Origin of the sequence: Pseudomonas sp. SORGH_AS_0211, assembly GCF_031453455.1 — a bacterium.
GTDB lineage: Bacteria > Pseudomonadota > Gammaproteobacteria > Pseudomonadales > Pseudomonadaceae > Chryseomonas > Chryseomonas aestiva.
The window spans coordinates 1995669-2051895 of record NZ_JAVIZV010000001.1 but is presented as its reverse complement, the minus strand read 5'-3'; the positions used below and the strand labels follow the sequence as shown (position 1 = coordinate 2051895).

Annotated in this window: 48 protein-coding genes and 1 pseudogene (2 of these 49 only partly in view); 27 read left to right on the top strand and 22 right to left on the bottom strand. The window is 68.1% G+C overall.

Going from position 1 to position 56227, the window contains the following annotated elements; genetic code table 11:
* From QE393_RS09585 to QE393_RS09575, 4 genes and pseudogenes are all read left to right on the top strand, one after another.
* Nucleotides 1-334, top strand: partial view of a response regulator transcription factor gene (locus QE393_RS09585; RefSeq protein WP_273806274.1) — the 3' portion only. It extends 293 nt beyond the left edge of the window; the window shows 334 of its 627 coding nt (coding positions 294-627); the start codon falls outside the window, past its left edge; its stop codon occupies nucleotides 332-334.
* A 102-nt stretch (nucleotides 335-436) separates the two neighbouring features.
* Nucleotides 437-1243, top strand: a pseudogene (locus tag QE393_RS22530) (MCP four helix bundle domain-containing protein); the annotation flags it as partial.
* Entirely contained in the window at nucleotides 1217-2101 is an 885-nt protein-coding gene (locus tag QE393_RS22525) for a methyl-accepting chemotaxis protein (RefSeq protein ID WP_405046293.1), read from the top strand. The pseudogene QE393_RS22530 and the gene QE393_RS22525, both read left to right, overlap by 27 nt.
* 183 nt (nucleotides 2102-2284) lie before the next feature.
* Nucleotides 2285-3511 carry an HD-GYP domain-containing protein gene (locus tag QE393_RS09575; protein WP_310043185.1) on the top strand — a complete coding sequence of 409 codons (1227 nt, stop codon included), beginning with the start codon at nucleotides 2285-2287 and terminating at the stop codon, nucleotides 3509-3511.
* Nucleotides 3512-3545: 34 nt separating this feature from the next.
* Here the strand turns inward: QE393_RS09575 and QE393_RS09570 are convergent, their stop codons facing one another.
* On the bottom strand, nucleotides 3546-4169 hold the full coding sequence (locus QE393_RS09570; protein ID WP_310043183.1) for a VOC family protein: 624 nt from the start codon (nucleotides 4167-4169) through the stop codon (nucleotides 3546-3548).
* 277 nt (nucleotides 4170-4446) lie between these two features.
* On the opposite strand from QE393_RS09570, the gene QE393_RS09565 reads away from it, so the two are divergent.
* Nucleotides 4447-5772, top strand: coding sequence for a M20/M25/M40 family metallo-hydrolase (locus tag QE393_RS09565; RefSeq protein WP_273806278.1), 1326 nt, complete (start codon nucleotides 4447-4449; stop codon nucleotides 5770-5772).
* A gap of 47 nt (nucleotides 5773-5819) precedes the next feature.
* Here QE393_RS09565 and QE393_RS09560 read toward each other — a convergent pair whose 3' ends face one another.
* Nucleotides 5820-6944: an MFS transporter gene (locus QE393_RS09560; protein ID WP_273806279.1), complete on the bottom strand. Its 1125-nt coding sequence runs from the start codon at nucleotides 6942-6944 to the stop codon at nucleotides 5820-5822.
* A 264-nt stretch (nucleotides 6945-7208) separates the two neighbouring features.
* On the opposite strand from QE393_RS09560, the gene QE393_RS09555 reads away from it, so the two are divergent.
* Complete coding sequence (locus tag QE393_RS09555) at nucleotides 7209-7637, top strand: DUF2231 domain-containing protein (protein WP_310043178.1); 429 nt, start codon at nucleotides 7209-7211, stop codon at nucleotides 7635-7637.
* Nucleotides 7634-8929, top strand: a complete 1296-nt coding sequence (locus QE393_RS09550; protein WP_273806281.1) for a sorbosone dehydrogenase family protein — start codon at nucleotides 7634-7636, stop codon at nucleotides 8927-8929. The genes QE393_RS09555 and QE393_RS09550 overlap by 4 nt, the downstream gene beginning before the upstream one ends.
* Before the next feature lie 45 nt (nucleotides 8930-8974).
* On the opposite strand, the gene QE393_RS09545 is transcribed toward QE393_RS09550, so the two are convergent.
* The 5 genes from QE393_RS09545 to QE393_RS09525 all read right to left on the bottom strand — a co-directional run bounded on the left by QE393_RS09545 (nucleotide 8975) and on the right by QE393_RS09525 (nucleotide 13923).
* Complete coding sequence (locus QE393_RS09545; protein WP_183629809.1) at nucleotides 8975-9283, bottom strand: cytochrome o ubiquinol/quinol oxidase subunit IV; 309 nt, start codon at nucleotides 9281-9283, stop codon at nucleotides 8975-8977.
* A complete protein-coding gene (locus tag QE393_RS09540) occupies nucleotides 9280-9909 on the bottom strand; it encodes a cytochrome (ubi)quinol oxidase subunit III (RefSeq protein ID WP_183629810.1) in 630 nt (209 codons plus the stop codon). Before QE393_RS09540 ends, QE393_RS09545 begins: the two co-directional genes overlap by 4 nt.
* Entirely contained in the window at nucleotides 9906-11939 is a 2034-nt protein-coding gene (locus QE393_RS09535) for a cbb3-type cytochrome c oxidase subunit I (protein ID WP_405046292.1), read from the bottom strand. The genes QE393_RS09540 and QE393_RS09535 overlap by 4 nt, the downstream gene beginning before the upstream one ends.
* Nucleotides 11940-11961: 22 nt before the next feature.
* On the bottom strand, nucleotides 11962-12903 hold the full coding sequence (locus QE393_RS09530) for a ubiquinol oxidase subunit II (RefSeq protein ID WP_310043172.1): 942 nt from the start codon (nucleotides 12901-12903) through the stop codon (nucleotides 11962-11964).
* A 120-nt stretch (nucleotides 12904-13023) separates the two neighbouring features.
* Nucleotides 13024-13923 (bottom strand): LysR family transcriptional regulator, encoded by a 900-nt coding sequence (locus QE393_RS09525; RefSeq protein WP_310043171.1) that lies wholly within the window; start codon nucleotides 13921-13923, stop codon nucleotides 13024-13026.
* 146 nt (nucleotides 13924-14069) lie between these two features.
* Here QE393_RS09525 and QE393_RS09520 point away from each other — a divergent pair, with 146 nt between their 5' ends.
* The 3 genes from QE393_RS09520 to QE393_RS09510 all read left to right on the top strand — a co-directional run bounded on the left by QE393_RS09520 (nucleotide 14070) and on the right by QE393_RS09510 (nucleotide 17955).
* Nucleotides 14070-15149 carry a 4-oxalomesaconate tautomerase gene (locus QE393_RS09520; protein ID WP_310043168.1) on the top strand — a complete coding sequence of 360 codons (1080 nt, stop codon included), beginning with the start codon at nucleotides 14070-14072 and terminating at the stop codon, nucleotides 15147-15149.
* Between the two features lie 64 nt (nucleotides 15150-15213).
* Nucleotides 15214-16527 carry a C4-dicarboxylate transporter DctA gene (dctA, locus tag QE393_RS09515; RefSeq protein WP_310043166.1) on the top strand — a complete coding sequence of 438 codons (1314 nt, stop codon included), beginning with the start codon at nucleotides 15214-15216 and terminating at the stop codon, nucleotides 16525-16527.
* A gap of 114 nt (nucleotides 16528-16641) precedes the next feature.
* Nucleotides 16642-17955, top strand: a complete 1314-nt coding sequence (locus tag QE393_RS09510) for a citrate:proton symporter (protein WP_310043163.1) — start codon at nucleotides 16642-16644, stop codon at nucleotides 17953-17955.
* A 17-nt stretch (nucleotides 17956-17972) separates the two neighbouring features.
* On the opposite strand, the gene QE393_RS09505 is transcribed toward QE393_RS09510, so the two are convergent.
* Nucleotides 17973-18761 carry a substrate-binding domain-containing protein gene (locus QE393_RS09505; protein ID WP_310043162.1) on the bottom strand — a complete coding sequence of 263 codons (789 nt, stop codon included), beginning with the start codon at nucleotides 18759-18761 and terminating at the stop codon, nucleotides 17973-17975.
* A 151-nt stretch (nucleotides 18762-18912) separates the two neighbouring features.
* Here QE393_RS09505 and QE393_RS09500 point away from each other — a divergent pair, with 151 nt between their 5' ends.
* From QE393_RS09500 to QE393_RS09490, 3 genes are all read left to right on the top strand, one after another.
* A complete protein-coding gene (locus QE393_RS09500; RefSeq protein ID WP_133860753.1) occupies nucleotides 18913-19590 on the top strand; it encodes a response regulator transcription factor in 678 nt (225 codons plus the stop codon).
* Nucleotides 19568-20941: a HAMP domain-containing sensor histidine kinase gene (locus QE393_RS09495; protein WP_310043159.1), complete on the top strand. Its 1374-nt coding sequence runs from the start codon at nucleotides 19568-19570 to the stop codon at nucleotides 20939-20941. The genes QE393_RS09500 and QE393_RS09495 overlap by 23 nt, the downstream gene beginning before the upstream one ends.
* Nucleotides 20942-21042: 101 nt before the next feature.
* Entirely contained in the window at nucleotides 21043-22332 is a 1290-nt protein-coding gene (locus QE393_RS09490) for a D-alanyl-D-alanine carboxypeptidase family protein (RefSeq protein WP_310043157.1), read from the top strand.
* A gap of 15 nt (nucleotides 22333-22347) precedes the next feature.
* Here QE393_RS09490 and QE393_RS09485 read toward each other — a convergent pair whose 3' ends face one another.
* Entirely contained in the window at nucleotides 22348-23313 is a 966-nt protein-coding gene (locus tag QE393_RS09485; protein WP_273806285.1) for an alpha/beta hydrolase, read from the bottom strand.
* A gap of 277 nt (nucleotides 23314-23590) precedes the next feature.
* Here QE393_RS09485 and QE393_RS09480 point away from each other — a divergent pair, with 277 nt between their 5' ends.
* Together QE393_RS09480 and QE393_RS09475 are read left to right on the top strand one after the other, a co-directional pair.
* On the top strand, nucleotides 23591-24583 hold the full coding sequence (locus QE393_RS09480; RefSeq protein WP_310043156.1) for a helix-turn-helix transcriptional regulator: 993 nt from the start codon (nucleotides 23591-23593) through the stop codon (nucleotides 24581-24583).
* A gap of 88 nt (nucleotides 24584-24671) precedes the next feature.
* On the top strand, nucleotides 24672-25604 hold the full coding sequence (locus QE393_RS09475; RefSeq protein WP_310043154.1) for a transporter: 933 nt from the start codon (nucleotides 24672-24674) through the stop codon (nucleotides 25602-25604).
* Nucleotides 25605-25613: 9 nt separating this feature from the next.
* Here the strand turns inward: QE393_RS09475 and QE393_RS09470 are convergent, their stop codons facing one another.
* Nucleotides 25614-28535 carry a PAS domain-containing protein gene (locus tag QE393_RS09470; protein WP_405046240.1) on the bottom strand — a complete coding sequence of 974 codons (2922 nt, stop codon included), beginning with the start codon at nucleotides 28533-28535 and terminating at the stop codon, nucleotides 25614-25616.
* Between the two features lie 394 nt (nucleotides 28536-28929).
* Here QE393_RS09470 and QE393_RS09465 point away from each other — a divergent pair, with 394 nt between their 5' ends.
* Complete coding sequence (locus tag QE393_RS09465) at nucleotides 28930-30246, top strand: APC family permease (RefSeq protein ID WP_405046239.1); 1317 nt, start codon at nucleotides 28930-28932, stop codon at nucleotides 30244-30246.
* Here QE393_RS09465 and QE393_RS09460 read toward each other — a convergent pair.
* On the bottom strand, nucleotides 30243-33329 hold the full coding sequence (locus QE393_RS09460; RefSeq protein ID WP_310043153.1) for an ATP-binding protein: 3087 nt from the start codon (nucleotides 33327-33329) through the stop codon (nucleotides 30243-30245). The genes QE393_RS09465 and QE393_RS09460 overlap by 4 nt on opposite strands.
* A 225-nt stretch (nucleotides 33330-33554) precedes the next feature.
* Between QE393_RS09460 and QE393_RS09455 the strand changes: the two genes are divergently transcribed.
* Together QE393_RS09455 and QE393_RS09450 are read left to right on the top strand one after the other, a co-directional pair.
* Nucleotides 33555-35174: a methyl-accepting chemotaxis protein gene (locus QE393_RS09455; protein ID WP_273806288.1), complete on the top strand. Its 1620-nt coding sequence runs from the start codon at nucleotides 33555-33557 to the stop codon at nucleotides 35172-35174.
* A gap of 155 nt (nucleotides 35175-35329) precedes the next feature.
* The gene (locus QE393_RS09450) at nucleotides 35330-35638 is read left to right on the top strand and encodes a hypothetical protein (RefSeq protein ID WP_310043150.1); all 309 of its coding nucleotides are present in this window, start codon (nucleotides 35330-35332) and stop codon (nucleotides 35636-35638) included.
* Here QE393_RS09450 and QE393_RS09445 read toward each other — a convergent pair.
* Nucleotides 35635-36555: a GGDEF domain-containing protein gene (locus QE393_RS09445; RefSeq protein ID WP_273806290.1), complete on the bottom strand. Its 921-nt coding sequence runs from the start codon at nucleotides 36553-36555 to the stop codon at nucleotides 35635-35637. The two genes, QE393_RS09450 and QE393_RS09445, sit on opposite strands and share 4 nt — an antisense overlap.
* A gap of 268 nt (nucleotides 36556-36823) precedes the next feature.
* On the opposite strand from QE393_RS09445, the gene QE393_RS09440 reads away from it, so the two are divergent.
* From QE393_RS09440 to QE393_RS09430, 3 genes are all read left to right on the top strand, one after another.
* The gene (locus QE393_RS09440) at nucleotides 36824-38296 is read left to right on the top strand and encodes an iron-containing redox enzyme family protein (protein ID WP_310043148.1); all 1473 of its coding nucleotides are present in this window, start codon (nucleotides 36824-36826) and stop codon (nucleotides 38294-38296) included.
* A 70-nt stretch (nucleotides 38297-38366) separates the two neighbouring features.
* Nucleotides 38367-39329: a class I SAM-dependent methyltransferase gene (locus QE393_RS09435; RefSeq protein ID WP_310045622.1), complete on the top strand. Its 963-nt coding sequence runs from the start codon at nucleotides 38367-38369 to the stop codon at nucleotides 39327-39329.
* Between the two features lie 67 nt (nucleotides 39330-39396).
* Complete coding sequence (locus tag QE393_RS09430; protein WP_310043146.1) at nucleotides 39397-39975, top strand: glutathione S-transferase N-terminal domain-containing protein; 579 nt, start codon at nucleotides 39397-39399, stop codon at nucleotides 39973-39975.
* A gap of 48 nt (nucleotides 39976-40023) precedes the next feature.
* Here the strand turns inward: QE393_RS09430 and QE393_RS09425 are convergent, their stop codons facing one another.
* From QE393_RS09425 to QE393_RS09405, 5 genes are read right to left on the bottom strand one after another with little or no spacing between them, the layout of a single operon-like run.
* Nucleotides 40024-41088, bottom strand: a complete 1065-nt coding sequence (locus QE393_RS09425; RefSeq protein ID WP_273806293.1) for a 2,3-butanediol dehydrogenase — start codon at nucleotides 41086-41088, stop codon at nucleotides 40024-40026.
* 12 nt (nucleotides 41089-41100) lie between these two features.
* Entirely contained in the window at nucleotides 41101-42222 is a 1122-nt protein-coding gene (locus tag QE393_RS09420) for an acetoin dehydrogenase dihydrolipoyllysine-residue acetyltransferase subunit (RefSeq protein ID WP_310043145.1), read from the bottom strand.
* Nucleotides 42219-43238, bottom strand: a complete 1020-nt coding sequence (locus tag QE393_RS09415) for an alpha-ketoacid dehydrogenase subunit beta (RefSeq protein WP_310043144.1) — start codon at nucleotides 43236-43238, stop codon at nucleotides 42219-42221. The genes QE393_RS09420 and QE393_RS09415 overlap by 4 nt, the downstream gene beginning before the upstream one ends.
* A 25-nt stretch (nucleotides 43239-43263) precedes the next feature.
* On the bottom strand, nucleotides 43264-44241 hold the full coding sequence (locus tag QE393_RS09410) for a thiamine pyrophosphate-dependent dehydrogenase E1 component subunit alpha (RefSeq protein ID WP_273806296.1): 978 nt from the start codon (nucleotides 44239-44241) through the stop codon (nucleotides 43264-43266).
* A gap of 1 nt (nucleotide 44242) precedes the next feature.
* Complete coding sequence (locus tag QE393_RS09405) at nucleotides 44243-45292, bottom strand: NAD(+)/NADH kinase (protein ID WP_310043143.1); 1050 nt, start codon at nucleotides 45290-45292, stop codon at nucleotides 44243-44245.
* Between the two features lie 364 nt (nucleotides 45293-45656).
* On the opposite strand from QE393_RS09405, the gene QE393_RS09400 reads away from it, so the two are divergent.
* Nucleotides 45657-47540 (top strand): sigma-54-dependent Fis family transcriptional regulator, encoded by a 1884-nt coding sequence (locus tag QE393_RS09400; RefSeq protein WP_310043140.1) that lies wholly within the window; start codon nucleotides 45657-45659, stop codon nucleotides 47538-47540.
* 169 nt (nucleotides 47541-47709) lie between these two features.
* Nucleotides 47710-48681 carry an SDR family oxidoreductase gene (locus QE393_RS09395; RefSeq protein ID WP_273806299.1) on the top strand — a complete coding sequence of 324 codons (972 nt, stop codon included), beginning with the start codon at nucleotides 47710-47712 and terminating at the stop codon, nucleotides 48679-48681.
* A gap of 16 nt (nucleotides 48682-48697) precedes the next feature.
* Here the strand turns inward: QE393_RS09395 and QE393_RS09390 are convergent, their stop codons facing one another.
* Nucleotides 48698-48988, bottom strand: a complete 291-nt coding sequence (locus QE393_RS09390) for a hypothetical protein (RefSeq protein ID WP_273806300.1) — start codon at nucleotides 48986-48988, stop codon at nucleotides 48698-48700.
* Nucleotides 48989-49354: 366 nt separating this feature from the next.
* Here QE393_RS09390 and QE393_RS09385 point away from each other — a divergent pair, with 366 nt between their 5' ends.
* Complete coding sequence (locus QE393_RS09385; protein ID WP_310043139.1) at nucleotides 49355-49636, top strand: hypothetical protein; 282 nt, start codon at nucleotides 49355-49357, stop codon at nucleotides 49634-49636.
* 9 nt (nucleotides 49637-49645) lie between these two features.
* On the opposite strand, the gene QE393_RS09380 is transcribed toward QE393_RS09385, so the two are convergent.
* The 3 genes from QE393_RS09380 to QE393_RS09370 are packed head-to-tail and all read right to left on the bottom strand — an operon-like array spanning nucleotide 49646 to nucleotide 52620.
* On the bottom strand, nucleotides 49646-49960 hold the full coding sequence (locus tag QE393_RS09380; protein WP_273806302.1) for a hypothetical protein: 315 nt from the start codon (nucleotides 49958-49960) through the stop codon (nucleotides 49646-49648).
* Entirely contained in the window at nucleotides 49957-51309 is a 1353-nt protein-coding gene (locus QE393_RS09375; RefSeq protein WP_310043138.1) for an acyclic terpene utilization AtuA family protein, read from the bottom strand. The genes QE393_RS09380 and QE393_RS09375 overlap by 4 nt, the downstream gene beginning before the upstream one ends.
* On the bottom strand, nucleotides 51310-52620 hold the full coding sequence (locus QE393_RS09370) for a citrate:proton symporter (protein WP_310043136.1): 1311 nt from the start codon (nucleotides 52618-52620) through the stop codon (nucleotides 51310-51312).
* Nucleotides 52621-52748: 128 nt separating this feature from the next.
* Here QE393_RS09370 and QE393_RS09365 point away from each other — a divergent pair, with 128 nt between their 5' ends.
* Complete coding sequence (locus QE393_RS09365; protein ID WP_310043135.1) at nucleotides 52749-53630, top strand: LysR family transcriptional regulator; 882 nt, start codon at nucleotides 52749-52751, stop codon at nucleotides 53628-53630.
* Here the strand turns inward: QE393_RS09365 and QE393_RS09360 are convergent.
* A complete protein-coding gene (locus QE393_RS09360; RefSeq protein WP_310043132.1) occupies nucleotides 53627-54538 on the bottom strand; it encodes a LysR substrate-binding domain-containing protein in 912 nt (303 codons plus the stop codon). The two genes, QE393_RS09365 and QE393_RS09360, sit on opposite strands and share 4 nt — an antisense overlap.
* A 194-nt stretch (nucleotides 54539-54732) precedes the next feature.
* Between QE393_RS09360 and QE393_RS09355 the strand changes: the two genes are divergently transcribed.
* Both QE393_RS09355 and QE393_RS09350 read left to right on the top strand, forming a co-directional pair.
* The gene (locus tag QE393_RS09355; protein ID WP_273806334.1) at nucleotides 54733-55482 is read left to right on the top strand and encodes an SDR family NAD(P)-dependent oxidoreductase; all 750 of its coding nucleotides are present in this window, start codon (nucleotides 54733-54735) and stop codon (nucleotides 55480-55482) included.
* A gap of 78 nt (nucleotides 55483-55560) precedes the next feature.
* Nucleotides 55561-56227: the 5' portion of an MFS transporter gene (locus QE393_RS09350; protein ID WP_273806307.1), read on the top strand. Its footprint extends 632 nt past the window's final position; only the first 667 of its 1299 coding nucleotides appear in the window; its start codon is at nucleotides 55561-55563; the stop codon falls past the right edge of the window.

The window sequence follows — 56227 nt, the reverse complement described above, 5'->3', positions numbered from 1 at the left end:
GAAGCAGGGCGCCCTAGAATTCCTCACCAAGCCGTTTCGGGACCAGGACCTGCTCGATGCCATCGACCAGGCGCTGCGCAAGGCGCAGGACGCCCATGCCCAGCGCCGGCAGTTGCAGGAGCTGCAGACCCGCCTCGACACCCTCAACGAGGGCGAACGGGCGGTGCTGGCGCGGGTGGTGACCGGTCTGCTCAACAAGCAGATCGCGGCCCAGCTGGGGGTCAGCGAGATCACCGTGAAGGTGCGCCGCGCGGCCCTCATGCGCAAGCTGCAGGCCGGCTCTCTGGCGGAACTGGTCAAGATGGTGGAGCGGCTGGAGGCGGCACGTGGCTAGGCCCATCCTGCAGGCGTACAGCCACTGGACCGTCTCCGCAGCTTCCTTGTCGCGGCAATCGCTGGCGCGCTAAAGAAAGGCAATGGTCAGTCGATATGGCTTTTGAGGATCGCCTTTCGCCGATCCAAGGAGCCCGTCTTGAACCTTCGCCAGCTACGTATCGCCCCCCGCGCCATCCTCTGCTTCGGTGCGGTCACCCTGTTCGTGATGCTGCTCGGGGCCTTCGCCCTGGTCCAGCTCAAGGCCCTGCGCGCCACCGAGCAAGCGATGGAGGCGGAATGGCTGGCGAGTGTCCAGACCACCGATGACATCCAGGTCGCGCTGCTGCACACACGCCTGGAAAGCATCCGCCTGCTGGCCAGCGAGGACAGTGCGGCCATGGCCCTCGCCACTCGGCAGATCCAGGTGAATCGCGACCTGATGAACGCCCGGACGGCCTATTACCGCGACCACCTGATCTCCACCCCCGAGGAACGCAGCAACTTCGACCAAGCCGCGCTGCAGATGAAAGGCTATCTCGACGGACTGGATCGGGTGGTGACCCTGGCCGCCAGCGACCGCGCCGAGGCCCTCAAGCTGGCCAATGGCGAGCAGCGCCAGCGGGCCGAAGGCTATCAGGAGCAACTGACCCGGTTGCGCGAATTCAACAGCGAAGGCGCCCGTCAGGCAGGTGCAGCAGCCACTGGCATCTATGACCGCAGCGTCAGCATTGTCGTCGGCATCATGCTGCTGGCGGTGCTGGTGACCCTGCTGCTGGCCTGGCGCCTGACCCGCAGCCTGGCCCAGCCGATCGGCGCTTCCCTGGCCGTGGCCAATGCCATCGCCCAGGGCGAGCTGACCGGCAAGATCGATCCTGCCGGCAAGGACGAAGCCGCCGGGCTGATGCGCGCCCTGGCGCAGATGCAGGACAACCTCAAGGACACCCTGCACGGCATCTCCAGTTCTTCCAGCCGCCTGAGTGAGACCGCCCGCACCATGCACGCCGTCACCGACCAGGCCAGTCGCGCCCTGGCGAGTCAGAACGCCGAGATCGACCAGGCCGCTACCGCGGTCACCGAGATGAGCGCCGCGGTGGAAGAGGTGGCGCGCAACGCCTCGTCCACCTCCCAGGCCGCGCGGGACTCCAGCGCCGCCGCGGAAAACGGCAATGCCAAGGTTGGCCAGGCCCTCGATGCCATGCAGCGCCTTACCCAGCAGGTGCAGTCCACCTCGGTGCAGGTCGAAGGCCTGGCCGGGCAGGCCCAGGACATCAGCCAGGTGCTCAGCGTGATCGGCTCCATCGCCGAGCAGACCAATCTGCTGGCGCTCAACGCGGCCATCGAGGCCGCCCGGGCGGGCGAGCAGGGCCGTGGCTTCGCCGTGGTCGCCGACGAGGTCCGCGCCCTGGCCCACCGCACCCAGACGTCCACCCGCGAGATCGAGCAGATGATCCAGGCGATCCAGAAGGGTTCGGCCGAAGCCGTGGATTCCATGCAGCTCAGCTCCACCCAGGCCCAGGCCACCTATGCGGTGGCCCAGGAAGCCGGGGCGGCGCTGAGCGACATCCTCCAGGCCGTGCGCCTGATCGACGAGCGCAACCTGCAGATCGCCACCGCGTCCGAAGAGCAGGCCCACGTCTCCCGCGAAGTCGACCGCAACCTGATCAGCATCCGCGACCTGTCGGTGCAGACCAGCGACGGCAACCGTGAAACCGTGGGCGCCAGCGAGCAGCTGTCGGAACTGGCCGGCGAACTGCAGACGCTGGTGCGACGCTTCAAGCTGGCGTGAGGGGAAGGCGCGCAGTCTGGCGTTGCGCGCCCCGAAGTTACAAACAGTTACCTCTGACCACTGTTTTTCGTCAGCTCATCGGCGCGGACCGGCCGGATGCTTCCCTGAATGGTGGCATTTTGGTATCAATAGTTATTGTAATACCTATTAGACCCCGCCCACCGACGTGCTTGCCGAGAAGCCATGGCGCTGCCCCAATACAGCATCAGAGTCCCCGTGTCCCAGTTGCAGCTGGGCATGTACGTCTGCGAACTGGATCGGCCCTGGGAAGGCACGCCCTTCCTGTTCCAGGGTTTCCCCATCCAGAGCGTGCAGGACCTCCGCACCCTGAGGGACACCTGCGAGTTCGTCTGGGTGGACCGGCGGCAGAGTCCTGCCGTGACGCCGCTATCGGCTAAACTGGCCGCCGACCTGGCGGCCGGCGATCAGGCCAAGACCTATGCCATCGATTACCGGAATGAGGTCCAGGCCACCGAGCCCGTGTGGCGCGACGCCCGTGCCGTGTCGATGCGGATGCTCGACGCCGTCAAGTTCGGTAAGGAACTCAACGTCGGCGAAGTACGGCGGGCGGTCGGGGAGTGCGTCGAGAGCGTGCTCAAGCACCCCGCGGCCAGCCTCTGGCTGGCGCGCATCAAGCAGCGAGATCACTACACCGCGGAACACTGCCTGCGCGTCTCGCTCTATGCCATCGCCCTGGGCAAGGCGCTGGGCATGCTGCCCCTGGAACTGGAAGAACTCGGGGTGTGCGGCATGCTGCACGACGTCGGCAAGATCAAGGTGCCCGACGAGATCCTCAACAAGCCGGGCCGCCTGACCGACGAAGAATTTCGCATCATGCAGGCCCATACCACCTACGGCTATCAGTTGCTGATGGCCAACAGCGAGGTACCGCCCGCCGCCGTCGACGTCGCCCATACCCACCACGAACGCATGGATGGCAAGGGCTACCCCCGCCAGCTGCCGGCGCAGCGCATCCCCTTCAAGGCCAAGATCATCGCCGTGGTGGATGCCTACGACGCCATCACCAGCGATCGCCCCTACAGCGAGGGCCGTTCCAGTCTGGAAGCCTTGCGCGTCCTCTTCGAAGCCCGGGGCACGCAATTCGACGAAGTCGTCGTCCTGGCCTTCATCCAGCTGATCGGCGTCTATCCGCCGGGCGAGATCGTCGAGCTGAGCAGCGGCGAGGTGGGCATCATCATCGGCTTCGACGCCGGCAGCAAATTGAAGCCGCGGGTGCTGATCGTGCTGGACGCCAGCAAGCGGCCGCGACCGGAGCGGGTGCTCGATCTGGCGCGCAATCCGCTCGATGAGCAGGGGCGCCTCATCAGCGTCCGCGCGGTGAAACCCTCGGGTGCCTATGGCATCGATATCGACGCCTACCGCGCCAAGGGGCTGGTGGTGCCGGGCTGAGTAGGCGCGCGGGTCGGCCGCCAGCGGTTGGCCATCAGAGGGTCTTCAGACCCGTTGGCGTCTCCAGGTAGGCCAGCAGGTCGGGTCTCTCGCCAGGCATGACATCGACGGGCCCGGAAAAACCGATCGCCTCCAGCTGTTGCCCGAGCACTGCGGCATCGGAATGCCTGAGCTCCAGGCGCTGCAAGCGGCAGCCCTGGTCGATCAGCCCTGACGCGGGATGCCGGGCGTCGCCCCAGTCGATCAGGCTGGGCAGGACACCGCCCAGCGGCAGCTGCCCATCGGCGTGGATCGAGATCTGCCAGGCCAGCGCGCCGCGGCTCATCGACTCGATGCGGCCGAAGGTCTGCGTGAGGCGCGCATCCGCCTGGGCCAATCCCCGGGTCCTGGCCACCCAGTGGGCCAGGCGGGGCGCAGCGTCAGGTGCCAGCTCATCCAGCCCGAACCAGCGCGGTCTGGCCGGCGCCGAAGCCTCCGGGTCCGGGGCGATGACTTCCAGATAGGCGTCACCCAGCCGCAGCAGGAGGTTGTGGGTACCCATGCGCGCATGCTTGCCGCCCGGCTGCATGGCCACGCCCAGGCGCTGCTCGACATGCAGAGCGCCTGCGGCGAGGGTCGGGGCCACGATGACCAGGTGATCCAGGTGGGAAAGTCTCATGGGTGTGGCTCCTGACCGGCGTAGGCTTGCTGGTGGATAGTCAGCTTAGCGCTGGCAAGCTAGCTCGCCAGCTCAAGGCGCCCTGGGGAGGCAGACGCGCCGAAACGTCGTCGCCATCGCCGCTTTGAGTGCAGAGAAGCACCCTGAGCGACGTCGCATATCCCTAAGCGCCGGCTGCTTTGACCTTTCGTTCGCGCACCCCTAGGGTCAGGCAAGGGTGCATTCGTCTGACGATTGCTCCCGCTCGGAATACCAATTCAGGCAATGGGAGTGTCAGATGTCTTTTGCTCGTTCGGCTTTGGCCAATCGCTTTTCCGCAATGATTATTACGGCGGCGACCGCCACCCTGTCGCTACCCCTGGCTGCGGCACCCACCGTCGAGGGTGCCCTGTCCTCGGTACAGGGCGATGCCCGGGTCACCAAGGCGCTGGACGCGCTGCGCGCCGACGATGGCCGCACCTTCACGGAACAGAAGCACATCGCCCAGATTCCCTCGCCGCCGTTCAAGGAAAAGGTGCGCGCCGACTATTACCTCAAGCGCTTCCAGGAGCTGGGTCTCAAGGACGCCAGCATCGCCCCGGAAGGCTATGTGATCGCCACCCGCAAGGGCAGTGGCCAGGGTCCGCAGCTGGTGGTGTCGGCGCACCTGGATACGGTGTTCCCCGAGGGCACCGACCTGACCCTCAAGGAAAAGGATGGCAAGACCTACGGCCCCGGCATCGGCGATGACGCCCGCGGCCTGGCGGCGCTGCTGTCGGTGATCGACGCCCTGAACAAGAGCGGCATCGAGACCGTGGGCGACCTGATCTTCGTCGGCACCGTGGGCGAGGAGGAGCTGGGCAACCTGCGCGGGGTGAAGGCCCTGTTCAAGGATCGCCAGGGCATCGACGGCTTCATCTCGGTGGACGGCATCGACGTGCGGCGGATCGTCAATCGCGGCACCGGCAGCCACCGCTACGAGATGACCTTCAAGGGTCCGGGTGGCCACAGCTTCGCCGAATTCGGTCGACCCAGCGCCATCCACGCCATGGGTCGTGCCATCGCCAAGATCGCCGAGGTGCGTCCGCCCAAGGAGCCCAAGACCACCTTTACCGTGGGCACGGTGCAGGGCGGCACCTCGGTCAACGCCATCGCCGGCGAGGCGCGCCTGACCCTGGACATGAGATCCAACGAGGAGGCCGCGCTGCTGGCCGAAGAGAAGGAGATCCTGGCCCTGGTGCAGGACGCGGTGAAGGAGGAGAACAAGCGCTGGGATACCGATCAGATCTCGGTGGACATCAAGCTGATCGGTGATCGTCCGGCCGGTGGCACGGCGGAGGATTCGCCCATGGTGCAGACCGCGCAGCGCGCCATCGCCGCGGTCACCAACGGCGCCAAGGTCACCCTGAGCGGTGGCAGCACCGACTCCAATACCGCTATGTCCCTGGGCGTGCCGGCCATGACCATCAGCGGCGGCGGGGAGGGCGGCAGTGCCCACTCGCTGGCGGAGTGGTACAAGCCGGTGGATGCCTACCAGGGCCCGCAGAACGTACTGCTGACCAGCCTGACCCTGGTCGGCGTCAAGGGCGTCAGCGAGCCGGTGCTGCAGGCCCACGGCAAGTAGCGGCAGGCAGACCCTGGCGTCCGCAACGGACGCCAGGGTACGGATGGCTACGCGGAAGCCGGTTTCAATTTCAGGCACGCCAGGGAGCTGACCAGGATGGCCAGGCCGGACAGCGGGTACAGCAGGGTCGAAGGCACCAGCGGGATGAGCACGCCCGCCAGCAGCGGCCCCACGCTGGCACCCACGTCGCGCCACATGGCGTTGGAGGCCAGCGCCGGCAGCCGGGCCTGACCGGGATGGCGGGTGGCGACCAGGGTCACCACCAGGGGGATCTGCAGGGCGCGCAGGATGAGCACCCCGCCGGCGCCGAGGATCAGCCAGTGAAAACCGAAGGCGATCAGGAACAGCGCCGTCAGCGTCGAGCAGACCACCAGCATGGGCGCCGCGCCATAGCGATCCGCCGCCCGGCCGCCGAGCGGGCTGAGCAGCATGTCGGACACATAGCGCAGCGCCATCAGCAGCCCGGCCACCAGCACGGCATCGCCGCCCAGTACCGCCTGGGAAAAGGCCGACAAGCCAAAGATGAACAGGCCGTCCAGGGTCACCCCTTCGATGAAGGACCAGGTGACGATGCGATCCGGCCAGCGCAGGCGTCGCCCGGGCGCCGGCAATTCGTGACCGGCGCGCGGCAGCCCCAGGGCCAGCAGCAGCCCGACCAGGCAGAGACCGCTGCTGAGCAGCAGCACCGCGCGCGGCCCGTATTGCAGGGTGAGCCAGGCGCCCGCGGACAGGGCGAGCATGGGACCGATGGCGATCAGCGCGCGAGAGGTGCCGGTGCGCCGGGCGGCGCCGGCCGGGTCGGCGGTGGCCAGCACCTGGGTGGACAGGTTGAAGGTGGCGAAGCTCAGGCCCCAGGCCAGGCGTAGCCCCAGCAACGCCCAGAAGCCCGAGAGGTTGGCGTTGCCCAGGGCGCAGAGGGCAGCCACCGCGGCGGCCACCACCAGGCTGCGGCGATCGCCGCAGCGAGCATAGAGCTGCACCACATAGCGATAGCCAACGATGCGGATCACCCGGTTGGCGGCCAGCAGGATGCCGGCTTCGATCAGGGTGATGCCGAAGACCGGGGCGTACATGGGCAGGACGAGGTAGAGCAGCACGTCGCTGGGCAGGCAGCAGGCGAGGACGATGGCCGCGCGCCGGGAGGCCTGGTCGACGGACCGGGAAGAGGTCATGCGCAAGGGATTCCTGTAGCGGAGGTGACGTCCAGCCCTTCGGTCGGCAACTGGACAGCGGGTTGCAGGGACGGCTCGGCCGAACAGACACCAGACAGAGGTCGTGGCTGCAACGAGACTGTCATTATCTCTTCTTTTGCAAGAGGTGTCCGCCAGGCGAAGCGGCTGAACTAACCCCCGGCGCGCGCAATCCTTTTCAGTGCGTCTTGTGCTGCGCAGTGGCTGCCCGGCCCTGCCACGTCCCGTCTTGAAAAGGAGTTGTCAGTGACCGTAGCTGCCCACCATTACCACCCTGTCCGGCCCGGCCCGCTGCACGCGTTGCTGCTGGCCGGTTCCGTCCCGCTGTTCATCGGCGGCCTGCTCAGCGATATCGCCTACTACCAGACGATGCAGATCCAGTGGGCCAACTTCGCCGCCTGGCTGATCGCCGGGGCGCTGTTGCTGTCCGGGCTGGCCCTGCTGTTCGCCCTCGGCAATCTGTTCGGCGCGCGCTTCCGCGGTCGCCGGCCGGCGGCCTATTTCCTCCTGCTGCTGCTGGCCTGGGTGCTGGGGCTGGTCAATGCCTTCGAACATGCCAAGGATGCCTGGGCGGTGATGCCCGCCGGGCTGATCCTCTCGGTGGTGGTCTCGGTGCTGAGCCTGGTGGCCGCCTGGATCGCGCTCTCCAACCTACGTTCGGAGGTGATTCGATGAGCACTCCAAGAGCCTTGAGCGTCCTTGGTCTGGCCGTGCTGCTCGCCGCCTGCGGCAACGAGGGCGGTGCCGACACCCAGGCCCGCGGCCCCGATCCCAAGCTGCCCGAACCCCAGCGCGGCCTCCTGCCGAGCATGAAGATCGCCCAGCCGGCACCCTGGGGTGATCGCGTACCCACGGTGCCCCAGGGCTACACCATCACCGCCATCGCCACCGATCTGCGCATTCCGCGGCAGATGCTGGTGCTGCCCAACGGCGACATCCTGGTGGCCGAGGGCCGCGGCGGCAACGCGCCCAAGCTGAAGCCCAAGGACGTCATCGCCGGCTACATCAAGGCCCAGGGCAACACCCAGGTAAAGGGCGGCAATCGCCTGACCCTGCTGCGCGACGCCGACGGCGACGGCAAATACGAACTCAAGACGGTGTTCGCCGAGAATCTCAACGCGCCCTATGGCCTGGCCTTCGCCAATGGCCGCATCTATGTGGCGAACCAGGACGCCTTGGTCAGCTTTCCCTACCAGGACGGCCAGACCCAGGCCAGCGGCGCGCCGGACAAGCTGGTCGAGCTGCCGGCGGCGATCAACCACCACTGGACCAAGTCCCTGGCCGCCAGTGCCGATGGTCGCTACCTCTATGTCGGCATTGGCTCCAACAGCAACGTCGGCGAGCGCGGCATGGACGTCGAGGTGGATCGCGCGGTGATCTGGCAGATTGATGCCCAGACCGGTGCGCACAAGAACTATGCCACCGGGGTGCGCAATCCCACCGCCCTGGCCATACAGCCCGACAGCGGCCAGCTCTGGGCGGTGGCCAACGAGCGCGACGAGATCGGCCCGGACCTGGTGCCGGACTACCTGACCTCCATCCGCGAAGGCGGCTTCTATGGCTGGCCCTACAGCTACTGGGGGCAGAACGTCGATACCCGCGCCCAGCCGCAGGATCCGGCCAAGGTGGCCGCGGCCATCAAGCCCGACTACAGCCTGGGTTCCCACGTCGCCGCCCTGGGCGTAACCTTTTCCACCGCGGCGGTGGGCGGTCAGTTCACCGATGGGGTCTTCGTCGGCGAACACGGTAGCTGGAACCGTGACAAGCCGGTGGGTTATCGCGTGGTCTTCGTGCCCTTCCAGCAGGGCCGTCCGGCTGGCGAGCCCATCGACTTCGCCACCGGATTCTTTGGCGACGATGGCAAGACCCGCGGCCGCCCGGTCGGGGTGGCGGTGGATCAGCGCGGTGGCGTCATCATCGCCGACGACCTGGCCAACACCGTTTGGCGGGTGACGCGTACGCAGTAAGGTGCGAGCAGGATCGGCTTGCCGCGCAGTCGGGCGGCAAGCCGATCAATGCATGCGGTGATGCAGATCGCCGAGCACCACCAGGCTGCCCACCACCATCAGCACCAGGATCAGGCTGGTGAACAAGAGCAGATAGAGGTCGTGGCGGTGCGAGCGACCCAGGCTGATATGCAGGAAGCAGCGCAGGTGCACCAGGATCTGCAGCAGGCCCAGGCCGAAGATGACGCCCAGGGTGGTCCCGCGCGGCCAGGTCGGGAACAGCACCAGGCCGATGGGGATCAGACTCAGCGTCACCGCCAGCACCAGGCCGATCACATAGCTCGTCAGCTCCCGACGATAGTCATCTCTCTTCATGGCAGCAGCCCCTGCAGGTAGACCACCGAGAGGATGGCCACCCAGACGATATCGAGAAAATGCCAGAACAGGCCCAGGCGCATCAGTCGGGTCTTCACCGGCGTATCCAGGCCGAACACCCTGAGCTGCACCAGCATCACCACCAGCCACAGGCAGCCGCTGGCGACGTGCACCCCGTGCATGCCCACCAGGGCGAAGAAGGCCGAGAGAAAGGCGCTGCGCTGGGGCAGGGCGCCCTGATCCGCCATGCCAAGGAAGTCGTGCACTTCCAGGCCGAGAAAGACCAGGCCCAGCGCCAGGGTCACCAGCAGCCAGGTCACCAGGGGCCGCAGGCGACCCTTGTGGTATTTCATGGCCAGCGACGCCAGGCCGTAGGTGAAGCTACTGGCCAGCAGCACCAGGGTCTGCAGGGTGACACTGCCGATCTCGAAGACGTCCCGGGCGACCGGTCCCCCGGCGGTGGCGTGCTGCAGCGTCGCGTAGATGGCGAACAGCAGCGCGAACACCAGGGCGTCGCTCATCAGGAAGATCCAGAACCCGAACAGCGAATATTCCGCCTCGGCGTGGGTCGCGTGATCGGTGGCGCCGACGTTGAGGCCGGCGTGGTTCATGTCGCGCGGACTCATGGCCCCATCTCCGCCAGGCCGCGATTGCCCGGCCCGGTTTCCTCGTCCCGCTTGACTGGCCGAGTGGCGGCGACCTGATCCAGCCAGGCCTCGTGTTCGCGGCGGATGTCCGCGGCGGAAATCAGCCGCTCGGTGTCGCGCTGGAAGCTGCGGGCGATCACCGCGCCCCAGGCCACTCCCAGGCCGAGCACGGTCAGCCAACCGATGTGCCAGACCAGCCCGAAGGCGCAGGCGAAGCCCGCCGCGCCGACGATGGCCGGCACGGCGCTGTTCTTGGGAAGCACCAGGTCGGCATAGGTCCGCGGCTGGTCGTAGGCCAGGCCGTTTTCCTTGAGCCAGGTGAAGGGGTCGCGGTCGTTGATCGGCAGCGGCACGGCGAAGTTGTACGCCGGCGGCGGCGCGGCGACCGCCCATTCCAGGGTCCGGCCGTTCCAGGGATCGCCCGCCGGCACCTGCGCACTGTCGCGACGACGAATGCTCACTACCAGTTGAATCACCAGGCTGGCCAGGGCGGCCAGCAGCACCACCGCGCCGAGTTCGGCGACCCACAGCAGCGGGGCGAAATCGGGGTTGTGGATCGCCTGGCTGCGCCGCGGCAGACCGGAGACACCCAGCACATACAGGGGCATGAAGGCGAGGATGAAGCCCAGGCCGAAATTCAGCGCGGCGATGCGGCCCCAGCGTTCGTCGAGGCGAAAGCCAAAGGCCTTGGGAAACCAGAAGTGGTAGCCCGCCAGCATGCCGAACAGCATTCCCGGGATCAGCATGTTGTGGAAGTGGGCGACCAGGTAGACGGTGTTGTGCACCTGATAGTCCACCGGCGGCGTGGCCAGGGTGATGCCAGTGAGGCCGCCGATAACGAACAGCATGATGAACATCACCGCGTAGATCAGCGGCGTGGTCAGGCGGATGCGACCACGGAACATGGTCGCCATCCAGTCGTAGATCTTCACGCCGGTGGGAATGCCGATGAGCATGGTGGCGATGCCGAAGGCGGCGTTGATCCTGGGGCTCTGGCCCATGGTGAAGAAGTGGTGCAGCCACACGGTAAAGGACAGCACGGCGATCACCAGGGTGGCCCAGACCAGCGAGTGATAGCCATAGAGACGCTTGGTGGAAAAGGTGGCGAAGACCTCGGAAAACACCCCGAAGGCCGGCAGGATCAGGATGTACACCTCCGGGTGGCCGAACAGCCAGAACAGGTTGATGTAGTTCATCAGGTTGCCGCCCTGGGTATTGGTGAAGAAGTGGAAGTCCAGGTAGCGGTCCAGGGCCAGCAGCAGGGTGGCCACGGTCAGCGGCGGCATGGCGAAGATCATCAGGATGCTGGTGCACAGCGCCGTCCAGCTGAACAGCGACATATGGAACAGGCGCATGCCCGGCGCCCGTTCCTTGTAGAGGGTGACCGCGAAGTTGAGGCCGGTGAGGGTGCTGCCCAGGGAGCTCAGGGTCAGCGCCCAGATCCAGTAGTCCGGGCCGACGCCTGGCTGGTATTCGATGCCGGTATAGGGCGGATAGCCGCTCCAGCCGCCGGTGGAAAAGCGCCCCAGCACCAGGGACACCATCACCAGCGCCGCACCGGCCACGGTCAGCCAGAGGCTGATGGCGTTGAGCAGCGGAAAGCGCACATCGCGGGCGCCGCTCTGCAGCGGCATGACGAAGTTGATCAGCCCGGTGAGAAAGGGCATGGCGACGAAGAACACCATGATGGTGCCATGGGTGCTGAACAGCTGCCCGAAGTGTTCCGGCGGCAGGTAGCCCGGCGCGTCGATGGCCAGCGCCTGCTGGGTGCGCATCATCACCCCTTCCACCACGCCGCGGCTGAACATCACCAGCGCCAGCACCACGTACATGATGCCGATGCGCTTGTGGTCCAGGCTGGTGAACCACTCCTGCCAGAGATAGCGCCATTTGCCGAGCCAGGTGATCACCCCGGCCGTGGCAAGGGCGCCGAGAATCACCACGCTGGCGCCGCAGGTGGCGATCAGGCTGTAGAAGGGCAGGGCGTCGTAGCCCAGGCGGCCGAACAGCAGGTGCCAGAGGGCCGAGGAATCAGTCATGGGTGGCTCCCTGGAAGGTGGCGCAGGTGGGTACCGGGTCCTGGCGATAGCGTGCCAGCACCCAGGCGAAGAGGGCGGTTTGGGTCAGGCGCAGCTGGGCGGCCTGCTCCAGGGTGCCGGGCCGGGCCAGCACCTGGTAGTGGGCGCAGTCCAGGGCCTCGCGGGCCTGACCGACCTGTCGGGTCCAGGCCTGGAAATCCGCCTCCGCCAGCACCCGTATCGGGAAGTGCTGGTCCTGGAAACCTTCGCCGCTGTACTGGGCATTGCGGCCCTCGAACTGGCCGGGCGCCGGAATCTGCAGATAGCGCTGGGTCTGCATGCCGGCCATGGCGTAGATCTGGCCGCCCAGGCGCGGCAGCAGCAACGATTGCATCACCGTATCGCTGGTGAGCCTGAGCTGTACCGGCCGCCCCGCCGGCAAGACCAGCTCATTGACCGTGGCGATGCCCTGTTCGGGATAGAGGAACAGCCACTTCCAGTCCAGGCCGATCACCTGGATCTCCAGCGGCGTCACGCCGGGCGTCGGTGAGCGATAGGGGTCCAGGCTGTGGGTGCGGGTCCAGACCAGCACCGCCAGCACCGCGACGATCAGCGCCGGCACGCCCCAGGCGAAGACGTCCAGCAACCAGGAGAATTCCCAGCGCGGCCGGTAGGCGGCACGGTCATTGCCGTGGCGATAGCGCCAGACGATCAGCGGGGTGAGCAGGATCACCGGCAGCACCACCACCAGCGCCAGGCCGACGATCCACAGCAGCAGGTCGCGTTCGCCGCTGGCGGCGAGGCCGGCCGGGGCGAGAAAGCCGTGCTGCAGCGGCGAACAGCCCGTGAGCGAAGCGGCGAGCAGCAGCCCGGCCAGCGCTCCGACGACGGAGCGGCGCTTCGAGGTGCTCCCCGGGCAAGGAGAAGAACGATGCGACTTCAGCGCAAGGGACATGAGCGGTCCTGACCGTAACCAGTTGTTGCAGCCAACAGACCGCCCGAGGGGGCGCGACGTTCACTGGATACTGGCGCTTGGCCGCTGCCGTTCAGGGCAGGGGGGCGTGGATGGCGCGGACTAGGGCTGTTCGGTCTGCCACTGGCCGAGCAGGATGGCGACGAATTTTTCCGCGGCGGGCGACAGCGAGGCGCCGCGGCGCGAGACCAGGCCGAGGGTGCGGGTCACTTCCGGATCGGTGAGGGGCACGCTGACCAGGGTCGGGTGGTCGGCGTCCGGCATGGCCAGGCTGGGCATGGCCGAGACGCCGAGGCCGGCTTCCACCATGCCCAGGGAGGTGGACAGGTGTTGCACCTCATAGAACCACTTGGGGCGAATGCCCCGCGCGGAGAGGGCATGGTCGAGCAGCACCCGGTTGCCGCTCAGGCGCCCCACGCCGATCAGCCGGTGCTCGACCAGCTCGGCCCAGCTGATCGACGGGCGTCCGGCCAGTTCGTGGTCACGCCGACAGGCCAGCACGAATTGCTCCTGCACCAGCGGCACGAATTCGATGTCCGGGTGCTGGCCGCTGAGCATGTTGATACCGAAGTCGGCCTCGCCGCGCAGTACGGCCTCCAGGCCGTCATTGGCGCTGAGGTCCAGCAGGCGGATGCGGATCTTGGGGTATTGCTCGTTGTACTGGCGGATCACCGAGGGCAGGAAGTAGAAGGCCGCGGTGGGGATGCAGGCCAGGGTGACCTGGCCGGTCTGGCGCTCGGCCAGTTCGCGGATGCTGAGGATGGAATCCTCGAAGTCGTCCAGCAGGCGGCGCGCCTTGGGCAGGAAATCGCGGCCGACGCTGGTGAGGCCGACGCGACGAGTGGTGCGTTCGAGCAACGGCGTGCCCAGGCCGTCTTCCAGCTTCTTGATGCGCCGGCTCAAGGCCGGCTGCGACAGGTGCAGGGCGTCGGCGGCCTCATGGAAGCTGCCCAGTTCGGCGATTTTCACGAAAGATCGAATGTCTTGCAGCTCGTAGTCCATGATTGCCCTTTCTCGGAACCTCGGCGTCATTGATTATCCAATCGGAATAATAGCGCTGATATTTGCATTGGATAGATTTATATCCGGCTGCCAATCTTGCCTCCAGAACATCAATAACCGCTATTGATCAACAAGAGTCAGCAGTCATGCAACGTATTCCCTGCGTTCTCATGCGAGGCGGCACCTCCAAGGGCCCCTTCTTCCTCGCCAGCGACCTGCCCAGCGATCCCGTCCAGCGCGACGAGATGCTGATCGACCTCATGGGTGCCGGTCACGAACTGGAAATCGACGGCATTGGTGGCGGCAGCCCCCAGACCAGCAAGGTCGCCATCATCAGCCCGTCCAGCCATCCCGCTGCCGACGTGGACTATCTCTTCGTCCAGGTGATGGTCGCCGAGCGCCGCGTCGATACCGCGCCCAACTGCGGCAACATGCTCTGTGCCGTGGGTCCCTTCGCCGTGGAGCAGGGGCTGGTCGCCGCTGAAGACGGCAAGACCCTGGTGCGCATCCGCAACCTCAACACCAACAGCTTCGTCGACTCGCGGGTGCACACGCCCGGCGGCCTGGTGCGCTATGAAGGCGACACCGCCATCGACGGCGTGCCCGGCACCGCCGCGCCGGTGCAGCTGACCTTTCTCGACGCCGTGGGCAGCAAGACCGGCAAGCTGTTTCCCACCGGCCAGGCCACCGATGTCTTCGATGGCGTGCCGGTGACCTGCATCGACATGGCCATGCCGATGATGATCGTCGACGCCCGCTACCTGGGCGTGACCGGCAGCGAGCGGCCGGCCGAACTGGACGCCAACGCGGCGCTGCTGGCGCGGCTGGAAGACCTGCGTCTGCAGGCGGGTCGGGCCATGGGCCTGGGCGATGTCAGCGGCAAGGTGATCCCCAAGCCGGTGCTGATCTCCGCGCCGCAGCATGGCGGCACCCTGCAGGTCCGCTATTTCATGCCGCACAGCTGCCACCGGGCGCTGGCCATCACCGGCTCGATCGGCCTGGCCACCGCCTGCGTCACCGCGGAAACGGTGGTGATGGCGCTACTGGGCGAGTCGGCGCGTGACCTCACCGACGTCCGCCTGGAGCATCCGAGCGGCGGGATCGACGTGGTGCTGTCGCGCGGCGGCGCGGACGGCACTACCATCCAGGCCTCGGTCGTCCGGACCGCGCGCCGCCTGTTCGCCGGCCATGTCTATGCGCCCACCGCGCGGAGGCTCGCCGGCTGATTTGACGCCCCAAGAACCCACCCCCACTAGCGCATCCGCACAACTTCAATAAACGGTGATGCCCATGAAACTTGCCAAATCGCTGTACTTCCAGATCCTCTGCGCCGTGGTCCTCGGGGTGCTGGTCGGTCACTTCTGGGCGCAACAGGCCGTTGCGCTCAAGCCTCTGGGTGACGCCTTCATCAAGCTGATCAAGATGATGATCGCCCCGGTGGTGTTCTGCACCATTGTCACCGGCATCGCCGGCATGACCGACAAGAGCACCCTGGGTCGGCTGATGGGCAAGACGCTGCTGCTATTCCTGGTGCTCACCGTCATCAGCCTGTTCATCGGCCTCGGCGCGGTCTATCTGTTCCAGCCCGGCGTGGGCATGAACATCGATCCCGCGACCCTGAGCACCGCCAGCATCGCCCAGTACACGGCGTCGGCGGCCAAGCTCAGCGTGGTGGACTTCTTCATGCACATCATCCCGGACACCTTCATGGGGGCGTTCAACAAGGGTGAGGTGCTGCCGGTGCTGTTCATCGCCGTGCTCTGCGGCTTCGCGCTGTCCGCCATGGGCGAGCGCGGCCGGCCGGTGCTGGATGTGCTGGAGTCGGCGTCGCAGATGGTCTTTCGCATCTTCGGCTACCTGATGCGCTTCGCGCCGGTGGGTGCCTTTGGCGCCCTGGCCTTTACCGTGGGCCAGTACGGCATCACCTCGCTGGGTTCCCTGGCCAAGCTGATCGCCACCCTCTACATCGCCTGCGCCTTCTTCGTCTTCGTGGTGCTGGGCGCGCTGTGCCGCTCGCGCGGCTTCAGCCTGTGGAAGCTGCTGCGCTACTTCCGCGAGGAGTTCCTGGTGGTGCTCGGCACCTCGTCCACCGAGCCGGTGCTGCCGCGCATGCTGCAGAAGCTCGAAGGCCTGGGCTGCAAGAAGGGCGTGGTCGGCCTGGTGCTGCCCACCGGCTACTCCTTCAACCTGGACGGCACCGCCATCTACCTGTCGCTGGCCGCGGTCTTCATCGCCCAGGCCTGCAACATCGACCTCACCCTCGGCCAGACCCTGACCATGCTGGCGATCATGCTGCTGTCCTCCAAGGGTGCGGCAGGGGTGACCGGCAGCGGCTTCGTTGCCCTGGCCTCGACCCTCACCGTGATCCATGACATTCCCCTGGCCGGTCTGGCCCTGCTCATCGGCATCGACCGTTTCATGTCCGAGGCCCGCGCCCTGACCAGCCTGGCCAGCAACGCCGTGGCCACGGTGGTGATCGCCCTGGGCGAGGACGCCTGCGATCGCGAGCAGCTGCTGCGTACCCTGGCCAGTGGCAAGGCCGAACCCCTGGCCACCCCCGACGCCGTCGAATGGACCGCGCCGGATGTTCGTCCCCACGCCTGATAGACCCGACCGCAACACCGCTGCAGTCCCACCTCCGCGCCGTCAGCTGGCCGGAGGCGGGGATCGGCTGGCCCGCGTCCGGCCAGACCCACGACAAGAACAAGGGATATGCCCATGCTCGCGCTTCTCGGTCTGATCATGGTGGTGACCTTCACCTACCTGATCATGAGCAAACGTCTGTCGCCCATCGTGGCGCTCACCGTGGTGCCCATCGTCTTCGCTCTCATCGGTGGCTTCGCCCCCACCACCGGCAAGATGATGCTCGATGGCCTGAAGATGGTGGCGCCCTCGGCGGCGCTGCTGCTGTTCGCCATTCTCTTCTTCGGGCTGATGATCGACGCCGGGCTGTTCGATCCGCTGATCCGCAAGATCCTCAAGCGGGTCAACGGCGATCCGGTGAAGATCGCCATCGGCACCGCGCTGCTCTCGCTGCTGGTGGCTCTGGACGGCGACGGCACCACCACCTACATGATCACCTGCGCGGCCATGCTGCCGCTGTACAAGCGCATCGGCATGAACCCCATGGTGCTGGCGACGGTGTCCATGCTCTCGCTGAGCATCATGAGCGGCATGAGTCCCTGGGGCGGCCCGGCCACCCGCGCCATCGCCGCGCTGGGGCTGGACGCCACCGCCTACTTCATTCCCATGCTGCCCACGGTGATCGGCGGGGCGGCCTGGGTGGTCTTCACCGCCTTCCTGCTCGGTCGCCGCGAACGCGCGCGGATCGGCAACGTCGCCCTGGAAAGCGGCGGGGCGGCGGGCGGCAAGTGCTATATCGAGGAGATCCTCGGCGATGCGCCGACCAAGCGGCCGCGACTGGCCTACGTCAATCTGGTGCTGGTGATCGCGGTGATGACCGCCCTGGTCATGGGCGTGATGCACGCGGCCATCCTGTTCATGATCGGCTTCGTGCTGGCGCTGATGATCAACTACCCGCAGCTGGAGTTGCAGAAGGAGCGCATCCTGGCGCATTCCGGCAACGCCATGACCGTGGTGCTGCTGGTGTTCGCCGCGGGCATCTTCGCCGGCATCTTTTCCGGCACCAAGATGGTCGATGCCCTGGCCCAGACCCTGGTCGACTGGATTCCGCCGGCCTGGGGCCACTGGTTCCCGCTGGTGGTGGCCATCACCAGCATGCCGCTGACCTTCGTGCTGTCCAACGATGCCTACTACTTCGGCGTGGTGCCCATCCTGGCCAATGCCGCGGCGGCCTATGGGATCGATCCGGTGGAGATCGCCCGCGCCTCGGTGCTGGGCCAGCCGGTGCACCTGATGAGTCCGCTGGTGGCGTCGACCCTGCTGCTGGTGGGCATGGTCGACCGCGACATCGGCGACTTCCAGAAGGCCACCGTCAAATGGGCGGTACTCACCTCCCTGGTCATCACCGTGCTCGCCCTGGCCACCGGCGCCATTTCCTTCTTCGTCTGACGCCGGCGGCCTGGCCCTTATGGCTGGGCGGGGATGGGCTTGAGGCCGCTGTCCTGGATGGCCTTGGCGGCGTCCTTCGAGGCCAGGTACTGCAGCAGGGCGCGGGCCGCATCCGGGTGCATGCTCTTGCTGACCACGGCGCCGGAATAGAGGGTCATCTTCTGCGCCTGGTCGGGGATCAGGCCGACGATGTCGATCCCCTGCACCGGCTTCAACTCGCTCAGTTGCTGGAAGCCCAGCTGCGCGTCACCCCGGGCGACGACTTCGCCCACCGGCTCGGCGGGGATCATGCGCGCCTTGGCCTTGAAGGCATCGCTCAGCTGCATGCGGGGGAACAGGATGTGCGCCAGGTAGACGCCGCTGGCGCTGTCGGAATAGGCCACCGACTGGGCGCTTTCCAGGCTCTGCTTGAAAGCCTCCATGGTGGAGATGTCCGGCTTGGGCGCGCCCTTGCGCACCGCCAGGGCGATGAACGACTGGCCCAGGTCGACGCGGCTGTCCTTGAGCGCCTGACCGTTGGCGACCAGCTTGTCCAGCGCCGAACCCACCATCAGCACCACGTCGGCCGACTCGCCCCGGGCCAGGCGCTGGGGGATGGCCTGGGGCGTGTCGCCCATGGATGGCGCGGCGGCGATGTCCAGTTTCACGCCGGTGGCCTTTTCATAGGCCGGGGCGACTTCGCGGATGGCGCCCATGATGCCGCCCGAGCTCAGCACCGTGAGGGTGGTGACGGGTTGTGCGGCCAGCAGCGGCGTGGAGGCCAGCAGCAGGGCGCCAAGGGCGAGGGTGGGCAGACGTCGAAACATGGTGAGAACTCCAGGGTGAAAAGACCGACGATAGACCGCCGGCAGGGCGGAAGCGCGTTAGTCCGAATGAAGAAAAATTTAATTTACCGGCCTGGGCGTTTTCCCTAGGGTGTCCGGTCTGCCAGACCGGGCGCCAGATCCAGAGGCCATCATGACCCAGGCTTTGGTCATCGAAGACGACGAGGTGACCGCCCACGCCATCGCCAGCGAATTGCAGGCGCAAGACTATCAGGTACGCTGGGAACGCACCGGCCGCGACGGGCTGGCCGCGGCCATCGCCGGCGGCCACGACATCATCACCCTCGACCGCATGCTGCCGGACTTCGATGGCCTGACCATCGTCAGCACCTTGCGCGGCCTCGGCATCGCCACCCCGGTGCTGATGCTCAGCGCCCTGTCCGATGTCGACGAGCGCGTCCGCGGCCTGAGATGCGGTGGTGACGACTACCTGACCAAGCCCTTTTCCCTGGTGGAGATGATGGCCCGCCTGGAGGCGCTGCTCAGGCGGCCGGCCGCCCAGTCCGCCAGCCACCAGTTGCGGGTGGGCGAGTTGACCCTGGACCTGATCGACAACACCCTGACCCGTGCCGGCGAGGCCATCGCCTTGCTGCCCACCGAATTCAAGATCCTCACCTACCTGATGCGCAACGCCGGGCAACTGGTGACCCGCACCATGCTCTTCGAGCAGGTCTGGGGCTATCACTTCGACCCGGGCACCAACATCATCGACGTGCACATGGGGCGGCTCAGACGCAAGATCGAGCGGGCGGGGCGGCCGCTGGTGCATACCGTCCGTGGAGCCGGCTATGTCCTCGTCGTCCCGGACTAGGCGCTGGCGTTCGGGCAGCAGCCGCCTGCTGGCGCTCTATGCGTTGCTCTTCGTGGCCTGGGGCGCGGTCTTCACCGGGGTGCTCTACTGGCAGATCTCCGGCTACCTGGGCGCGGTGGCGGAACGCACCCTGCTGCAGCGGGCGCACTACTACGGCAAGGTGGCCGACGCCGACCTGCTGGGGGAGCTGCAGGCCAGCGAGGTCTATTCCATGCCCGGTATCGACGCCTACGGCCTGTTCGAGGCCGATGGTCGCTATGTCGCCGGCAACCTGGTCAAACTGCTGCGCAACCTGCCAGACGACGGTCGGGTGCACTACCTGCAGCGCGGCCTCCGGACCACCGACGCCCTGGACGAGACGCGTAGCAGCCATGCCTTTCTGCAGCGCCGCGCCGACGGTCGCATCCTGGTGCTGGCCCGCGACGGCGGCTCCATCTCGGCGGTGGGCGGCATCATCGGCCAGGCGCTGTTCTGGGGACTGTCGCTGACGCTGATCCCCGGACTGGTCGGCTGGCACCTGCTGCGGCGACGACCGCTGCGGCGCGTCGAGCGACTGCAACGCAGCCTGGAACGGATCGTCGCCGGTCACCTGGAAGAACGCCTGCCGCTATCGCCGCGGCACGACGAGCTGGACATGCTGGCCGATGCGGTCAATACCACCCTGGCGCAGCTGGAGCGCTCGATGCACGAGGTGAAGGGCGTCTGCGACGGCATCGCCCATGACCTGCGCACCCCGCTGACCCGGCTGCGGGCGCGCCTGCACCAGCTGCAGCAGTTGCCGCTGGCCGAACCCCAGGCCGACAGCCTCGGCGAGGCGCTGGCCGAGACCGAGGCCATCATGTCGCGCTTCCAGGGCCTGCTGCGCATCTCCGAGCTGGAGGACACCCGGCGGCGCATGGCCTTCGCGCCCCTGGACCTGGCGGCGCTGCTGCGCCAGGCCCATGACTTCTACGAACCCCTGGCCCAGGAAAAGGCCCAGACCCTGAGCCTGGAACTGGGCGAGGAGTTGCCGGAGGTGCAGGGTGACGCCGAGTTGCTGTTCGAGGCGCTGGTCAATCTGCTCGACAACGCCCTCAAGTTCGCCCCCGAGGGCGGCCGGGTGCGCCTGGTGGCGCGCGCGGTCGGCCTGACGGTGCGCATCGAGGTGGTCGACGACGGCCCCGGCATTCCCGAGGCCGAGCGCGAGAGTGTGCTGCGGCGGCTCTATCGCGGCGATGCCAGTCGCCAGCAGCCCGGCTACGGTCTGGGCCTGTCGCTGGTGGCGGCCATCGTCCGCCTGCATGGTTTCAGCCTGAACATCGAGACGGCCGAGCCGCGGGGAGCGCGGGTGGTCATCACCAGCGCCGGCTGAGGCGCGGCTTCCTAAATTTTTCTTCACTTTCCTTCATTTGAGACCGGGGCAGGGCGCTCCCAGGATGGCGGGCCTCCACTGCCACACCGGATCTGCCGCTCGTGAAACACCCCTTGCTCTGCCTCGGTCTCGCTGCCCTGGGTCTCGCCTGGCTCGGCCAGGTCGAGGCTGCGCCCGCCGCTGCGCACGCCGCTGCACCCGCCGCTGCGCCCGCCGCTGCGCACGCCGCTGCACCCGCCGCTGCGCCCGCCGCTGCGCACGCCGCTGCACCCGCCGCTGCGCACGCCGCTGCGCACGCCGCCAATGTGCTGATTCCTTCGCCACCCCAGCTCTCGGCCAAGGCCTGGGTGCTGATGGATGCCACCACCGGCCAGGTGATCGCCGAGGAGGATTCCCATGAGCACCTGCCGCCAGCCAGCCTGACCAAGTTGATGACCGTCTATGTGGCGACCCGTGACATCCAGGCCGGCCAGCTCAAGGCCGACGACAAGGTCACCGTCAGCGAGCACGCCTGGCGCACCGAGGGCTCGCGGATGTTTCTCGATCCGCGCACCCCGGTATCGGTCCACGATCTCCTGCAGGGCATCGTCATCGATTCGGGCAACGACGCCAGCGTGGCCCTGGCCGAGCACATCGCCGGCAGCAACGAGAGCTTCGCCAGCCTGATGAACGCCACGGCCCAGCGCCTCGGCCTGCACGACAGCCACTTCATGAATCCCACCGGGCTGCCCGACCCCGAGCACTTCTCCTCACCCTACGACATGGCGCTGCTGGCGCGCGCCATCATCCAGGACGAGTCGGCCTACTATGAGCTCTATGCCAGGAAGTACTTCACCTGGAACGGTATCCGCCAGCCCAATCGCAACCTGCTGCTCTGGCGCGATCACACCGTGGACGGCCTCAAGACCGGGCATACCGAGGCGGCCGGCTACTGCATGGTGACCTCGGCGCTGCGCGACGGACGCCGGCTGATCACCGCGGTATTCGGTTCCAACTCCATCAACAACCGTGCGGCGGACACCCAGAAGCTGCTGACCTATGGCTATCGCTTCTTCGACAACCTGACCCTCGACAAGGCCGGCGTCGCTCTGGGCACCCCGGCGGTCTGGGAGGGCGAGCGGGCGAGCCTGCCGGTGGGCGTGACCCAGGACGTGGTCCTGACCCGACCCAAGGGCCAGCAACCGCCCGAGCGCCGCCTGGTGCTGGACGAGCCGCTGGTGGCGCCCATCGCCCAGGGCGCCGTGGTCGGCCACCTGGAGCTGGTGGACGACGAGCGCATTCTGCAGACTCGCCCGCTGGTGGCCCTGGAGGCGGTGGAGCAGGGCGGCTGGTGGTCGCGCTGGCCGCAGCACCTCTACCGGCTGGTGCTGCACTGGTTCGGCCGGATCTGACCCGCGGGGGCGGATTCAGTCCGCCTGCTGCAGATGTTCACGCAGGAAGGCGTTCATCCGCTCCAGCGTCCAGCGCACACCTGGCAGCACCCCGAGCATCTCGATGAAGCCGTGGATCATGCCCGGCAGCTCGTGGTACTCCACGGCGTTGCCGGCACCGATCAGCGCCTGGGCATAAAGGCGGGCGTCGTCGCGCAGGGCGTCGCATTCGGCGCCGAAGATCAGTGCCGGCGGCAGGTTGGCGTGGGAGGTGGCATAGAGCGGCGAGACGCGTGGGTCGCGGGTATCCACGTCGCGCAGATACATCCCGGAGAAGTAATCCATCATCGGCCGGGTCAGCGGCGGGACCTTGGCATTCTCGATGCGCGAGGGGTGATTCCAGGCTTCGGGCGTGTTGTCGACGCCGGGATAGATCAGCACCTGGGCCTTGAGCGCGAGCGGTCCTTCGCGCAGGTGCAGCGCGGCCATGGCCGCCAGGCCGCCGCCGGCGCTGTCGCCGGCTACCGCGACGCGGTCGAGATCGAGGTGGAAGGCGCCGCCGGCCTCGGCCAGCCAGTGCAGGACGGCCAGCACATCGTCGGGACTCGCTGGTGCCGGGTGCTCGGGGGCGAGGGCATAGTGCACCGCCAGCACCGCATGGCCGGTACCCAGGGCGATCTGGCGGCAGAGCGAGTCATGGCTGTCCAGGTCGCCGATCACCCAGCCACCGCCGTGCAGATAGACCACCAGCGGGCGGGGTCGATCGTCTTCCGCGTAGGGCCGGTACAGGCGCAGCGGGATGGGGCCGAGGGGACCGGGAGCGTTGAGCTCGTCCACCCGCGTCACCGCTGCCGGCGGCAGGCCGAGGGCGCGATTCAGCTGCACATAGGCGGCGCGCGCCTGCTCCGGGGTGAGGCTGTCCAGCGGCGGCTGCGGGTGGGCGGCCAGCTGCGCCAGCAGGCCGGCAACCTCGGGAGTGAGGCGCGCGAAGACGTCGTGCATGGGGCTTCTCCTGTGGTCCCGGGCGCCAGGATGGAGGCCGGGTCGCCGCCAGCCTCGCCGGAGCGCCCGGGCGGGTCTATCGATCAGATGAACGATGGCGACCGGCGTTGGACCGCGGCTCGCGCGCGGCCGTGGCGCGGGCGCGCCGCTGGCAGAGGGCGGCCTATCCTGCATCTGAACGATAGGCGCACCGTCCCGCTACGGTAAACTCGGACCCAAGCCAGGCCCTCCTGAGGCCGGCGTTCTACCCAACGACAATCAGAACAATGGGGGTAGCATGGATCAGTCAGCCGTCCTTTCCTGCAGTGTACCCAGCGCGGTGGTCGCTCGCTTCAGCCAGGTCGTCCTGGCGCTGCAAGCCCGTCTGCGTGGCGGGGCCATCACCGAATTCCATGCCCAGGCCCTGGAGCAGCTGCAGCGCCTGGTCGCCTTCGACAAGGCCTGGTGGGGAAATTCCGCCTGGCGTGACGGCGCTCCCGTGGCGCACAGCACCTTCCTGCTGGGGCTGCCTCGCAGCTATACCCGGGAATGGGATGCCCTCAAGGCCGACGACCGCGCCCTAGGCGACCTGCATCAGGAACAGGGCCGCTGTCAGCTGTTCGATTGCCGGGACCGGACGGCCGCACCAACCCTGGCTGCCCTGGGGCAGCGGTATGGCCTGGCCCATGGCCTGCGCATCGTGCTCACCGATGACCAGACCCGCCTGGGCGTGCACCTCACGCTGTTCCGCGAGGATCCCGCCACGCCTTTCACCGCGCTGGAATGCCAGCTGGTGGAATGGCTGATGCCACACCTGCTGCATGCCGAGCGCGAGAGCTGCCTGCGCACCCTGGCGACCCTAAGGGACAGCCAGGGCAGCTTCGACGAAACAGCCCTGGCGGTGTGCGATCGCTATGGCGTGCTGCTGTCCATGGAGCCCGGCTTCGCCGCCCTGCTGGCCGGGGAGTGGGAGGGTTGGCACGGCAATCGCCTGCCGCCCGCCTGTGATCCCCAGGGCACCTACCAGGGTCGCACCCTGCAGCTCGATGCCCAGCCGCTCGGCGATCTGCTGCTGCTCAAGGCGCGCCGGCGCAGTTCGGCGGAACGCCTCAGTGCCCGTGAACTGGAAGTGGCCCAGTGCTTCGCCCTCGGCCAGACCTACAAGGAAGTCGCCCGCAACCTGGGCATGGCGCCGGCCACGGTCCGCCATCACCTGAGGCGCATCTACGAGAAGCTCGGCGTCAACCGCAAGGCGCAGATCGCGCAACAGGTCGCCGCCGCGCCGGACTGATCCTCCCCTGATCCCTATGCCAAGACCGGGCGCTCGCGCACCCGGTGAGGCCTCGCTCGCCCGCTCGAATGTCCTGAGGAATCCTGCCATGCCGTCTCTGCCCGGAATGCTGACCCGCGCCGCCGTCCTGTCGCTCGCCGCGCTGGCCACCACCGCCCACGCCACCGAAAAGGGCATGCCGACCACCGCGGCCGGCGTGCAGGACTTCGGCGCCGGCTTCATGCCGCCGTCGACGCCCGTCGGCACCTTCGGCATGCGCTTCAGCGACTACCAGGCACGAGTGATCAAGGACAGCCATGGCCGGGACGATGGCAACGATTTCAACATCAATGTCCTGGCCATCGGCCTGGCCTACCTGCGCATGACCGACCAGCAGCTGTTCGGTGCGCGCTACGGCTTCGGTGCGGTCTCGGTGTTCTTTCGCATGGACGCCGATCTCGGCATCAACGTCGGCGGGCAGCGGGTGTTCAGCGACAGCGCCGAGCTGTTCCGCCCGGCGGATCTGCAGCTGATTCCGCTGATCCTCGCCTGGGAGCCGGCGCCCGGCGTGGGCATCAACACCCAGCTGTCGATCCAGGCACCTACCGGCGACTATGACAAGAATCGGCTGGTCAGCCCCGGGACCAACCACTGGACGGTCTCGCCGATCCTCAACGCCAGCTACATCAGCCCGAGCGGACTGGAGCTGTCGTCCAGCTTCCAGGTCGACATCAATGCGCGCAACGCGGCCACCGACTATCGCAGCGGGGTGGAATATCGCCACGAATTCGCCGTCGGCCAGCACCTCGGTCCCTGGACCGTGGGGCTGGGCGGCGGCTACTACCGCCAGCTCAGCGACGACGACGCCCCCGGCCTGACCCGCGGCAACCGTGCCCGGACGCTGGCCCTGGGTCCGGCGCTCAGCTTCTTCGACCCCGCCTCGGGCTTGCCGGCCATCTGGCTGCACGCCTACAGGGAATTCGAGACGCGCAACCGGGCGGAGGGCTATACCGTGGCGCTGAAAATCGGCGCCAGCTTCTAGAGCGGCGTGCTAGACGCCTAGCATCTCGCGTACCCGGGCCGCCAGGGTGTCCATGGCAAAGGGCTTGGTGAGGATTTCCATGCCCGGATCCAGATGCCCGTTGCCGATGGCGGCATTCTCGGCATAGCCGGTGATGAACAGGGTCTTGAGCCCCGGACGCGACTGGCGCCCCGCCTCAGCCATCTGCCGACCGTTCATGCCGCCGGGCAGGCCGACGTCGGTGATCAGCAGGTCGAGCGACACGTCCGATTGCAGGATCTTCAAGCCAGTGAGGCTGTCGGCCGCTTCGATCACCGCGTAACCGAGGTCTTCAAGGATATCCACGACCAGCATCCGCACCGTCGGCTCGTCGTCGACGATGAGCACCGTTTCGCCCTGGGTGCTACCGGCCACCTCCCGGCGCGCGGCCAGGCCTTCGTCGGCCGGCGCCTCGCCCAGGTAGCGCGGCAGATAGATGCACAGCGTGGTGCCCTGGTTGATCTCGGAGTAGAGCCGTACCTGGCCGCCGGACTGGCGCGCGAAGCCATAGATCATCGACAGGCCCAGGCCGGTGCCCTGGCCGATGGGCTTGGTGGTGAAGAACGGCTCGAACACCCGGGCCGCGACCTCCGGCGCGATGCCCACCCCGGTATCGGTCACGCACAGCGACAGGTACTGACCTTCCGGCAGATCCTGGGCGCGGGCGCTCTCGCGATCCATCCAGCGGTTGGCGGTCTCGATGGTGATGCGACCGCCCTCGGGCATGGCGTCGCGGGCATTGATGCAGAGATTGAGCAGTGAGTTCTCCAGCTGGCTGGGGTCCACCAGGGCCGGCCAGAGGCCCGCGGCGCCGACGGTTTCCACCTGGATGCCAGGCCCCACGGTACGCTGGATGAGTTCGGTGAGGCCATCGATCAGCTGGTTGACGTCCACTGGCCGCGGCGCCAGGGTCTGGCGCCGGGAAAAGGCCAGCAGCCGGTGGGTGAGGGCGGCGGCGCGCTTGGCCGCGCCCTGGGCGGCGATCAGGTAGCGATCGAGTTCGCGCAGCCGCCCCTGGGCGATGCGCGTCTCCATCAGTTCCAGGGCACCGGAGATACCGGCCAGCAGGTTGTTGAAATCGTGGGCAAGACCGCCGGTGAGCTGGCCGACCGCTTCCATCTTCTGCGACTGACGCAGCTTTTCCTCGGCTTGCATCAGCTCGGCCGAGCGTTCGGCCACCCGGATTTCCAGGGTCTCGTTGAGGGTACGCAAGGCGGCCAGAGCCTTGTCCCGCTCGGCTTCGATGGCCCGCCGCTCCTCGACGTCGATGAGCACCCCGGGAAAACGCAGCGGGGTGCCGTCGGCAGCGTGATCGACGCGGCCATTGGCCTCGATCCAGTAGTAGTTGCCGTCGGCGCGCCGTACCCGGTACTGGTGGGCGAAGGGACCGCTCTGGGCGATCACTCCGTCGATGGCCCGGGCGAGACCGTCCTTGTCGTCGGGGTGGACGTTGGCCACCACCTGGGCCAGGCTCAGGCCTTCGCGACCCAGGCGCGGATCGAGACCGAAGACCGTGGCGAAGGCTTCGTCCACGGTGAATCGGTCGGTGGGCAGGTCCCAGTGCCAGGTGCCGATGATGGCGCCGGCGGACAACGCCAGCTGCACCCGCTCGATGTTTTCCCGTGCCAGGGCCTCGCTGATGCGCAGCCGTTCCTCGGCGTTGCGCCGCTCGGTCACGTCACTGAAGAGGATGGCGATCTGGCGCTCGTCGGGATCGCCCACCCGTACGGCGCGAACATCGAACCAGCGCTCGAAGGTGTTGGCGTAGTTCTCGAAGGTCGCCGGCTCGCCGGTCTTGGCCACATGGCCGTAGGTCTCGAACCAGAACTGTTCCAGGTTGGGGGCGAATTCGGTCACCCACTTGCCACGCAGGTTGACCCCGGCCTGGCGCTCGAAGGCCGGGTTGGCTTCCAGGAAGCGGTAGTCGATGGGCTTGTCGTCGGCGTCGAACTTGACCTGGACGATGGCGAAGGCCGAACCGATGGTCTCGATGATGGCGCGAAAGCGTTCCTCGCTCTTGCGCAGGGCGGTCTCGGCCGTCTGCAGCTGGCTCATGTCCAGCAGGGCGCCGATCATCCGCAGCGGGCGCCCGTAGCTGTCGCGGATCACCCGGCCGCGGTCAAACACCAGCGCATAGGAGCCGTCGGCGCGCTGGAAGCGGTATTCATCGGTCCAGACCAGGCCGTCGCCGTCGATCACCGCATGGATGGAGGCCGCGATACGGGTGCGATCATCCGGGTGGATCCGGCTCAGCCACCAGTCGCTGGTCGATTCGACGGCGGTGGGGGTGTGGCCATAGGCCGTGTGCAGCGCCTCGTTCCAGAGCACCTTCCCGGAGGCGAAGTCCCAGTCCCAGATGGCATCGTTGGTGGCTTCGGCGACCAGGCGATAGCGTTCCTGGGTTTCCTTGAGCGCAAGGCCCGCCAGGTGTTCTTCGGTGCGGTCACGCAGGATCTTGACGAAGCCGAGGGGCTCGTCGTCGTCGTCGTTCAGCGCCATCATCTCGCCGGAAGCCCAGAAGCGCTGCCCGTCCTGGCGCAGGTGCCAGCGCTCGTCGATGGCGCTGCCGTCGCGCAGGGCCTTGGCCATCTCGTACTCGGCACGACGGTTGGCACGGTCCTCCGGAGTGAAGAAACGCGAGGCATCCTGGCCGATCATCTCTTGGGCGGTCCAGCCCATGACCTGCTCGGCACCAGGATTCCAGTCGGTAATGAGCCCCTCGGAGTCGCAGACCACGATGGCGAACTGGGTGGTGCTCTCCAGCACGGCGCGGCTGCGTGCCTTGCTGGGCCGGCGGACGGCGCCGGTCGGGGCCATGGCGCGGTCCTCGGTGGACAGCAGGGCGGCGCGCAAACGCAGGACTTCGGCTTCGAGTTCCTCGCGCGTCAGCGTTGCCAGGGGTGCCTCACTCATCTTGCAGGGGATCCTCGGGAGAAAGCGGTCTGGGGGCCATTCGACCACACGGACGGCAGAGTGTGGCGGCCTCGTGCGACGCACGATAGGCCTTGCCGCTGATCGGCAAGCTGAGCGGCAGGAACGGCCTGGGTACCGCCCGGATTGCGGCTGCGACCAAGCGAAACGGCCATGGCGCAGAGGTCGCCGGGATAGAGCGGGGCAGGGGCGGCGGCCCACCGCAGCGGCTGGCGCGCGGCGGTTGTCCGGCGCCGATGAAACGACCCTTCGCGGCAGTGGAGGCGCGAGGATACCCCGGAACCCGCTTGCCGTCGTCGACCTCTACGAAGGCAAGCGGCGGCTCTCGCGACCGCCAGACCCCTTCCCGAACGGACCGCGCAGGAGCACTTCAAGCATGGCCATGGAATCCTCCCCTGCAACCGCTACGCTCAAACGCGCCATCACCCTGCCCATGCTGCTGTTCTTCATCCTCGGCGACGTCCTGGGCGCGGGTGTCTATGCCCTGGCGGGCACCATCGCCGGGCGGGTCGGCGGTGCCATCTGGGCGCCCTTGCTAGTGGCCTTGCTGTTCGCCCTGCTGACCGCGGCTTCCTATGCCGAGCTGGTCACCAAGTACCCCAGGGCGGGGGGCGCGGCGGTGTTCGCCGAGCGAGCGTTCGGGCGGCCCTGGCTGTCCTTCCTGGTGGGCTTCTCGATGCTGGCCGCCGGGGTTACCAGCGCGGCAGGGTTGGCGGTGGCCTTTGCCGGTGGCTATCTGCAGGCACTGGTGCCCTGGCCCGCCAGTTGGGTCTGCCTGGCCTTCCTGGTGCTCATCGGCCTGCTCAACGCCCGGGGCATCAAGGAATCGCTGTCGGTCAATCTGGTGATGACCCTGATCGAGCTGTCAGGCCTGGTGATCGTCGTCGCGGCGGCGGCCTGGTTCGTCGTCCAGGGACAGGGCGAGCCGGCGCGGCTACTGGAGGTGGACGCGCCCTCGGCCACCGTGGCCATCCTCGGTGCCTCGCTGCTGGCCTTCTATTCCTTCGTCGGCTTCGAGACCTCGGCCAATCTGGCGGAAGAGGTGCGTGACGTCAGCCGCGTCTATCCGCGAGCGCTGTTCGGCGCCCTGGTCATCGCCGGCATCGTCTACATGCTGGTGGGCGCCGGCGCCGCCCTGGTGCTGCCGGTCAACCAGCTCAAGGCGTCGGGCGCACCGCTGATGGACGTGCTCGGTGCCTCGGGCCTGGGGGTGCCGACCCGGGTGTTCGCCGTCATCGCCCTCATCGCCGTGGCCAACGGCGCACTGCTGACCATGATCATGGCCAGCCGCCTGGCCTATGGCATGGCCCGCCAGGGCCTGCTGCCGCCGGTGCTCGGCCGGGTGCTGCCCCGGCGGCAGACCCCCGGAGTCGCCATCCTCGCCACCACTGCGGTGGCCATCGCCCTGACCTATACCAGTACCCTGGATGTACTGGCCGAAACCGTGGTGCTACTGCTCCTGGTGGTCTTCATCAGCACCAACCTGGCCGTGCTGGTGCTCAAGCGCGACCGGGTCGAGCATGCGCATTTCCGCGTCCACTGGCTCTTTCCGGTATTGGCCCTGGGTTCCTGTGCGCTGCTGCTGGCCCAGCAGGGCGCCGCGACCTGGTGGCGCGCCGGGCTGATGCTGCTGGTGGGCGTAGCGCTCTATGGCCTGAGGCGCCTGGCCGGTTCGCGCCCGGTCAACGCCTAGGCGCCCACCAGGGCGTAAAGGGTCTGCATGTCGGCTGGCTTGGTCAGGTGATGATCGAAGCCGGCCGCCAGGGCTTCGGCCTGGTCCTGGGCCTGGCCCCAGCCGGTCATGGCGATCAGCCTGACCGCCTGGCCGGCCGGGGTCGCGCGGATCGCCCGGGCCAGCTGGTGACCGGTCAGGCCCGGCATGCCGATGTCGGAGATGACGATCTCGGGGCCATAGCTGTGGAACAGGGTCAGGGCTTGCTGGCCATCGTAGGCGACCCGCACTTCGTGGCCATCCAGCTCGAGGAGTTCGGCGATGGTGTCGGCGATGTCGGGGTTGTCGTCGGCGACCAGGATCCGGCGGGTGGCGGGCGCTGCCGAGGCGGCGGCCACGGCCTCCCGCGCGCTGGCGGGCGGCGCCAGCGTCAGCGGCAGGCTCACGGTGAAGCGGCTGCCCTGACCCAGGCCGGCGCTGGTCACGGTAATGTCGCCGCCCTGCAACCGCGCCAGTTCGCGGGAAAGGGCCAGGCCGATGCCCAGCCCGGGCGAGCGCTCGGCAAGGCGCGGATCGATCTGACCGAACATCTGGAACAGGTCCGCCAGGCGCTCGGGGGCGATGCCGATGCCGTTGTCGGCGATGTCCACCCGCACCTCGGTATCGCTCGCCTGCACGGCGAGGGTGATCCGTCCCCCTGCCGGGGTGTAACGGGCGGCGTTGCCCAGCAGGTTGATGAAGATCTGCTCCAGGCGCAGCGGATCGGCATGCAGCCAGAGGGGCGCCTCGGGCAATTGCAGCGCGAAGGTCTGGCGCTTGTCCTGCATGGGCGCCAGGGTCGCCTCGGCGGCTGACTGGAGTACCGTCTGCAGGGTGACGAAGGCGTTGTGCAGGGTGATGCGGCCAAAGGTGATGCGCGAGATGTCCAGCAGATCATCGAGCAGGGCGCCCATGCGTTGCACCTGCCGCTCGATGGTCTGGCAACTGCGCTGCCGCTGTTCGGCCGAGGCCTGGGGCGCGGCGATCAGCGCCGCCGCCTGGCGAATGGGGGCCAGCGGATTGCGCAATTCATGGGCCAGCACGGCGAGGAATTCGTCCTTTTGCCGGTCGTTGTCGCGTAGCTGTTGCTCCTGGCGCTTGCGCTCGCTGATGTCGAGAAACCAGACCGCCACGTTGCCGTCGAAGGGGGTGGCGCTGATCTGCAGCCAGCAACTGGCGCCACTGGCATCGGCACCTTGCACTTCGACGGACCAGGCCGCCTCGCCGGCCTGGTGCTCCGCACAGAGCTGCAGGATCCGCGCACTGGCCCAGGGCAGACGGGCGTTCGCAACGCTGCTGTCGAGGCCCAGGGTGGTGGCGCCTATGGGGTTGAGATAGTCCCAGCTGAAGGCGCCCGCGGTCGTGGGCACGGCGATGCCGAAGGAGACCTGGGAGCTTTCCAGGGCCACCCGCAGCCGACGTTGCGAACGCAGGGCGGCCTCCTGGAGACGGGCGCGGTCGATCACCAGCACCGCCTTGGAGGCGCACAGGTCGGCCAGGCGCTGCTGGCGCGGCGTGGGCTCGCGGGCCTCCGGCAGGTGGACGGTGATGGCGCCGAGCGTGCCGTGCAGGGTACTGCGCAGGGGCACGGCATGCAGGGCGGCGAAGCCCAGGCGGTGGCCCAGGGCGGCCAGGGCGGCGAACCCGGGTGCGGTCGCCAGCGCCGGCACCACCACCCGGGCATCGCTGCGCAGCACGGCGGCACAGGCGCTTTCCGCCAGTGGCAGGGTGACCAGCTGCGCCTGATCTTCCGCCGAGAAGCCGGCCGCGAAATACAGCTGCGGCGGCTTGCCGTCTTCCAGCAGCGAGACGCAGCCCAGGGACGTCTGGTGGAAGCGACAGAGGACCGCGAGGATCTCCTGCAATTGCTGCGGCAGCGAGGGCAACTGCAGCAGACGATGATTGAGCCGCTGCAGGACCTCCAGGTCGGCGACCTGCAGTTGCAGCTGCTCCTGGCTCAGCTGCAGGCTGCGCAGATAGTCGTCGCGTTCCTCTTCGATCAGCCGGCGGGCTTCGGCAGCGGTCAGCAGCGCTTCGCCCACCTGGCGGATCTCCAGCACGTCGCTGTCGGGCAGCGCCGGCGGCAGGCGCTGCCCCAGGGCCTGGGCCGCCTCCTGCAGCGCCTGCACCGGCCGGCTGATCCGCCGCGACAGCAGCAGGGCCACCGCCCAGGCGAAGACCACCGACAGCACCAGGCCGCCGCCATAGAGCGCGAAGGAGCGATTGGCGGCTGCGGCCACCTCTTCGGTGGGGATCGCCGTGGTCACGGTCCAGCCGGAATCGGGCAGGCGCACGAAGGCCGTATAGACCTGGTGGCCTTCCCGGGTACGGGCGGTACCGACGCCTTCTTCGCCGGGCTGGGCCAGGATCTCGGCCAGACCTGGCAGGGCCGGCTCGCCCAAGCTTTCCTCGTGCAGGCTGGTACGGGCGATGCGCAGGCCATGGCGATCGAATACCGAGCCCACCCAGTCCCTGGGCAGGGCGCGGGCCATGCGCGCCGCCCGGATGCTCTCCGGTGTCATCACCGCGGTCAGCACGAAATTCAGCCGACCTTCGCGCAGCACCGGGACCCGGATCGGAAAGGCCAGCAGCCCGGCGGGTCCGCGGCCCAGTTGCCCGATCACCGGCCGGCGCTGGGCGAGCACCTCGGCAAAGCTGTCCGGTTCGGCGAGAGGCCCACCAGCGGGCCGGTGGACGCTCGATATCCGCCGGACGACCTGGCCCTCCGGCGTGGCCAGCAGCACCGTTCGCCAACCGGGCACCAGCGGCAGGATGCGCCCGACCAGGGTGTCGAAATCGCTCAGGTCACCCGTCCGCAACAGGGGCGACTCGGCCAGCGCCTGGAGAATGGTCACCGAACGGCGCAATTCGCTTTCGATGATGGTGGCGGCCTGGCGACTGGACTCCAGGGCTCGCTGTTCGGCTTCGTGCTGCTGGTGCTGGACGAGCAGCCAGAGCCCCAGGCCGGCTACCAGTGCCAGGGGCACGATTCCGGCGAAGGCAATGGCCAGCAGGCGATTGCGCAAGGGGACCAGACGCGCAGGGCGAAGCTTCGTCGGCAGCATGGAGATTTCGATTGAGGAAAAGGCTCATTCTAGCCTGACTGCACATGGCAATTTGCCAGGGCGGCGGTTGCTCGTCAGCCAGGTGCATCCTCCTGGAGCCCGCGTCGGCTCTAGCCTGCAGCTTCTGGCAGGTATGCCTTTGATCGCCGATGGGTGGCTATTCAGGGAGTAACGGTAGCGCCGACCAGAAGGGATGAATATGCCTTTTCTGCCTGGAGTCGCGCCATGCGTACCCTGAAATTGTCGGCCCGTTCGGCCGTGTGCTTTGCCGCCGTTACCCTGTTGCTGCTGGTGCTGGCGTTTACCTCGGCCGTGGGCCTCAACGGGCTGTACAAAGCCGAGCAGGATGTCGAGACCAACTGGATGGCCAGCATCGCCCAGACGGCGAAGATAGACTCCCTCGTTCTCAGGCTGCGTCTGGAGACCCTGCGCATGGTGGCTTCGGAAGACGAGCAGATGAAGCAGACCGCCGCCGCGACCATTGCCCAGGCGCGCGGCCATCTGCAGCAGGAGGTAGCGGCCTACCAGGCGCTGGTCGCTTCGCCCGAGGAGCAGCGGTTGGCCGACGCCGTGTCCGCCGGCGTCAAGGCCTACGATGCGCGCCTCGACGAGATCGTCACCCTCGCCCGGACCCGTCCGGCCAGCGAAGGGACCGCCTTCGTCAATGCCAACATCCGTCCGCTGACCAACGACCTGCAAGAGAAGATCGTGGCCCTGGCTGACTTCAACCAGCGCGGCGCCAAGCAGGCCGGCGAACTGGCGACCCAGACCTACAGCCATAACCTCTGGCTGCTCGGGATCATCTCCGCCGTGGCCGTGGTGCTCACCGTGGTGCTGGCCGTGCTCTACACCCGCAGCATCCTGCAGCCGCTGCGCCAGGTGCTGGCCATCAATCGGCGGATTGCCGAGGGTGATCTGCGGGTCGAGGCCCAGGCCACCGGCCGCGACGAAATGGCCGACCTGATGCGTGCCACGGTGCAGATGCAGCAGACCCTGCGCGACACCGTCAGCCACATCGGCGAGGCCTCGACGCAGCTGGCGTCTGCCGCCGAAGAGATGAATGCCGTGACCGACGAGGCCAGCCGCGGCCTGCAACGCCAGAATGGCGAGGTGGAGCAGGCTGCCGCGGCGGTCAACGAGATGACCGCCGCCGTCGAAGAGGTGGCGCGCAACGCCGCCTCGGCCTCGACGTCCGCGCAACAGTCGGAGCGCTCGACCGGTCTGGGCGCGGCCCGCGTCACCGAGACCGTCAATGCCATCCATTCGCTGACCGGCACCGTGTCCCACACCAGCGAGCAGATCGTCGCCCTGGCCGGGCAGGCGCAAGGCATCGCCACCGTGGTCGACGTGATCCGCGGCATCGCCGAGCAGACCAATTTGCTGGCGCTGAACGCCGCCATCGAGGCCGCCCGCGCCGGGGAGCAGGGCCGCGGTTTCGCCGTGGTCGCCGACGAGGTGCGTGCCCTGGCCCACAGGACCCAGGAATCCACCCGCGAGATCGAGCAGATGATCGGCGGCATCCAGAGCGGTTCGGAAGGCGCTGTCCTGGCCATGCAACGCAGCCGCGACGAGGCTACCGCCACCCTGAAGATCGCCAACGAAGCGGGCGCGGCCCTGGAGGAGATCGCTCGCTCCATCACCGAGATCAACGAGCGCAATTTCCTTATCGCCACGGCCTCGGAGGAACAGGCTCAGGTCGCCCGGTCGGTGGACCAGAATCTGGTCAGCATCCGCGATCTGTCGATCCAGACCTCGGCCGGTGCCCACCAGACCGCCGCCGCCGCCCATGAGGTCTCGCGCCTGGCGGTGGACATGAATCGCCTGGTCGGCCGCTTCTCGGTCTGAGCCGACTGAACTGTGGTGAAAGGCCCTGCCGAGAGCGCCTCGGCAGGGCCTTTGCGTTTCTGGCGTGTGGGCAGGCACGCTGGGCCGTGACCAAGGGACGGGAACCCGCCCGGGGGCCCAGGGGGTCTGCAACCCAATACGCAGGAGAGATGGCCATGTACCTCATCCAGTTGCTGCTACCCCTGAACGACAATGACGGCCAGCGCCTGTCCGGGGCGCTGTTCCAGGAGGTGCGCGAGGAGCTGGTCGCGCGCTTCGGCGGGCTGACCGCCTTCAGCCGGGTACCGGTGGAGGGCCTGTGCCAGGACGAGGCGCAGCGCGTCGAGGACGACGAGCTGCTGGTCTACGAGGTCATGACCGAGGCCCTGGATCGAGCCTGGTGGAAAGGCTATCGGCACCGTCTGGAAACGGCCTTTCGCCAGCGCGAGATAATGATCCGCGCCCAGCCGACGGAGCGGCTCTAGCCGTCCGCCAGCACCACCCGGGCCCGCCCGGCGCGCTTGGCCTGGTACAGGGCGCCATCGGCGCGGCGGATCAGTTCGTGGACGTTGAGGCTGCCGGCGGCGCCGTGGGCGATGCCAATGGAAGAGGTGGTCGCCAGGCGGATGTCCTGCAGCGTCCAGGGCTCCTGCAGGGCCAGGCAGAGGCGCTCGGCCAGGGCCAGGGCGGTGGTCGCGGGGGTGTCGCGCAGGAAGACGATGAATTCGTCTCCGCCGATCCGCCCGAGCAGATCGTCCTGGCGCAGGCAGGCGCTGACGCGGGTGACGAAGGCCACCAGCAACCGATCCCCCACCTCGTGGCCGAATTCGTCGTTGATCGCCTTGAACCTGTCCAGGTCGAGGTAGAACAGGGCGCAATCCGCCTGCGGGGAGGCGACCGCCAGGTGCCGGACGATCTGGTCGAGGATGCTGCGTCGATTGGGGATGCCGGTCAGGGCATCCAGGTAGGCCAGGGACTTGAAGCGTCTTTCGCTGTCCTGCAGGGCGGTCTCCGCCAGTTTGCGCTCGGTGACATTGCGACTGACGATGGTCAGCAGCTGGCGTCCGCCCTGGGCATCGAAGTGGGGCGTCTTGATCACTTCCCAGGTATTGATGCGTCCATCCGGCCCCATGAAGGACTTCTCGATCTGCGTGGCCACGCCGTTGCGCCAGGCGCGCTCGTCGGTCTCGATGTTGTAGGCGAAGGCCTGGGCATGATCCGGAAACAGCTCGATCAATTCAGCGTCGGTGATGCCCACGTAGTCGAAGCCGAGCATGGCGTAGGCTTCGAGCACGATGCGATTGACGAACAACCAGCGCCCGCGGCCATCCTTGGCGATGATGAATTCCTGGATCGAATCGAGGAGGGCGCGCAGATCGACGTCGGAATCGGCAGGAGACATGGGCAGGGCCTGGCAGTCGCGTGGGTTTTCAGGCTATCGGCCCGCCAGCCTGGAAAATGAGGCCCTTCGTCAGGTCACCCGTCGCCTGGCGCGGACCGCCAGCAGGCGACGTGGCGTGGAGCGGCTGCCGACGAATGGCAGTGGCCGCCAGGCGGTGCCTTTGACGGCCGCAAGCGCAGCGGCACAGTTCCGGCGCGGGTTCCGCCAGGAACCAAGGCTTTTTCTGTAGGCCGAACGAGGTATTCATCAGCTGCCAGATGTGCCCTTCATGCAGACCACGACAAGAGCCGTCACCGGCCAGTACGCCGCCCCGAACCCGCTCACCCTGCAACCGGCCAGATCGCTCTATCAGGAATTGCTGGTGGAGCACCCGGGCGTCAGGGCCCGGGAGAGGGCCCGACGCTTTCTCGACGACCAGCTGCAGGCGGTAGGCGGGATGACCGCCGACCTGCCGGAAGACCCCGTGGGCCTGGAAGCCTGGGTGCTGGAGAACAACGCCCGAGTCGGCGCCCAGTATCAAGACTATCTGGCGGCCCGCAAGGCTGGCGCGCCGCGCCGCTACTTCGGCAGCAAGGCCCATGCGCTGTACTTCCTGCGTGGCGTGGCGCCTACCAAGCTGGTCGATGGCGCCTGGCTCTATGGCACGCTCGCCCACTGGGACGACCTGCGCTATCGCGCTGCCATCCAGATCTATCTGGAAGAGCTGGGCGACGGCCAACCGGACAAGAACCATGTGGTGCTCTATCGCAAGCTGCTGGCCACTCACGGCTGCGAAGATTTCTCGCAGCTGAGCGACGATCACTATGTCCAGGGCGCGATTCAGTTGGCCCTGGCCCATAGCGCCGATCACTACCTCCCCGAGGTGCTCGGCTTCAACCTGGGTTACGAGCAGTTGCCGCTGCACCTGCTGATCACCTCCTACGAGCTCAACGAGCTGGGTATCGACCCCTATTACTTCACGCTGCATGTCACGGTCGACAATGCCGGCACCGGTCATGCGCGCAAGGCGCTGCAGGCGGTGCACGATGCCATGCCGGCCGAAGGCCGCGCCGCCTTCTACCAACGCGTGGTGCAGGGCTATCTGCTCAATAAGCTGGGCGCCGGCACCACCTCGGTGATCGCGGGCTTCGATCTGGAGCAGGCGGTGATCGAGGTGCTGGCGGAAAAGAGCACGGTTGGCCGCTATGTGCATTCCGATTATTGCCGCATCGGTGGCCGCAGCGTCAGCGACTGGCTCTGCGATCCGTCGCAGATTCCCGATTTCCTCCAGGTGATGCAGGAGCAGGGCTGGATCAAGCGTCACGAGGACCCGGTCAACAGCCGCTTCTGGCGCCTGATCCAGGGCGAGCGTGCCGAGATGTTCGGTGTCTTCACCGCCTACGAGCAGCAACTGATCCATGACTGGATCGCCGGTGACTTCGTGCACAGCGGCGCCCGGAATCAGGCTGCCGCCGAGCGAGTGGCGGTGTTGCCGCGGCGCGAGGTGAGCTTTCGTGCTCGCCAGCGCCAGCAGGAGCGCCTGTGTCCGGCGCTGGAAGCCGAGCAGGGCACGGCGGCCAATGCCAGCAAGGCCCAGGCGAGCGACTTCGATCGCGATGAGGTCGCGCTGGAGCAGCGGCTGGCCAGCCAGCCCAGTCGCGCTGCCGCCATGGCGCTGCTGGTAGAGCAGCTGTCACCGGCGCGCCATCACAGCCGTGCCGGCCTGCTGGCGACGCGGCTGTTCGTCTCCCTGTTGGGCTGACCTCTATTCAAGGACCCGCGAGGGTCCTTTTTCATTTCGACGGTCATTGAAGGAACCACCCGTGACGGCCATGGAACATCCCGAACGCACCGCGACCAGCCCGGCTGCGGCCGCTGCCCTGAAACTCCTGATCGAAACGCTGCGCGCAGCGGACTATCACTTCATCACGCCCACCCCGGCCTCTCACGCGCGGGTCAATGCCCGGCCAGGCAACGCCTGGGCGCGGGACCTGCAAGGCATCTTCGGCTGGAGCCGGCCGTTTTCCCCCGCGCTGCTGCCCGGCGCTCTGGTCGATACCCTGGCGGCAGCCGAGCTGCTGACCGCGGTGCCGGGGGGCTGGCGCAGCCAGGTGCGGGTGTCGAGCCTGGGCGACCAGTTGTTCGTGCATTCCGCCTATCCCACCGAGGACGCCGATGCGGTATTCTTTGGCCCCGACACCCATCGCTATGCCAATGCCCTGGAAGCCCAGCTGCGCTTCGAGACCGGTGCCATCCGCCGCGCCGTGGACATCGGCAGCGGTGCCGGTCCCGGCGCCATCCTGGTCGCCCTGGCGCGGCCAGATGCCGAGGTGCTGGCGGTGGACATCAACGAGCGCGCCCTGGCCCTGACCCGGACCAACGCCGAGCTGGCCGGGGCCGACAATGTCAGCGCGTGCTACAGCAATCTGCTGAGCGATGTGGCGGGCGACTTCGATTTCATCCTGTCCAATCCGCCCTATCTGGTCGATCCCGGCGAGCGTGCCTATCGCCATGGCGGCGGTCCCCTCGGGGCCGGCCTGTCCCTGGCCATCCTCGACACGGCGCTGCAGCGCCTGGCGCCGGGCGGCATCCTGCTGCTCTATACCGGCGTCGCCATGGTCGAGGGTCGCGATCCCTTCCTGGAAGAGGTGCGCGCACGTCTGGCTGGCAGTGAGGTCGCCTGGCGCTATCGCGAACTGGATCCGGACGTCTTCGGCGAGGAGCTGGAGACAGGGGTCTATGCCCATACCGATCGCATCGCCGCCGTCGTCCTCACCGTGACCCGGCCGCGCTGAGGGCGCACGGGAGCGGCTACACTGGCGGGCACCCCGGCTACCGCCCGCACCTGTCCAGGAGTCCGCCATGCAACTGCTGCTGAACCAGACCTCGCCCTATGCCCGCGCCGCGCGCGTCACCGCCCTCGAAGCCGGCTTCGGCGAGCGTCTGGAACTGGTGTGGAGCGATCCCTGGGACGAAGCTGCGCAGCTGTTGGCCGCCAATCCGGCCAACAAGGTCCCGGTCCTGATCACCGATGAGGGTGTCGCCCTCGGCGAGACCCTGCTGATCTGCGTTTATCTGCACCAGCTGGCGGGCGGCGTCCCGCTTGCGGCCGAACGCCTGCAACTGGCCGGCCTGGGCCAGGGCCTGATCGACGCCGCCTTCGGCACGGTGATCGCCCGCAAGCATGGCGGTGCGGCCCAGGATGAATCTGTGCTGGGCGCCCGCCGGCTGGCGGCCATCGAGCGCCTGCTGGCGCGCCTGGACGAGTCTTCCACGCTGGATGCGGAGGACCTCGATTTCAGCCACTACCTGGTTGCCGTCGGCCTCGACTACCTGAGCTTTCGGCTGCCGGAAATCGACTGGTCCGCGCACCTCGTGCTGGTGGCCTTTCACCAGCGGCTCCTGGCGCGTCCCAGCTTCGCCACGACAGCTTTCCAGTAAGGCAAAAAAGCCCCACGCGGCGGCCCTTGCCGACGGCGTGGGGAAGGGCTAGAGCTCGATCAGGATCTTCAGCTGGGTCCCGGCCTTGTCCAGCAGGGCTTCGAAGCCCTGTTCCACCACGTCGTCCAGCGCGATATGGCGGGTCACGACCTTCTCCGCCGGCAACTGGCCGCTGGCGATCAAGGCCGCCACCTGGGGCCACATCAGCGTCGAGTAGCACCAGGAACCCCGCAGGTCGACGTCCTTGTAGGTCAGGGTGAAGCCATCCAGCGCCGGCGGCTTGCCCTGCATCCCCACCTGAACCACCACGCCCTGGCGGCGGACCGCTTCCAAGCACAGCCCCAGGGGTGCCTCGGCGCCCACGCATTCGAAGGCCACGTCCACCCCCACGCCTCCCGCGGTCCGGGCACGGATCTCGCGCAGGACGTCGCTGCTGCCAGGATTGAGGGTAACGAGACCCTCCACCAGGCTGCGGGCCATCTCCAGGCGATTGTCGTTGAGATCCACCAGGAAGATCCGGGTGGCGCCCGCGGCCCGCGCAGCCATGACCTGCAGCTGGCCGATGGGCCCGGCACCGGCCACCAGCACGCTGTCACCCGGTTTCACGCCGCCTCTATGGGTGGCGTAGACGGTCACCGCCGTGGGCTCGATCAGCGCCGCGTGCTCGGTGCTGAGGTCATCCGGCATGGGGACGGCGTTGTAGTCCTCCACCAGGGAGTACTCGGCCATGCCGCCCCAGGGATGGGACAGGCCGATGATGGCCAGCTGTTCGCTGAGCTGGTACTGGCCGCGGCGGCCGTAGTAGTCGTCCCGTGGCGACACCATCGGCTGGATGGAGACCCGATCACCGGGTTTCACCGACGTCACCTGGCTGCCCACGGCCTCCACCACGCCGGAATATTCGTGGCCAAGGATCTGCGGCACCTGGCCGCCGGTGTAGCTGTGCGGCTCCGTGGGAATGAAGATGGGACCGCCAAGGTACTCGTGCAGGTCGGTACCGCAGATGCCACAGAACTGGTTTTTCACCAGGACCTGGGTAGGGCCCGGCTCGCCGGGGGCTGGGACGTCTTCCACCCGGATATCGCGGGCGGCGTGGAAACGGGCTGCTTTCATCGTGAGGCTCCTCTAGCGTTCGCAGCGGGGCAGGAAGGCCTGGATCAGGGCATTGACCCGGTCCGCGGCCTCCATCTGCACCATATGGCCCTGGCCTTCCAGGATCTCGACCTGGACGGTTTCGGGCAGGCCTTCGGCATGCTGGACCGGAATGATGGCGTCGGCCTTGCCCCAGATCACCAGGGCGGGCAGATCGCCTTCGAGTACCTGGCGCAGCACCTGGGCCTGCTGGCCATTGGCGAAGAGCGTGCCGGCCAGTCGATTCAGGGCCTGGTCCACGCCTTCCAGGCGCTTGTACTTGAGCAGGTCTTCCAGCAGTGGTCGGGTGACCAGGCCGGGATCGCTGAACAGCAGACTGACCGGCCCCTTGAGCTGGTTGCGGCTGGTGGCCGCGACGAAGCCTTCCAGGTAGGCGCCATTGATGTCCTGGCCCAGCCCGGCGCTGCCGATCAGCACCAGGCCGGCGACCCGCTGCGGCGCGGTCTGCGCCAGCTGCAGGGCCACGGCGCCACCCATGGAGTGGCCGACGAGCACGGCGCGGGGGATGTCCAGATGGTCGAGCAGAGCCAGCACCGCAGCGCCTAGCTCGGCCAGGTCCCCGGTGGCCAGGCCCTTGCCGGACTGGCCGTGACCGGGCAGGTCCAGGGCGATCACCCGGCGGTCGGCGGCCAGGGCCTCGTGGTTGAACAGCCAGTTGTCCAGATCGCCGGAAAAACCGTGGATCAGCACCAACGGCAGGCCGCCTGCACCGCGCTCCAGGTAGCGCAGCGGCCGGCCGTCGAGTTCGATCCGCTGGGCCTGGGGACCGGCGTCGGCGGCGTCTTCGCCACCGGGCACGAACGCCTCCTGGAAGCGCGCGATCACCGCCTCGACCTCTTCGTCGCTGGCTTCTCCCTCCACCACGATGGCCAGCAAGGCACCTACCGAAAGCGTCTCGTCCTCGCGGGCCAGGCAGCGGCGCAGGATGCCGGAGAAGGGCGCCTCGACGCTGCTGCTGATCTTGTCGGTCTCGACGTCGAGCACCTCGTCGCCCTTGGCGATGCTATCGCCTTCGGCCTTGAGCCAGGCATTGACCCGGCCTTCGCTCATGGACAGGCCCCACTTGGGCATGGTCAGGGTATGGATCTGGCTCATGCGGCCTGCCTCCCCTGGGTGATCTTCAGCACGGCGCGCTCGATCTTGGCCGCGTCGGGGATATAGAGGTCTTCCAGGGCATCGGAAAAGGGCACCGGGGTGTGCGGCGCCGTGACCAGCTGCACCGGGGCGCGCAGGTCGTCGAAGGCGTGCTCGGCAAGCAGGGCGGCGATGTCGGTGGCCACCGAGCAGCGCGGATTGGCCTCGTCGATGACCACCGCGCGGCCGGTCTTCTCGACGCTTTCCAGGATGCTGTCACGATCCAGCGGACTGGTGGTGCGCAGGTCCAGCACCTCGCAGGAGACGCCCTGGCGCGCCAGGTTGCTGGCGGCCTCCATGGCCAGGTGCACCATGCGGCCATAGGTGATGAGGCTGACGTCGTCGCCCTCACGCAGGAAGCTGGCCTCGCCGAAGGGGATGGCGTAGGACTCCTCGGGCACCTCGCCCTGCATCCCGTAGAGCAGCTTGTGCTCGCAGAAGATCACCGGGTCGTTGTCGCGGATGGCCTGGATCAGCAGGCCCTTGGCGTCATAGGGCGTGGCCGGGCAGACCACCTTGAGACCGGGGATATGGGTCCACCAGGACGTCAGCATCTGCGAATGCTGGGCGGCGGCGCGGAGGCCCGCGCCGACCATGGTGCGCAGGACCAGCGGGGTGACCGCCTTGCCGCCGAACATGTAGCGGAATTTGGCCGCCTGGTTGAGGATCTGGTCCAGGCAGCAGCCGGCGAAGTCGACGAACATCAGTTCGCACACCGGTCGGGTGCCGCGGGCGGCGGCGCCTACCGCCGCGCCAACGTAGCCGAGCTCCGACAGCGGGGTGTCCAGCACCCGCCCGGGAAACTTGTGGTAGAGGCCCTTGGTGACCCCGAGCACGCCGCCCCAGGCGTCCTGCTCGCCAGGCGCGCCGGCACCGCCGGCGTTGTCCTCGCCCATGAGGAAGACGGTAGGGTTGCGGTGCATCTCCTGTTCCAGGGCTTCGTTGATGGCTTGCTGGTAGCTGATCTTTCTGGCCATGGTGGCGCTCCTTGTTGTTTTCCGATCAGGCGTAGGTGACGTAGACGTCGGTGAGCAGGTCTTCCGGGCCGGGCTTGGGATCGGCCTTGGCCTTGCGCACGGCGTCTTCGATGAGCTGCTCCACCTCCTGGTCGATGCTGTCGAGCAGGGCGGGCTGGAGTTGGCCGGAGCGCGTCACCCGCTCGCGGAATTGCATCAGGCAGTCGCGCTGCTCCCGGGCCTGCCTGACCTCGTCGGGATCGCGGTAGGTCTGAGCGTCGCCCTCGAAGTGGCCGAAGTAGCGGGTGAACTTCACCTCGATCAGCGAGGGGCCTTCGCCGGCGCGGGCACGGGCCACGGCGGCCGCGGCGGCTTCATGGACGGCGAAGAAGTCGAAGCCGTCCACCGTCACGCCGGGCATGCCGAAGCCGGCGGCGCGATCGGCGATGTGGTCGCAGGCCACCGACCAGTTCGAGGCGGTGGCTTCGGCGTAGCCGTTGTTCTCGGCGACGAAGATGCACGGCAGATTCCACACCGAGGCCAGGTTCATGGCCTCGAACACCGCGCCCTCGTTGGAGCCGCCGTCACCGAAGAAGGCCACGGCCACCGCATCGCTGCCCTTGAGCTTGGCCGCCAGCGCGGCGCCGGCGGCCAGCGGGGCTCCGGCGCCGACGATGCCGTTAGCACCGAGCATGCCCTTTTCCAGGTCGGCGATGTGCATGGAGCCGCCCTTGCCCTGGCAGACCCCGGTCTTCTTGCCGTAGATCTCGGCCATCATGCCGTAGACGTCCACGCCCTTGGCGATGCAGTGACCGTGGCCGCGGTGGGTGGAGGCGATGCTGTCCTCGTGGCCCAGGTGGGCCATGACACCGGCGGCCGAGGCCTCCTCGCCGGCATAGAGGTGGACGAAGCCGGGAATCTCGCCGGTGGCGAATTCCACGTGCAGCCGCTCCTCGAAGGCGCGGATGGTGCGCATCACCCGGTAGGCATGGCTCAGGTTTTCGACGCTTACGGTCTCGCTCATCTTATTGTTCTCCAGGATTGCCGAGGGCCGACGCGGGCAGGCGGCTGACCAGCAGGCGCTGCTGCGCCGCCAGCTCCAGTACCCGCTCCACGTCGATGCTCAGGGGGCCATCGAGGTCCAGCGTCACCTGCGGACGCGCCTCGGGGCCGAATTCGATTTCCCGCTCGCCGTCCAGTGCCAGGGTGCCGGCGGTCAGCGACAGGGTGCGCGACTCGCCAGGTAGCAGCAGGCCACTGGCGGCGATGCCGGCCTGGGCCAGCACGCCGGGGGCGAGGGGAACGGTCAGTTGCGCCGGAGCCTCGGGCTCCAGTCGCACCCAGCCGCCCTGGGGGGCGCTACGCGCGACCGGATGCCAGAGGCCGCACAAGGCCGACAGGCCGATGGCCCAGGGCTCGGCGAAGGTAGTGAAGACCTCGGCCAGATCCTCCACCCGGGTCACCGCCCGGGCACCGATATAGGGCTGGCGACAGACCGCCACGTCCACCAGCGCCCAGTCGCGGATGCCGCGCTCGGGCACCTCCACCCGCAGCCGCTTGTTGCGCCGCAGCGCCAGCGCCGGGTCGACCCGGCCGGCCGCTACCAGGCCGCCGGCCAGCCCCGCGCTGGTGGCCTCGCGCAATTCGGGAAAGGCATTGTTGGTGCCGGTCGAGAGGGTCAGCAGCGGCAGGTCGCCCACCTCGGCGGCCACCGCCTTGTGAGTGCCATCGCCGCCGAGCACGGCGATCACCCGGGCGCCCTGAGCCAGCAGGGCCCCGGCGGCACGGCGGGTGTCGTCCACCGTTTGCGTGAGCGGCAGATCGAGAAACGCAAGCGCCGGCCAGCGCTGCTCACGGGCCTGGCGACTGCCGCTGGCCTTAAGCACGGCGGCGGCGATGCCGGTCATGTCCGGCGGCAAGAGCACCCGCTCCACGCCGGTGGCGCCAAAGGCCGCCAGCAGGCGCATCACCACCCCGGCCTTGTCGGTGCTGGAGGTCAGGGCGGCGTTGCCGGTCAGCCGGCGCAGGTCACGGCCGGAGGCCGGGTTGGGCAGGATGCCGACGGTTACGGGCATGGCTGACTCCCGAGGCCTGGGCCATCGGTCAGGGCTGCCGTGCGGCGATGCCAGGATGCGCTCATGGGTCTGGCCCTCTTGTCGTTGTCTTGGGAGCGTCGCAGAGCCCTGAGCAAGGGCGGTGCCAGGTCGCTGCAGATCCACTGCAGGCCAGCCTGGGCGCGAGTTTGCGGGGGATGCCCGGAGCCGGCTGGCAGTCGTCGACGCGCCGGGGCGTCTCAGGGTTGCGACAGGAGGGCGAGACGCTGAGACGATTCGTCTCACGGCGCGGCGGACTTGAAGGCCGGGGCCAGGGGGCGCTAAATGAAGGGCAGAACAATGACCGGCCTTCCATGCCATGACCGGAATTCAGGGAGAGACGTCCATGTTGTCTACCCAGGCCCGCTATCACGCCCGCGCCATCGACCAGGCCCTGCGCGCACCCTTGCGCGCGGCCAGTCCGCCCGGGCGCATCCTCGATTCCTGGCGCCGTTCCTTCGAGCAGTATCAGCTCGACCCGGGCTCGCTGCGGGGGCCGCGCATCCTCTCGCGCTACGAATTGCGCCAGCACCAGCAGGCGGCGGAGGACTTCCTGCGCGTCGCCGATGGCGAGCTGGGCGCCCTGCATGCGCGGGTCGAGGCGGCCGACTACTGCGTGCTGCTGGCCGATGCCCAGGGCCATACCCTGGACTACCGGGTCAGCGATCGCCTCGATGAGGAATGCCGCCGCGCCGGACTCTATCTGGGGACCTGCTGGTCCGAGCAGGAGGAGGGCACCTGCGGCGTGGCCGCAGTGCTGACCGACCGGGCGCCGGTGACGGTGCACAAGGCCGATCATTTCCGCGTGGCCTTTACCGGCCTGACCTGCACCGCCGCGCCGGTATTCGCCCCGGGTGGCGAGTTGCTCGGGGTGCTGGACGTCTCGGCGCCACGCTCGCCGGACGACCGGCGCAGTCAGTTGCTGATCCAGCAATTCACTCGCGACAGCGCCCAGCGCATCGAAAACGCCTACTTCATGCACAGCGCCCGGGGCGACTGGGTGCTCTGCGGCCACACCCAGCCCAGCTACCTGGACACCCAGCCGGAATTTCTGCTCGCCTGGGATGCCAGCGGTCGCTTGACCGGCCTGAATCGGCCGGCCCGGCAGCTCTGCCTCGCTCAGCTGGGCTACCTGCCGCAGCGCCTCGACGAGTTGTTTGGTCGCGACGCCTCGGCGCGTTTAAAGGAGGACGATCCTGAACCCCTGCGTCTGGGCGAAGCGCAGTTCCACGCCCGGGTCCGGGCGCCGCGGCCGCGCACGGGTGTGGTGATTCCCCTGGTGCGCGAAGACCTGGAGACCGAAAACGAACAGGAGCCGCGGATCAGCCAGGCGCTCGCGACCGCCCTGCGTCTCTATCGCCACGGCCTGCCGATCCTGGTGACCGGGGAGACCGGTACCGGCAAGGAGGTCTTTGCTCGCGGCCTGCATGAGGGCGGCGATCGCAGCGGGCGGTCCTTCGTCGCCCTCAATTGCGCGGCGCTGCCGGAAAGCCTGATCGAGAGCGAATTGTTCGGTCATGCCGCGGGGGCCTTTACCGGCGCCCAGCGCCAGGGGCGCGATGGCCTGATCGTGGCGGCCGATGGCGGCACCCTCTTTCTCGACGAGATCGGCGACATGCCCCTGGCCCTGCAGACGCGCCTGCTGCGGGTGCTGGCCGAGGGCGAGGTGCTGCCGGTGGGCAGCGCCCAGGCGCGGCGAGTCGATGTGCGGCTGGTCGGCGCCACCCACCGCGACCTCCAGGCGCGGGTCGCCGCCGGACTGTTTCGCCAAGACCTGCTCTATCGTCTCAATGGCGCCGTCTTTCAACTGCCACCTTTGCGCGAGCGTGCCGACCGCCTGGCGCTCGCGCGGCGGTTGCTCGAAGAGGAATGCGGCCAGCGTGCTGCGCCGGAGCTGGCGCCCCAGGCGCAGGAGGCCATCCTGGCCCATGACTGGCCGGGCAATGTGCGCGAACTGCGCAATGTGCTGCGCTACGCCTGCGCCCTGTGCGACGGCGTCCTGATCTGCCTAGATCACCTGCCGGCCAGTCTACGGCCCGCTGGCGCGTTGGCCATCGAGCCGCCACCCGCGGTCGACAGTCTCGAGCGGCGGTCGATCCTTGCCGCCCTGGTGCGGCACCGCTGGAAGGCCATTCCGACCGCCCGGGCGCTGGGGATGTCCCGGGCCACCCTCTATCGGCGGCTCAAGCTGCACGGCATCGTCATGCCGCATCGCCAGCCCGAAGACTGAGGTCTTCCGCCGAACGGTCGTGGCGCCCGGCGGCTGCCCTGGCGCGACGATCTTGGCGATCAAGCGAAGCGGTCGCCATCGGCGCGCCAGGCCCCGGTCGTCCCAGGCGGGACGTCAGTGCGGTTGGCCACGGGTCACACCTCAGACACAGACCCGAGGAAGATCCCTGATGCGTACCCTGCCACTGCTACTTGCCCTGCCTGCCGCCCTGGCCCTGTTGAACCGCACCTCGCCCCGGCGTTCCGGGCGGCCTGATCACCAGCGACTGAGCGGCCGGACCATCGTCGTCACCGGCGCCTCCAGTGGTGTCGGCCGCGGCGTGGCCCTGGCGCTGGCCCGGCACGGTGCCAACCTGGTGCTGGCAGCGCGGCGGACCGAGGCGCTGGAAGCCCTGGCGGTCGAGGTCCAGGCCCTGGGCGTAGCCGCCCTGGCAGTGCCCACCGATGTCGCCGACATGGCGCAGATGACTGCCCTGGCCGAGCAGGCCGAGCAGCGCTTCGGTCGCATCGACGGCTGGATCAACAATGCCGGTGTCGTGGCGGTGGGCCGTTTCGAGGAGATCCCGCTGGACGATCATCTGCGTCTGCTGGATACCAATGTGAAAGGCGTGGTCATCGGCACTCACCTGGCCCTGCAGCGCTTCCGTCGCCAGGGCTATGGCCGGCTGGTCAACGTGGCGTCGGTCGACGGCGAGATCCCCCACGCCTATCAGGCCTCCTATTCGGCGTCCAAGGCCGCGGTGCTCAGCCTCGGCCGGGTGCTCCAGCAGGAACTGCGGCGCGGACGCCAGCCCAACATTCAGCTGTCGACGGTGCTGCCCTGGGCGCTGGATACGCCGATCTGGGGCCATGCGGCCACCTATACCGGCCACCGTCCCGATCTGCCGACCAAGGACGCACCGGACAAGGCGGTGCAGGCCATCGTCAGGGCGCTGCTGCAACCGCAAAAGGAAATCACCGTGGGCTACAAGGCGAAGATGGCCTATTGGGGCCACCGCCTGGCGCCGGAACTCAACGAACGCTTCACCGCCAATGCGGTGCAGCGCGCCGAGATCGACTGGAATCCGGTCAAGGCCGCTACTTCGGGCAACCTGCAGCAGCCCGATCAGGCAGGCCGCACGATCCGGGGGTCGAATTTCTGAAGGTCGACCGTTTGAGCTAGTGCCAGGCTGCGTTCTGCGCCTCGTCCCTCGTTGCGGGACCGACGATGGTCAGCTCACCCTGGGACGCAAGGGCGGTCTGCAGCGCCCTGGCCAGGGCAGGCTGGGTGCAGAGCAGGGCGGTCGGGGCGATGCCGGCCAGTCTGGCGGCCAGCTCCGGCCCGTATGCGGGAGCCGCCGGGTCGAGCTCCAGCCGCGGCAGCAGCGGCAGTCCCTCCGCCAGCATGACCTGGCAATGCGCCTGCAATTCGGCGTCGGCCTCGGCGACCGACCGTTGCTGAGCTGTCACCAGGAGGATCTGAAGATGCCCGAGCGCTATCAGATGCCGGGTGGCCAGGGCGATGCGTTGGCCATGCGCTTCGGCGTGACGACAGCAGGTCGTTCGGGCAGCCAGGGCTACGCGCGCCGAGGGAGAGACCGCTGAGATGCGGTGGCGGAGAGCGGGGCGGGTATCCATGGATCGGCCTCTGCCACGACGTGGCGGTCAGGAGGCCCAGCCTGCCGGATACTGATGGCAGCTTCGTGACAGGCCTCGGCCGCGTTTTGGCCCCGGTACCCTCCCGTGACCCTGGCAGCACGCCGCGCCCCAGGCGCCTTGCGTTCTCTACCGAGGCGGCTAGCCTGAAGTGGGTGACGTTCCTTCGGGAGCCTGCAGATGAACAGGTTGCATGAACGCTTGGCCCAACTCGATCCACCCGTGCGCCATGAGCTGGAGCGGCGCAGTGACGGCCTGCTGATCACGCTCATCGAGGCCGATCACAATGTGCGGGTGTCGCGGCTGCTCAAGGCGGACGACATGCGCGCGGTCGAACAGGTGAATCTGATCCTGCTGCATGCCATCAACGAACTCAGACGCAAGGGTGCCCAGGTCCCGCTCGACAAGGACACCATCCTGCTGACGCGCTTGCCCGGCGCGGGTGTCGGCACCCCGGGTTGAGCCGTGCGGCTAGTCTTCCAGCTCCAGATCCAGCAACGCCGCGCCCAGCCCCTTGCCATGGGCATCCAGCGCCAGCGAGCGGGTGACGCCACCGCGCAGGGCGCCGGGCAGCACGAAATTCAGCGCGCCCAGGGCGGGCACTTCGTAGCGGCGCACGGGCGCGGCGTCGGCGGGCCGGCTGTCGGCGAACCAGGCGGCGACCCGTTCCGTGGTGAGCGTCCGGCGCAGGCGCTCGAAATCTTCACGGCGATAGGCGATCACCGCCATGTTCGAAATGTCTCCCTTGTCGCCGGTGCGGACGTGGGCGATCTCGCGCAGTTTCATGGCAGCGTCTCCAGGTCCAGGGTGGGGATGACGGCCGCACGCGGCCAAAGCAGCGACGCCACGGCGATGACCTCGCGGACCGCCTTGGTGGCGCCACCGCCACCGGCCGGGCCATTGGTATAGAGGGTTTCCACCTCGTTGCCGATCTGCACCGCCGCCGCGCGGGTGGCGCAGCGCCCGACCACCCGCAAGCGGACTTCCCAGGGTTCGCCGGTAGCTCGCGCGGCCAGCGTCTCGCCGTGCAGGGCGTCGCAGCCGATCAGTTCGCAGCGCAGCTCCTGAACCGGTACGCCGCAGAGTTGCAGACGCTCGCGCACCACGTCAGCCGCCAGGCGGGCGCGGGCGAGGGCACCCGGTCCGGCATAGGAAAGCTGGCCTTCGCCATGCCAGCCGTCGCGATAACCCACCGAGACCTTGAACTGCGCAGGGCGCGCCTTGCCCCGGGCTCCGCTGACCGCGACCCGGTCGGGCGCGGACTGCTGCAGGGCAACGCCGGAAAAGTCGGCGGTGACGTCCGGCGTCAGATAGGCGGCCGGGTCGTGTACCTCATAGAGCAATTGCTCGGTGCAGGTCGCCGGGGTCACGCAGCCGCCGGAACCGGCCACCTTGGTAATGGTGGCGTGGCCCTCGGCGTCCACCTCGGCCAGGGGAAAGCCCAGGCGAGCGAGGTCGGGTACGTCCTTGTAGCCGGGGTCGGCGAAGTAGCCGCCGGTGACCTGACCGGCGCATTCCAGCAGGTGGCCGACCAGGGTGCCGCGCCCGCGACGTTCCCAGTCATCCGCCGCCCAGCCGAATTCATGCACCAGCGGCGCGAGGAACAGCGAGGGATCGGCCACCCGGCCGGTGATGATGACATCGGCGTCCGCCGCCAGGGCCTGGACGATGCCTTCCACCCCCAGGTAGGCATTGGCCGAGATCACCCGGTCGCCCAGTTCGGCCAGGGTCTGGCCGCTGTCCAGCAGGGCGTCGGCGGGCAACTGGGCCAGTACGTCGTCGCCGGCTACGGCAGCGATCTTCAGCCCGGTGAGACCCAACTCGCGGGCCAGGGCCGCGACCTTGCGCGCCGCGGCGGAGGGATGGGCGGCGCCCATGTTGGTGATCACCCGCAGGCGCGGTCGCCCGGCCTGATTCAGCAGCGGCAGGATGCGCCGCATCCGTGCCTCCAGCAGCGGATCGAAACCGGCCTCGGGATCGGCCAGTCGCGCCTGTTGCGCCAGGGCGATGGTGCGTTCGGCCAGGCATTCGAACACCAGGTAGTCGAGGTGGCCATGCTCGGCCAGCTCCACGGCGGGTTCGATGCGATCACCGGAATAGCCGGCGCCGCAGCCGATGCGAAGAAGACGGCTCATCTAGAAGACTCCCAGGAGCAGGGCGGTCAGGGTCATCAGCACCGAGGCCGCGAACAGGAAGGGGATGGTGAAGCGCTGGTGATCGGCCAGGTCCAGCTTGCACAGGCCCACCAGCAGGAAGGTCGCCGGGGTCAGGGGGCTGACCGGGAAGCCGGTGGTGTGCACCCCGAGCAGCGAGGCCTGGGCCACCTGCACCGGATCGACCCCCAGGTTGCGGCCGACCTCGGCGATCACCGGCATGACGCCGAAGTAGAAGGAGTCCGGATCGAACAGCAGGCTCAGCGGCATGGACAGGAAGCCCACCACTGCCGGGATCAATTGCCCGTGGCCAGCCGGGATGCCGGCCACCGCTACCTGGGCCATGGCCTTGAGCATGCCGCTGCCCTGCATGATGCCGGTGAAGACCCCGGCGGCGAAGAGGATGCTGGCCATTGTCAGGGCGGTCTTGGCATGGGCGTCGATGCGCGCCTTCTGGGCGTCCACGGAGGGGTAGTTCAGGCACAGCGCGGCGACGGTGCCGAGCATGAACATCACCACCGGATCGACCCAGCCGGCGATCATCACGCCCATCACCACCAGGGTCAGCAGCAGGTTGATCCAGAAACGCCCGGGGCGACGCAGGGCGCGCTCGGCATCGCTGAGTACCCGCTCCGGCGCGGCACCGGCACCATCGGCATTCAGCCAGGGCGCCTGGCCGGCCAGGGTCAGGCGCTTCTCCTCGCGGCGGCCGAGCCACCAGGCACTGGCGAAGACGAAGGCCAGGCCCACCAGCTGCACCGGGATCAGCGGCTGGAACAGATCGGCCACCGGCACGTGCAGGGCGGCGGAGGAGCGCAGCACCGGCCCGGTCCAGGGCAGGAAGTTGACCCCGGCGGCCATGGCGGCCACGCAGGCGAGGATGCGCCGGTCCAGGCCCAGTCGGGTATAGAGCGGCAGCATGGCGGGGATGGTCACCAGGAAGGTCACCGCGCCGGAGCCGTCCAGGTGCACCAGCAGGGCGAGCAGGGCGCTGCCGCAGACGATGCGCGTCGGCCGGGTACCGACGGTGCGCAGGATGCGGTCGATGATGGGATCGAGCATCCCGGCGTCGGTCATGATGCCGAAGAACAGGATGGCGAAGACGAACATGCCGATCACCGGGGCGACGCCCTTGATGCCGGCGATGATGAAGGCGCTGGTGCCCAGGCCGAAGCCACCGATCAGGGCCGCGGCGATGGGAATGACGATCATGGCGACCAGGGGCGAGACGCGTTTGCTCATGACCGCGACGAGCAACGCAAGAATGGTGACGACACCGAGCAGGGCGAGCATGGCGGACTCCTTGGACCGTGGCACGGCAGGCGGGCGCACGGGAGGTTTTGTTGTTGTAGGTCCAGTATTCGAAGACGTCCGATGTCCTGTAAATTGGAATCTTCCGAAGCAGCGTTCAGAAAAACAAAATGAAGAATCTGCTCCAGCACGTGCAGGCCTTTCTCGCCGTTGCCCGCCAGGGCTCCTTCGCCCGCGCGGCCGAGGAGTTGCACCTGTCCCCTCCGGCGCTCACCGTGCAGATCCAGCAACTCGAAGCCTGGCTGGAGGTGCAACTGCTCGAACGCACCCCGCGAAGGGTCCAGCTCACCACCGCCGGCGAAGAACTGCGCGGCCCCTTGGAGCGCATCCTGGTGGACCTGGGCGATGTCCAGACCCATGCCGGGGACCTGGCGGGTCTGCGCCGCGGGCGGATCACCCTGGCGGCCTTGCCGTCCTTTTTCATGGGTCCCTTTCCCGAATTGCTGAAGACCTTCCAGGCCCGTCATCCGGCCATCGAGGTCCGCCTGCAGGATGTGGTGGCCGGTAGAGTCGAGGCGCTGGTCCGGGAAGGGCAGGTGGATCTGGGCATCGGCGTCCGGCCACGGGCCGTGGGCCTGGACTTCCAGCCGCTGTATGTCGATCACCTGCAGCTGTTCGTCCCTCGCGACCATCCCTGGGCGGGCCGCGCCGAAATCACCCTGGGCGAACTCGACGCCGTACCCCTGCTGCTGACCGGTCGCGACAGCAGCGTGCGCGAGTGCCTGGACTTCGCCTTCGCCGCCGCCGGCCTGCGCCTGGTGGCGGCGCTGGAAGCCAACTACATGAGCACCCTGCTGGCCCTGGTGGCGGCCGGCCAGGGCCTGGCCCTGCTGCCGGAATCGGCGGGCGGCGAGGCCCCGGTGGTGGCCCTGCCGGTCCGTGGCGAGAGCCTGGCCCGGCCGCTGGGCATCCTGACCCCCAGCGGCCGCAGCCTCACCCCGGCGGCTCAGGCCTTCGTCGCCTTGCTTCGTGAGCGGCTGCAGGCAGGCTAATAGTCGAAGGGCTGCCCCAGCTCCTGTTGCAGCCAGTCGAGAAAGCGCCGCACCCGGGCGTAGCGCGAGTGCGCCCGGGGAAACACCAGGTGGTGCGCGGCCACCGGCAGGTCATCGTCCTGGGGCAGGACCCGCACCAGATCGCCGCGGGCCAGATAGTCCGCCGCCAGCACCGTGCTCTCCAGGGCGAAGCCCAGGCCATGGCGGGCGGCTTCCAGGGTCATGTAGGAGCGATCGAAGCTCAGGGTGTAGGGCCGTTCCGGCAGCGCCAGGCCCTGCTGGGCGAACCAGTTGGGCCACTTCATCAGGGTGGCTTCGGACAGGATCAGCTCACTGTGCAGCAGATCCGCCGGTGACCGGACCGGGCGTTTTTCCAGCAACTGCGGCGCGGCCAGTACCGCCAGGCGTTCGCGCTGCAGGGTGCGGATCTCCAGGTTCGGCCAGCTGGGCAGGCCGTGGCGGATGTCGATGTCGACCTTGTCGCGGCTGAAATGCAGGGATTCGTAGGAGCAGGAGAGATTGATCTGCAGATCGGGATGACTTTGGCGGAATAGCTCCAGCCGCGGCATCAGCCAGAGCAGGCCGAAGCTCGGCGCCGAGTGCAGCCGCAGGCACTCCAGGCCGGCATCGCTGGCCGCGCGATCCGTGGCCATCGCCAGGCGGTGCAGCACCTCGCTGACCTCTTCCAGGTATTGCTCCCCGGCCGGGGTCAGGGTCATGCCGCGCGCACCACGGACGAAGAGCGCGCGCCCCACCAGGGCTTCCAGCTTGGCCAGCTGATGGCTGACCGCCGAGGGCGTCAGCGCCAGCTGCTCGGCGGCGCGGGCGACGTTGGCGAAGCGGGCGGTCTGCTCGAAGGCTTGAAGGGCTTTCAGCGGTGGCAGGGAAAGCGTCTTGCCGGAATCCATGGGGCGCGGCTCCTAGGGCCAGTTGGAGGCTGATTGTCGATAGACCTGGCCGGACTGCCAAGTTGCAGGCATGAATTTTATTCAGCACGGTATGACGCAGGCTGCGTTGCTGGGGTCCTGGGGCAGGGGCACTCTGGCCCTCAGCGACAGCCCTCCACAACAACAAGAAGGATAGCGTCATGCCCCTGCACTCCCTGCTGCTGCAAGACAAGATCGCCCTCGTCACCGGCGCCGCTTCCGCGCGCGGCATCGGCCGCGCCACGGCCCAGGCCTTCGCTGCCCAGGGCGCGCGGGTCATCATCCTCGACCTCGATGCCGGCGCGGCGCGGGATGCCGCTGCCAGCCTCGGCGAAGGTCACCTCGGCCTGGCAGCCAACGTGGCCGACGAAGCCCAGGTCAGGGCCGCGGTCGACCAGGCGCTCGCCCAGTACGGTCGCCTCGACGTGCTGGTCAACAATGCCGGCATCACCCAGCCGGTGAAGACCCTGGAGATCGGCCGCGCCGACTACGACCGCATCCTCGACGTCAACCTGCGCGGCACCCTGCTGATGTCCCAGGCGGTGATTCCGGCCATGCGCGAGCAGGGCGGGGGCAGCATCGTCTGCCTGTCCTCGGTGTCCGCCCAGCGTGGCGGTGGCATCTTCGGCGGCCCCCACTACAGCGCCGCCAAGGCAGGGGTGCTGGGCCTGACCCGGGCGATGGCGCGGGAATTCGGGCCGGACGGCATCCGCGTGAACGCCCTGACCCCCGGCCTGATCCAGACCGATATCACCGGCGGCCTGATGCACGACGAGCGCCGCCAGTCGATCATCGACGGCATCCCGCTGGGTCGCCTCGGCGAGCCCCGGGACGTGGCCAACGCCGCGCTGTTCCTGGCCAGCGATCTCTCCGGCTACCTGACCGGCGTCACCCTGGACGTCAACGGCGGCATGCTGATCCACTGATCGCCCCCTCGTTCTCAACGCTCTGCATCGAAGAGGGCGCCCGCGGCTGCGGCGCCCATAACAACAAGAGATCAGACCATGACTACGCTCACCCTGGCAGCGGCCACCTCGGCGCGCGCCAATGCCTATCGCAAGACCGCCTGGCGGCTGATGCCCTTCCTGATGCTGTGCTACTTCTGCGCCTATCTGGACCGGGTCAACGTCGGCTTCGCCAAGCTGCAGATGATGAACGACCTGGCGCTGAGCGAAGCCGTCTACGGCCTCGGCGCCGGCATGTTCTTCATCGGCTATTTCCTCTGCGAGGTGCCCAGCAACATCATCCTGCACAAGGTCGGCGCCCGCCGCTGGATCGCCCGCATCATGATCACCTGGGGCCTCCTGTCCGGGCTGTTCGCCTTCGTCGAGACGGCCTGGCAGTTCTATCTGCTGCGCTTCCTGCTCGGCGTCGCCGAGGCGGGCCTGGCGCCCGGCCTGCTGCTCTATCTGACCTACTGGTTTCCCACCTACCGCCGCGCCCGCATGACGGTGCTCTGGTTCGTCGCCATTCCCCTGTCGGGCATGATCGGCGGGCCGCTGTCGGGCTGGATCATGAATCAGTTCGCCGGCGTCCATGGCTGGGCCGGCTGGCAGTGGATGTTCGTCATCGAAGCCATCCCCACGGTGCTGGTGGGGCTCATGGTGCTCGGCTACCTCAAGGACGGCGTGCACCAGGCGACCTGGCTGGACGACGAGGAAAAGGCGCTGA

Bases quoted from the DNA above. Each gene is read 5' to 3' on its own strand.
- QE393_RS09450 (WP_310043150.1), top strand. From the start codon at position 35,330: ATGTACCTCATCCAGTTGCTGCTACCCCTGAACGACAATGACGGCCAG.
- QE393_RS09505 (WP_310043162.1), bottom strand. From the start codon at position 18,761: ATGTTTCGACGTCTGCCCACCCTCGCCCTTGGCGCCCTGCTGCTGGCC.
- QE393_RS09425 (WP_273806293.1), bottom strand. From the start codon at position 41,088: ATGAAAGCAGCCCGTTTCCACGCCGCCCGCGATATCCGGGTGGAAGAC.
- QE393_RS09440 (WP_310043148.1), top strand. From the start codon at position 36,824: ATGCAGACCACGACAAGAGCCGTCACCGGCCAGTACGCCGCCCCGAAC.
- QE393_RS09365 (WP_310043135.1), top strand. From the start codon at position 52,749: ATGAAGAATCTGCTCCAGCACGTGCAGGCCTTTCTCGCCGTTGCCCGC.
- QE393_RS09415 (WP_310043144.1), bottom strand. From the start codon at position 43,238: ATGGCCAGAAAGATCAGCTACCAGCAAGCCATCAACGAAGCCCTGGAA.
- QE393_RS09430 (WP_310043146.1), top strand. From the start codon at position 39,397: ATGCAACTGCTGCTGAACCAGACCTCGCCCTATGCCCGCGCCGCGCGC.
- QE393_RS09375 (WP_310043138.1), bottom strand. From the start codon at position 51,309: ATGAGCCGTCTTCTTCGCATCGGCTGCGGCGCCGGCTATTCCGGTGAT.
- QE393_RS09410 (WP_273806296.1), bottom strand. From the start codon at position 44,241: ATGAGCGAGACCGTAAGCGTCGAAAACCTGAGCCATGCCTACCGGGTG.
- QE393_RS09445 (WP_273806290.1), bottom strand. From the start codon at position 36,555: ATGTCTCCTGCCGATTCCGACGTCGATCTGCGCGCCCTCCTCGATTCG.
- QE393_RS09530 (WP_310043172.1), bottom strand. From the start codon at position 12,903: ATGTCCCTTGCGCTGAAGTCGCATCGTTCTTCTCCTTGCCCGGGGAGC.
- QE393_RS09525 (WP_310043171.1), bottom strand. From the start codon at position 13,923: ATGGACTACGAGCTGCAAGACATTCGATCTTTCGTGAAAATCGCCGAA.
- QE393_RS09470 (WP_405046240.1), bottom strand. From the start codon at position 28,535: ATGAGTGAGGCACCCCTGGCAACGCTGACGCGCGAGGAACTCGAAGCC.
- QE393_RS09485 (WP_273806285.1), bottom strand. From the start codon at position 23,313: ATGCACGACGTCTTCGCGCGCCTCACTCCCGAGGTTGCCGGCCTGCTG.
- QE393_RS09520 (WP_310043168.1), top strand. From the start codon at position 14,070: ATGCAACGTATTCCCTGCGTTCTCATGCGAGGCGGCACCTCCAAGGGC.
- QE393_RS09475 (WP_310043154.1), top strand. From the start codon at position 24,672: ATGCCGTCTCTGCCCGGAATGCTGACCCGCGCCGCCGTCCTGTCGCTC.
- QE393_RS09435 (WP_310045622.1), top strand. From the start codon at position 38,367: ATGGAACATCCCGAACGCACCGCGACCAGCCCGGCTGCGGCCGCTGCC.
- QE393_RS09545 (WP_183629809.1), bottom strand. From the start codon at position 9,283: ATGAAGAGAGATGACTATCGTCGGGAGCTGACGAGCTATGTGATCGGC.
- QE393_RS09570 (WP_310043183.1), bottom strand. From the start codon at position 4,169: ATGAGACTTTCCCACCTGGATCACCTGGTCATCGTGGCCCCGACCCTC.
- QE393_RS09510 (WP_310043163.1), top strand. From the start codon at position 16,642: ATGCTCGCGCTTCTCGGTCTGATCATGGTGGTGACCTTCACCTACCTG.
- QE393_RS09380 (WP_273806302.1), bottom strand. From the start codon at position 49,960: ATGAAACTGCGCGAGATCGCCCACGTCCGCACCGGCGACAAGGGAGAC.
- QE393_RS09385 (WP_310043139.1), top strand. From the start codon at position 49,355: ATGAACAGGTTGCATGAACGCTTGGCCCAACTCGATCCACCCGTGCGC.
- QE393_RS09560 (WP_273806279.1), bottom strand. From the start codon at position 6,944: ATGACCTCTTCCCGGTCCGTCGACCAGGCCTCCCGGCGCGCGGCCATC.
- QE393_RS09550 (WP_273806281.1), top strand. From the start codon at position 7,634: ATGAGCACTCCAAGAGCCTTGAGCGTCCTTGGTCTGGCCGTGCTGCTC.
- QE393_RS09420 (WP_310043145.1), bottom strand. From the start codon at position 42,222: ATGAGCCAGATCCATACCCTGACCATGCCCAAGTGGGGCCTGTCCATG.
- QE393_RS09405 (WP_310043143.1), bottom strand. From the start codon at position 45,292: ATGCCCGTAACCGTCGGCATCCTGCCCAACCCGGCCTCCGGCCGTGAC.
- QE393_RS09500 (WP_133860753.1), top strand. From the start codon at position 18,913: ATGACCCAGGCTTTGGTCATCGAAGACGACGAGGTGACCGCCCACGCC.
- QE393_RS09455 (WP_273806288.1), top strand. From the start codon at position 33,555: ATGCGTACCCTGAAATTGTCGGCCCGTTCGGCCGTGTGCTTTGCCGCC.
- QE393_RS09480 (WP_310043156.1), top strand. From the start codon at position 23,591: ATGGATCAGTCAGCCGTCCTTTCCTGCAGTGTACCCAGCGCGGTGGTC.
- QE393_RS09360 (WP_310043132.1), bottom strand. From the start codon at position 54,538: ATGGATTCCGGCAAGACGCTTTCCCTGCCACCGCTGAAAGCCCTTCAA.
- QE393_RS09575 (WP_310043185.1), top strand. From the start codon at position 2,285: ATGGCGCTGCCCCAATACAGCATCAGAGTCCCCGTGTCCCAGTTGCAG.
- QE393_RS09465 (WP_405046239.1), top strand. From the start codon at position 28,930: ATGGCCATGGAATCCTCCCCTGCAACCGCTACGCTCAAACGCGCCATC.
- QE393_RS09540 (WP_183629810.1), bottom strand. From the start codon at position 9,909: ATGAGTCCGCGCGACATGAACCACGCCGGCCTCAACGTCGGCGCCACC.
- dctA (WP_310043166.1), top strand. From the start codon at position 15,214: ATGAAACTTGCCAAATCGCTGTACTTCCAGATCCTCTGCGCCGTGGTC.
- QE393_RS09400 (WP_310043140.1), top strand. From the start codon at position 45,657: ATGTTGTCTACCCAGGCCCGCTATCACGCCCGCGCCATCGACCAGGCC.
- QE393_RS09460 (WP_310043153.1), bottom strand. From the start codon at position 33,329: ATGCTGCCGACGAAGCTTCGCCCTGCGCGTCTGGTCCCCTTGCGCAAT.
- QE393_RS09370 (WP_310043136.1), bottom strand. From the start codon at position 52,620: ATGCTCGCCCTGCTCGGTGTCGTCACCATTCTTGCGTTGCTCGTCGCG.
- QE393_RS22525 (WP_405046293.1), top strand. From the start codon at position 1,217: ATGCGCGCCCTGGCGCAGATGCAGGACAACCTCAAGGACACCCTGCAC.
- QE393_RS09565 (WP_273806278.1), top strand. From the start codon at position 4,447: ATGTCTTTTGCTCGTTCGGCTTTGGCCAATCGCTTTTCCGCAATGATT.
- QE393_RS09495 (WP_310043159.1), top strand. From the start codon at position 19,568: ATGTCCTCGTCGTCCCGGACTAGGCGCTGGCGTTCGGGCAGCAGCCGC.
- QE393_RS09395 (WP_273806299.1), top strand. From the start codon at position 47,710: ATGCGTACCCTGCCACTGCTACTTGCCCTGCCTGCCGCCCTGGCCCTG.